The sequence below is a fragment of the Hydrogenophaga sp. 2FB genome (genome assembly GCF_005503365.1).
Lineage (GTDB): Bacteria > Pseudomonadota > Gammaproteobacteria > Burkholderiales > Burkholderiaceae_C > Hydrogenophaga.
Genome location: NZ_SCML01000005.1, coordinates 1 through 55,145 on the forward strand (window position 1 = coordinate 1; position 55,145 = coordinate 55,145).

At 64.3% G+C, this 55,145-nt stretch carries 53 protein-coding genes and 2 riboswitches; of the genes, 19 read left to right on the plus strand and 34 right to left on the minus strand.

Going from position 1 to position 55,145, the window contains the following annotated elements:
* The first annotated feature begins 48 nt into the window (after positions 1–48).
* Complete coding sequence (locus tag FFS09_RS04185) at positions 49–1,329, plus strand: YihY family inner membrane protein (protein ID WP_137917606.1); 1,281 nt, start codon at positions 49–51, stop codon at positions 1,327–1,329.
* Between the two features lie 16 nt (positions 1,330–1,345).
* Here FFS09_RS04185 and FFS09_RS04190 read toward each other — a convergent pair whose 3' ends face one another.
* The 3 genes from FFS09_RS04190 to FFS09_RS04200 are packed head-to-tail and all read right to left on the minus strand — an operon-like array spanning position 1,346 to position 4,768.
* Complete coding sequence (locus FFS09_RS04190) at positions 1,346–2,623, minus strand: cytochrome P450 (RefSeq protein WP_252374228.1); 1,278 nt, start codon at positions 2,621–2,623, stop codon at positions 1,346–1,348.
* A gap of 13 nt (positions 2,624–2,636) precedes the next feature.
* Complete coding sequence (locus FFS09_RS04195; protein WP_137917607.1) at positions 2,637–3,455, minus strand: alpha/beta fold hydrolase; 819 nt, start codon at positions 3,453–3,455, stop codon at positions 2,637–2,639.
* Positions 3,456–3,457: 2 nt separating this feature from the next.
* Positions 3,458–4,768, minus strand: coding sequence for an O-acetylhomoserine aminocarboxypropyltransferase (locus tag FFS09_RS04200; protein WP_137917608.1), 1,311 nt, complete (start codon positions 4,766–4,768; stop codon positions 3,458–3,460).
* A gap of 153 nt (positions 4,769–4,921) precedes the next feature.
* Here FFS09_RS04200 and FFS09_RS04205 point away from each other — a divergent pair, with 153 nt between their 5' ends.
* On the plus strand, positions 4,922–5,389 hold the full coding sequence (locus FFS09_RS04205) for a CBS domain-containing protein (RefSeq protein WP_137917609.1): 468 nt from the start codon (positions 4,922–4,924) through the stop codon (positions 5,387–5,389).
* Between the two features lie 180 nt (positions 5,390–5,569).
* Here FFS09_RS04205 and FFS09_RS04210 read toward each other — a convergent pair whose 3' ends face one another.
* The 8 genes from FFS09_RS04210 to FFS09_RS04245 form a co-directional block, all read right to left on the minus strand.
* Positions 5,570–6,187, minus strand: coding sequence for an alpha/beta fold hydrolase (locus FFS09_RS04210; protein WP_212745049.1), 618 nt, complete (start codon positions 6,185–6,187; stop codon positions 5,570–5,572).
* Between the two features lie 99 nt (positions 6,188–6,286).
* Positions 6,287–7,273 (minus strand): tripartite tricarboxylate transporter substrate binding protein, encoded by a 987-nt coding sequence (locus FFS09_RS04215; protein ID WP_171019866.1) that lies wholly within the window; start codon positions 7,271–7,273, stop codon positions 6,287–6,289.
* 11 nt (positions 7,274–7,284) lie between these two features.
* The gene (locus FFS09_RS04220) at positions 7,285–8,073 is read right to left on the minus strand and encodes an ABC transporter substrate-binding protein (protein ID WP_137917612.1); all 789 of its coding nucleotides are present in this window, start codon (positions 8,071–8,073) and stop codon (positions 7,285–7,287) included.
* 2 nt (positions 8,074–8,075) lie between these two features.
* Positions 8,076–9,587, minus strand: coding sequence for a tripartite tricarboxylate transporter permease (locus tag FFS09_RS04225; RefSeq protein WP_137917613.1), 1,512 nt, complete (start codon positions 9,585–9,587; stop codon positions 8,076–8,078).
* Positions 9,588–9,602: 15 nt separating this feature from the next.
* On the minus strand, positions 9,603–10,112 hold the full coding sequence (locus FFS09_RS04230; protein WP_137917614.1) for a tripartite tricarboxylate transporter TctB family protein: 510 nt from the start codon (positions 10,110–10,112) through the stop codon (positions 9,603–9,605).
* Between the two features lies 1 nt (position 10,113).
* A complete protein-coding gene (locus tag FFS09_RS04235; RefSeq protein ID WP_137917615.1) occupies positions 10,114–11,079 on the minus strand; it encodes a tripartite tricarboxylate transporter substrate-binding protein in 966 nt (321 codons plus the stop codon).
* 118 nt (positions 11,080–11,197) lie between these two features.
* Complete coding sequence (locus tag FFS09_RS04240) at positions 11,198–12,106, minus strand: GntR family transcriptional regulator (RefSeq protein ID WP_137917616.1); 909 nt, start codon at positions 12,104–12,106, stop codon at positions 11,198–11,200.
* A gap of 31 nt (positions 12,107–12,137) precedes the next feature.
* Positions 12,138–13,121 carry a Bug family tripartite tricarboxylate transporter substrate binding protein gene (locus FFS09_RS04245; protein WP_137917617.1) on the minus strand — a complete coding sequence of 328 codons (984 nt, stop codon included), beginning with the start codon at positions 13,119–13,121 and terminating at the stop codon, positions 12,138–12,140.
* A 108-nt stretch (positions 13,122–13,229) separates the two neighbouring features.
* Here FFS09_RS04245 and FFS09_RS04250 point away from each other — a divergent pair, with 108 nt between their 5' ends.
* Genes FFS09_RS04250 through acnA form a run of 3 tightly spaced genes read left to right on the plus strand, consistent with a single transcriptional unit; the run spans position 13,230 to position 18,155 of the window.
* Complete coding sequence (locus tag FFS09_RS04250) at positions 13,230–14,273, plus strand: lactonase family protein (protein ID WP_137917618.1); 1,044 nt, start codon at positions 13,230–13,232, stop codon at positions 14,271–14,273.
* On the plus strand, positions 14,270–15,454 hold the full coding sequence (gene prpF, locus FFS09_RS04255) for a 2-methylaconitate cis-trans isomerase PrpF (RefSeq protein WP_137917619.1): 1,185 nt from the start codon (positions 14,270–14,272) through the stop codon (positions 15,452–15,454). The genes FFS09_RS04250 and prpF overlap by 4 nt, the downstream gene beginning before the upstream one ends.
* Positions 15,455–15,491: 37 nt before the next feature.
* On the plus strand, positions 15,492–18,155 hold the full coding sequence (gene acnA, locus FFS09_RS04260; protein ID WP_137917620.1) for an aconitate hydratase AcnA: 2,664 nt from the start codon (positions 15,492–15,494) through the stop codon (positions 18,153–18,155).
* A gap of 230 nt (positions 18,156–18,385) precedes the next feature.
* Here the strand turns inward: acnA and FFS09_RS04265 are convergent, their stop codons facing one another.
* On the minus strand, positions 18,386–19,597 hold the full coding sequence (locus FFS09_RS04265) for a polyhydroxyalkanoate depolymerase (RefSeq protein WP_137917621.1): 1,212 nt from the start codon (positions 19,595–19,597) through the stop codon (positions 18,386–18,388).
* Positions 19,598–19,738: 141 nt separating this feature from the next.
* Between FFS09_RS04265 and FFS09_RS04270 the strand changes: the two genes are divergently transcribed.
* Positions 19,739–20,401: a glutathione S-transferase gene (locus FFS09_RS04270; protein WP_137917622.1), complete on the plus strand. Its 663-nt coding sequence runs from the start codon at positions 19,739–19,741 to the stop codon at positions 20,399–20,401.
* A 112-nt stretch (positions 20,402–20,513) separates the two neighbouring features.
* On the opposite strand, the gene FFS09_RS04275 is transcribed toward FFS09_RS04270, so the two are convergent.
* Entirely contained in the window at positions 20,514–20,936 is a 423-nt protein-coding gene (locus FFS09_RS04275) for a cupin domain-containing protein (protein ID WP_137917623.1), read from the minus strand.
* A gap of 188 nt (positions 20,937–21,124) precedes the next feature.
* Here FFS09_RS04275 and aroC point away from each other — a divergent pair, with 188 nt between their 5' ends.
* Positions 21,125–22,225, plus strand: coding sequence for a chorismate synthase (gene aroC / locus FFS09_RS04280; protein ID WP_137917624.1), 1,101 nt, complete (start codon positions 21,125–21,127; stop codon positions 22,223–22,225).
* Between the two features lie 6 nt (positions 22,226–22,231).
* On the opposite strand, the gene FFS09_RS04285 is transcribed toward aroC, so the two are convergent.
* From FFS09_RS04285 to FFS09_RS04315, 7 genes are all read right to left on the minus strand, one after another.
* A complete protein-coding gene (locus tag FFS09_RS04285) occupies positions 22,232–23,101 on the minus strand; it encodes a DMT family transporter (protein ID WP_137917625.1) in 870 nt (289 codons plus the stop codon).
* Between the two features lie 7 nt (positions 23,102–23,108).
* Positions 23,109–23,942: a shikimate dehydrogenase family protein gene (locus FFS09_RS04290; protein WP_137917626.1), complete on the minus strand. Its 834-nt coding sequence runs from the start codon at positions 23,940–23,942 to the stop codon at positions 23,109–23,111.
* Between the two features lie 16 nt (positions 23,943–23,958).
* Positions 23,959–24,405 (minus strand): type II 3-dehydroquinate dehydratase, encoded by a 447-nt coding sequence (gene aroQ, locus FFS09_RS04295; RefSeq protein WP_137917627.1) that lies wholly within the window; start codon positions 24,403–24,405, stop codon positions 23,959–23,961.
* A gap of 28 nt (positions 24,406–24,433) precedes the next feature.
* Positions 24,434–25,480, minus strand: coding sequence for a Gfo/Idh/MocA family protein (locus tag FFS09_RS04300; protein ID WP_137917628.1), 1,047 nt, complete (start codon positions 25,478–25,480; stop codon positions 24,434–24,436).
* A 199-nt stretch (positions 25,481–25,679) separates the two neighbouring features.
* The gene (locus FFS09_RS04305) at positions 25,680–26,678 is read right to left on the minus strand and encodes a TRAP transporter substrate-binding protein (protein ID WP_137917629.1); all 999 of its coding nucleotides are present in this window, start codon (positions 26,676–26,678) and stop codon (positions 25,680–25,682) included.
* Between the two features lie 92 nt (positions 26,679–26,770).
* Positions 26,771–28,054 (minus strand): TRAP transporter large permease, encoded by a 1,284-nt coding sequence (locus tag FFS09_RS04310; RefSeq protein WP_137917630.1) that lies wholly within the window; start codon positions 28,052–28,054, stop codon positions 26,771–26,773.
* A gap of 18 nt (positions 28,055–28,072) precedes the next feature.
* Positions 28,073–28,609, minus strand: a complete 537-nt coding sequence (locus FFS09_RS04315; protein ID WP_171019867.1) for a TRAP transporter small permease — start codon at positions 28,607–28,609, stop codon at positions 28,073–28,075.
* 249 nt (positions 28,610–28,858) lie between these two features.
* Between FFS09_RS04315 and FFS09_RS04320 the strand changes: the two genes are divergently transcribed.
* Complete coding sequence (locus tag FFS09_RS04320) at positions 28,859–30,406, plus strand: methyl-accepting chemotaxis protein (RefSeq protein ID WP_137917631.1); 1,548 nt, start codon at positions 28,859–28,861, stop codon at positions 30,404–30,406.
* Positions 30,407–30,433: 27 nt separating this feature from the next.
* Here the strand turns inward: FFS09_RS04320 and FFS09_RS04325 are convergent, their stop codons facing one another.
* Genes FFS09_RS04325 through aroE form a run of 4 tightly spaced genes read right to left on the minus strand, consistent with a single transcriptional unit; the run spans position 30,434 to position 33,377 of the window.
* Positions 30,434–31,114, minus strand: a complete 681-nt coding sequence (locus FFS09_RS04325) for a TetR/AcrR family transcriptional regulator (RefSeq protein WP_137917632.1) — start codon at positions 31,112–31,114, stop codon at positions 30,434–30,436.
* Between the two features lie 26 nt (positions 31,115–31,140).
* On the minus strand, positions 31,141–32,031 hold the full coding sequence (locus FFS09_RS04330) for a DMT family transporter (protein ID WP_137917633.1): 891 nt from the start codon (positions 32,029–32,031) through the stop codon (positions 31,141–31,143).
* 6 nt (positions 32,032–32,037) lie between these two features.
* A complete protein-coding gene (gene aroQ / locus FFS09_RS04335; protein ID WP_137917634.1) occupies positions 32,038–32,508 on the minus strand; it encodes a type II 3-dehydroquinate dehydratase in 471 nt (156 codons plus the stop codon).
* Between the two features lie 44 nt (positions 32,509–32,552).
* Positions 32,553–33,377, minus strand: a complete 825-nt coding sequence (gene aroE / locus FFS09_RS04340) for a shikimate dehydrogenase (protein WP_137917635.1) — start codon at positions 33,375–33,377, stop codon at positions 32,553–32,555.
* 85 nt (positions 33,378–33,462) lie between these two features.
* Between aroE and FFS09_RS04345 the strand changes: the two genes are divergently transcribed.
* From FFS09_RS04345 to FFS09_RS04355, 3 genes are all read left to right on the plus strand, one after another.
* A complete protein-coding gene (locus tag FFS09_RS04345) occupies positions 33,463–34,128 on the plus strand; it encodes a DsbA family oxidoreductase (RefSeq protein WP_137917636.1) in 666 nt (221 codons plus the stop codon).
* Positions 34,129–34,201: 73 nt separating this feature from the next.
* Positions 34,202–34,936 (plus strand): hypothetical protein, encoded by a 735-nt coding sequence (locus tag FFS09_RS04350; protein ID WP_137917637.1) that lies wholly within the window; start codon positions 34,202–34,204, stop codon positions 34,934–34,936.
* Positions 34,937–34,972: 36 nt separating this feature from the next.
* Positions 34,973–35,608 carry a LysE family translocator gene (locus FFS09_RS04355; RefSeq protein WP_137917638.1) on the plus strand — a complete coding sequence of 212 codons (636 nt, stop codon included), beginning with the start codon at positions 34,973–34,975 and terminating at the stop codon, positions 35,606–35,608.
* Positions 35,609–35,637: 29 nt separating this feature from the next.
* On the opposite strand, the gene FFS09_RS04360 is transcribed toward FFS09_RS04355, so the two are convergent.
* Positions 35,638–35,907, minus strand: coding sequence for a hypothetical protein (locus FFS09_RS04360; RefSeq protein ID WP_137917639.1), 270 nt, complete (start codon positions 35,905–35,907; stop codon positions 35,638–35,640).
* Positions 35,908–36,068: 161 nt separating this feature from the next.
* Between FFS09_RS04360 and FFS09_RS04365 the strand changes: the two genes are divergently transcribed.
* The gene (locus FFS09_RS04365) at positions 36,069–37,775 is read left to right on the plus strand and encodes an autotransporter domain-containing protein (protein ID WP_137917640.1); all 1,707 of its coding nucleotides are present in this window, start codon (positions 36,069–36,071) and stop codon (positions 37,773–37,775) included.
* A gap of 24 nt (positions 37,776–37,799) precedes the next feature.
* Here the strand turns inward: FFS09_RS04365 and FFS09_RS04370 are convergent, their stop codons facing one another.
* Complete coding sequence (locus tag FFS09_RS04370) at positions 37,800–38,720, minus strand: LysR substrate-binding domain-containing protein (protein WP_171019868.1); 921 nt, start codon at positions 38,718–38,720, stop codon at positions 37,800–37,802.
* 133 nt (positions 38,721–38,853) lie between these two features.
* On the opposite strand from FFS09_RS04370, the gene FFS09_RS04375 reads away from it, so the two are divergent.
* Complete coding sequence (locus FFS09_RS04375; RefSeq protein WP_137917642.1) at positions 38,854–39,840, plus strand: Bug family tripartite tricarboxylate transporter substrate binding protein; 987 nt, start codon at positions 38,854–38,856, stop codon at positions 39,838–39,840.
* A 16-nt stretch (positions 39,841–39,856) separates the two neighbouring features.
* A complete protein-coding gene (locus tag FFS09_RS04380; protein ID WP_137917643.1) occupies positions 39,857–41,110 on the plus strand; it encodes a CaiB/BaiF CoA transferase family protein in 1,254 nt (417 codons plus the stop codon).
* Between the two features lie 46 nt (positions 41,111–41,156).
* On the opposite strand, the gene FFS09_RS04385 is transcribed toward FFS09_RS04380, so the two are convergent.
* Entirely contained in the window at positions 41,157–41,510 is a 354-nt protein-coding gene (locus tag FFS09_RS04385) for a hypothetical protein (RefSeq protein WP_137917644.1), read from the minus strand.
* Between the two features lie 168 nt (positions 41,511–41,678).
* Between FFS09_RS04385 and FFS09_RS04390 the strand changes: the two genes are divergently transcribed.
* The 3 genes from FFS09_RS04390 to FFS09_RS04400 all read left to right on the plus strand — a co-directional run bounded on the left by FFS09_RS04390 (position 41,679) and on the right by FFS09_RS04400 (position 44,063).
* Positions 41,679–41,861: a helix-turn-helix domain-containing protein gene (locus FFS09_RS04390; RefSeq protein ID WP_354595868.1), complete on the plus strand. Its 183-nt coding sequence runs from the start codon at positions 41,679–41,681 to the stop codon at positions 41,859–41,861.
* A 295-nt stretch (positions 41,862–42,156) separates the two neighbouring features.
* Positions 42,157–43,026, plus strand: a complete 870-nt coding sequence (locus tag FFS09_RS04395) for a DUF2971 domain-containing protein (RefSeq protein WP_137917646.1) — start codon at positions 42,157–42,159, stop codon at positions 43,024–43,026.
* Between the two features lie 77 nt (positions 43,027–43,103).
* A complete protein-coding gene (locus FFS09_RS04400) occupies positions 43,104–44,063 on the plus strand; it encodes a DUF2971 domain-containing protein (RefSeq protein WP_171019869.1) in 960 nt (319 codons plus the stop codon).
* Between the two features lie 108 nt (positions 44,064–44,171).
* Here the strand turns inward: FFS09_RS04400 and FFS09_RS04405 are convergent, their stop codons facing one another.
* Entirely contained in the window at positions 44,172–46,112 is a 1,941-nt protein-coding gene (locus FFS09_RS04405) for a B12-binding domain-containing radical SAM protein (protein ID WP_137917648.1), read from the minus strand.
* 117 nt (positions 46,113–46,229) lie between these two features.
* Here FFS09_RS04405 and FFS09_RS04410 point away from each other — a divergent pair, with 117 nt between their 5' ends.
* Positions 46,230–47,081 carry an Ivy family c-type lysozyme inhibitor gene (locus tag FFS09_RS04410; protein ID WP_171019870.1) on the plus strand — a complete coding sequence of 284 codons (852 nt, stop codon included), beginning with the start codon at positions 46,230–46,232 and terminating at the stop codon, positions 47,079–47,081.
* Positions 47,082–47,091: 10 nt separating this feature from the next.
* On the opposite strand, the gene gcvP is transcribed toward FFS09_RS04410, so the two are convergent.
* Genes gcvP through gcvT form a run of 3 tightly spaced genes read right to left on the minus strand, consistent with a single transcriptional unit; the run spans position 47,092 to position 51,581 of the window.
* Positions 47,092–50,001 carry an aminomethyl-transferring glycine dehydrogenase gene (gene gcvP, locus FFS09_RS04415; RefSeq protein ID WP_137917650.1) on the minus strand — a complete coding sequence of 970 codons (2,910 nt, stop codon included), beginning with the start codon at positions 49,999–50,001 and terminating at the stop codon, positions 47,092–47,094.
* Between the two features lie 30 nt (positions 50,002–50,031).
* Complete coding sequence (gcvH, locus tag FFS09_RS04420; RefSeq protein WP_137917651.1) at positions 50,032–50,403, minus strand: glycine cleavage system protein GcvH; 372 nt, start codon at positions 50,401–50,403, stop codon at positions 50,032–50,034.
* Between the two features lie 53 nt (positions 50,404–50,456).
* Complete coding sequence (gene gcvT, locus FFS09_RS04425; RefSeq protein ID WP_137917652.1) at positions 50,457–51,581, minus strand: glycine cleavage system aminomethyltransferase GcvT; 1,125 nt, start codon at positions 51,579–51,581, stop codon at positions 50,457–50,459.
* Between the two features lie 57 nt (positions 51,582–51,638).
* Positions 51,639–51,743: riboswitch (glycine riboswitch) on the minus strand.
* Between the two features lie 12 nt (positions 51,744–51,755).
* Positions 51,756–51,857, minus strand: a riboswitch (glycine riboswitch).
* A gap of 74 nt (positions 51,858–51,931) precedes the next feature.
* Between gcvT and FFS09_RS04430 the strand changes: the two genes are divergently transcribed.
* The gene (locus FFS09_RS04430) at positions 51,932–52,396 is read left to right on the plus strand and encodes a DUF5990 family protein (protein ID WP_252374230.1); all 465 of its coding nucleotides are present in this window, start codon (positions 51,932–51,934) and stop codon (positions 52,394–52,396) included.
* 34 nt (positions 52,397–52,430) lie between these two features.
* Here the strand turns inward: FFS09_RS04430 and FFS09_RS04435 are convergent, their stop codons facing one another.
* From FFS09_RS04435 to FFS09_RS04445, 3 genes are all read right to left on the minus strand, one after another.
* Entirely contained in the window at positions 52,431–52,688 is a 258-nt protein-coding gene (locus tag FFS09_RS04435) for an SWIB/MDM2 domain-containing protein (RefSeq protein ID WP_137917653.1), read from the minus strand.
* Between the two features lie 97 nt (positions 52,689–52,785).
* Entirely contained in the window at positions 52,786–53,304 is a 519-nt protein-coding gene (locus FFS09_RS04440; RefSeq protein WP_252374231.1) for a hypothetical protein, read from the minus strand.
* A 53-nt stretch (positions 53,305–53,357) separates the two neighbouring features.
* Positions 53,358–55,070 (minus strand): SMP-30/gluconolactonase/LRE family protein, encoded by a 1,713-nt coding sequence (locus FFS09_RS04445; RefSeq protein WP_252374232.1) that lies wholly within the window; start codon positions 55,068–55,070, stop codon positions 53,358–53,360.
* Positions 55,071–55,145: the final 75 nt, after the last annotated feature.

The window sequence follows — 55,145 nt, forward strand, 5'->3', positions numbered from 1 at the left end:
GGAGGTGGGCATGGCAGGGGGTGAAAAGCAGGGTGGCATGATACCGGGATGACCCTGAAAGAGCGCCTTCGGACCCTTGAAACCCTGGCACGCGAATTGTGGCGCGATGCCTTGAAATTTCCGTGGCGCAACACCGCGCTCACGCTGCGCGAGCGTTTCCGCGAAGACCGCCTGGGCATCACCGCCAGCAGCCTGACCTTCACCACCACGATTTCGCTGGTGCCGTTGTTCACGGTGGCGCTGGCGATCTTCAGCGCCTTTCCGATGTTCGACCGTCTGCAGATCACGCTGCAGCGCTGGCTGGTGCAAAGCCTGGTGCCGCCGGACATCGCCAAGCAGGTGTTCAGTTACCTCAACCAGTTCGCCAACAAGGCCGGGCAGATGGGCTGGCTCGGTGCGCTGTTTCTGCTGGTGACGGCGCTGGCGCTGATTCTCACCATTGACCGCAAGCTCAACGACATCTGGCGCGTGCGCCAGGCGCGTCCACTCACCCAGCGCGTGCTGGTGTACTGGGCCGTGCTTACCCTGGGGCCGCTGCTGCTGGCGGGCAGCCTCACCGTCACGTCCTACCTTGTGACGGCGTCGCGCGGGGTCGTGTCCGCCCTGCCGGGCGGCGTGCGCTTCCTGCTGGAAGCGGTGCAGTTCTCGCTGCTCACCGGCGGGATTGCCGCGCTGTACCGCTATGTGCCCAACACGCGGGTGCGCTGGAGCCATGCGCTGATCGGCGCGCTGTTCGTGGGCGCCGGACTGGAGCTGGCGAAGAAGGTGCTGGCCTGGTACCTCGCGCAGGTGCCGACCTACTCGGTGGTCTACGGCACCTTCGCCACCGTGCCCATTCTGCTGGTGTGGTTCTACGTGGCCTGGGTGATCCTGCTGCTGGGCGCGGTGGTGGCGGCCTACCTGCCCAGTTTGATGTCGGGCGTGGCGCGGCGGGGCGACACACCGGGCTGGAGCTTTCAGCTCGCGCTGGAGTTGCTCTACCAGTTGCAGGCCGCGCGCGACAGTGCACCCAAGGGACTGAGCCTGGAAGCGCTGGCCCAGATACTGCGGGTCGATGCGCTGCAACTCGAGGAGCCGGTGGCCGTGATGGTCAAGCTGGATTGGCTGGGGCGGCTGGACGAAGACGGTGAGCGCTACGTGCTGCTGATCGATCTGGAGAAGACGCCGGTGGCGCCGCTGGTCGAGCGCTTGCTGCTCGCGCACCAGCCGCACACCGCGCGCTTCTGGGCCGAGAGCCGCTGGATGGACGTGTCGGTGGCACAGGCCGTGGCGAGCACGCCGGCCGCGCAGCCGACGGGGGCGCAAGACCCCTTGATCGCCGCGGGCTGAACGCCTGCGATGCCGATCACGCCACGCTGAAGGGCGCGCGCAGGAAGCCGCGGAAGCGGGCGCGGCCGCCGCGCATGGGTGCTTCGGTGAGCTGGTAGTTGGGAAAGCGTCTCAGGAAGCGCCCGATGGCGATGCGCCCTTCCAGCCGCGCCAGGCTCAGGCCCGCGCACTGGTGAATGCCGAAGCCGAACGCCAGGTGCTTGTTGCCCTCGCGCGCGAGGTTCAGGTGTTCGGGGTCGGTGAACTGCGCCGGGTCGCGGTTGGCCGCGCCAATGCACAGCGTGACCAGCGTGCCGGCCGGCAGATCGACGCCGCCCACCTGCGTGTCTTGAACGGTGCGCCGGTTGCCCAACTGGTTCGACGACTCGAAGCGCAGGAACTCGTCGACCGCGCGGCTGAGCACCGCTTCTTCTTCCGCGGCATCGGTTGTTTGCAGCGCGCGCAGCAATTGCGCGCGGGCATCGGGAAATTCCTGCAGCAGGATCAGCCCGTTGCCGATCAGGTTGGTGGTGGTTTCGTGGCCGGCATTGAGCAGGAAGATGCAGTTCTGCAGCAGCTCCACTTCGCTCAGTTGTTCGCCATTCGCCTCGCCCTGGATCAGGCGCGTGAGCACGTCGTGCTCGGGGTCGCCGGGGCGCTGCCGGCGCGCGGCCACCAGGGTGCGCAGGTAGGCGGTCATCTCGCTCACGGCCTGGTTGCCGTTGGCCTGCTGCTGTGGCGTGAGCGTGGGTTCCAGCGCGCCCAGGATGGCGAGCGACCAGGCGCGCAGCGGGCCGCGGTCGGCGTGCGGAACGTCAAGCAGGTTGCCGATGATTTCCACCGGAATGGCCGAGGCGAAGTCTTCGATGAGGTCACCGCCGCCGCGCGCGTCCATCTCGTCGAGCAGGCCGTCGACCAGCGCGATGAGGCCCGGCTCCATCCCGGCGATGGCGCGGCGCGTGAGCGCGCCCATGATGAGCCGGCGCACGCGCGTGTGCAGCGGCGGGTCGTTGAACACCAGGCTGGTGGTGTGGTGCTCGAACAGCGCCGAGCCCGCGCCGTACTTGGGCGCGAACTCCACGTGCTTGTCCGAGCTGAAGGCGTGCGCGTCGCGGTACACCGCCACCAGGTCGGCGCAACGCGTGAGAAACACCGAGCCATCGGGCATGCGCCGCACCGGCTGGGCTTCGCGCAGCGCGGCGTACACCGGGTAGGGGTTGGTCAGGAAGTCGGCGGGCAGGGCGCGCAGGTCGAAGTGGTGGGCGATGGCCTGCGCGCGCTCGGCGCTCATGGGTGGGGTGATCGCGTCGCGCATGGTGGCGGGGACCTCAGCCGGCCAGGAAGTCGCGGATCGCGAACAGCGTGGCGTCGGGGGTTTCGGTCATCTGGTGGTGCCCCACCAGCAGCGTGACCGTGCTCACCGCCTTGCCGTTGGCCTGTGCTACCTTGATGAGGGGCTGCGCGGCCTTGGTCTGCGTCATCTGGTCCAGGCCGCCGAGCAGGAACAGCACCGGGCAGGTGATGGCCGCAATCGCCGCTTCACCACCCGCATAGCTGTCGCAAGCCACGAAGCCGCGGTGGAACACGTTGACCTTCGCATTGCTGCGCAACACGCGCCGGCCCAGCGCCAGGCTGCTGCCGAACACCCAGGTGCCCGGCCCGAGCGCCGAGGGTGGCGCGGCCAGCGTGCTGCGCGAGAACACGTTGATCATCTGCAGGCCTTTTTCGGGGTCGTTGAGCGCGGCCTCGATCAGCGCCGGCGAGACTTTCATGGGGTAGGCCGTGCCCACCAGCACCAGGTGGCTCACCCGATCCTTGAGGCGTGCCGCCGCTTCGAGCGCGATCAGCGAACCCCAGCTGTGGCCGACCAGCGCGGCCTTCTGCACGCCCATGGCATCGAGCAGCGCCGCGACGAAATCGGCCGCGGCTTCCACCGAGGCGGGCGCCTCGCCTTCGCTCTTGCAATGGCCGGGCAGGTCGACCGCGAGCACGTTCCAGCCGTGGTGGGCGAGGTAGCGGCTTTGCAGAATCCACACGCTGTGGTCGTGGAGCACGCCGTGGACGAAGACCACGGTGGGCTTGGCGGCGTCGAAGGGTTTGCCGCCGGTGTAGCAGTAGGTGTTGGCGCCGTTGACTTGCAGGTACATGGTCAGGCCCCCGCCTTTTCTGCGGCCTTCAGAGCGCGCTTGAGATCGTCGATCAGGTCGTCCGGGTCTTCCAGCCCGATCGAGAGGCGGATCGTGCCCGGGCCGATGCCGCCGGCGGCCAGCGCCTCGTCGCTCATGCGGAAGTGCGTGGTGCTCGCGGGGTGGATCACCAGCGAGCGGCAGTCGCCCACGTTGGCCAGGTGGCTGAAGATCTTGAGCGCTTCGATGAAGGCCTTGCCCTGCGCGCGGCTGCCCTTGATGTCGAAGCTGAACACCGAGCCCGCGCCCTTGGCGCCAAAGCGCAGCAGCTTCTCGGCCAGGGCGTGGCTGGGGTGCGTGTCCAGCATCGGGTGGCCGACGCGGCCCACGAGCGGGTGGCTGGCCAGGAACTGCACCACCTTCTCGGTGTTGCCCATGTGGCGGTCCATGCGCAGCGACAGCGTTTCGATGCCTTGCAGGATCAGCCAGGCGCTGTGCGGGCTCATGCAGGCGCCGAAGTCGCGCAGGCCTTCGCGGCGCGCGCGCAGCAGGAAGGCGCCCACGGTGCTCTCCTCGCTGAACACCATGTTGTGAAAACCTTCGTAGGCCTCGGTGAGCTCGGGGAATTTGCCGGATTTTTCCCAGTCGAAACTGCCCGCGTCCACCACCACCCCGCCGATCACGGTGCCGTGGCCGCTCAGGAACTTGGTGGCCGAGTGGTAGACGATGTCCGCGCCGAGCTCAAACGGCTTGATGAGGTAGGGCGTGGTCAGCGTGGAGTCGACCAGCAGGGGCGCGCCCGCCTCGTGCGCGATCTGCGAGACGGTGGGGATGTCGAGCACGTCCAGCCCCGGGTTGCCCACGGTCTCGCCGAAGAACAGCTTGGTGTTGGGCCGCACGGCGGCGCGCCAGCCGTCGATGTCGCCCGGCTTCACGAAGGTGGTTTCGATGCCGAAGCGGCGCATCGTGTAGTGCAGCAGGTTCTGGCTGCCGCCGTAGAGCGCGGTGCTGGCGACGATGTGCGAGCCCGCGCCCATGAGCGTGGCCACGGCCAGGTGCAGCGCGGCCTGGCCGCTGGCCGTGGCGATGGCGCCAATGCCGCCTTCGAGCGCGGCCATGCGCTGCTCGAACACCGCGTTGGTCGGGTTGCTGATGCGGCTGTAGACGTGGCCCGCGCGCTCCAGGTTGAACAGCGCCGCTGCGTGGTCGCTGGATTCGAAGACGAACGAGGTGGTCAGGTGGATCGGCACCGCGCGCGCGCCGGTGGTGGGGTCGGGCGCGGCGCCCGCGTGCAGGGCCAGGGTGTCGAAGCCGGGGTCGGAATAGCCGGGCATGGGGGGTGTCTCCAGTCGAATTGGCGCTGCGGGAAGGCAGCCCTCATGGGGATGTGACAAGCTGCCACAGCGCGGGATTTTTCCGTGATTGTGGGCTATATTGCACGAACACCAGCCCACGCTGGAGACACACAGACCCCGAGGAGAACGGCCATGAAAGTCAGCGACATCATGCGTGTGAAGGGCGGCACCCTTTACACCATCCAACCGCAGGAATCCCTGGAGCGCGCGATCGAAACCATGTCGCAGTTCGACATCGGCTCGCTGGCCGTGATGGACCACGGCGAACTGGTCGGCATGCTCACCTTCCGCGAAGTCATCCACACCCTGGCGCAGAACGGCGGCTCGCTCGGCGGCAAAAGCGTGCGCAGCGTGATGGACGACCACCCCATGACCTGCACCCCCGAGACCGAGCTGGAGCAGGTGCGCCCCATGATGCTGGAGCGCCACACGCGCTACATGCCGGTGATGGACAACAAGATGCTCATGGGCGTGATCAGCTTCTACGACGTGGCCAAGGCCGTGGTCGACAGCCAGAACTTCGAGAACAAGATGCTCAAGGCCTACATCCGCGACTGGCCGGAAGAGGAAACCGGCAAGAGCGAGCCGAATTTCCCCTGAGTGCTCAGTCCTCCAAACAAAACGCCCCGCGAACCACTTGTACCCTAAACATACATAGTGTTTGAGTGCGCGGCCGTAGATGGCTGTCGGTATTGAACTTTTCGCGCCGACGCATTGCGATGTGAGTACATCGTAGTGCATCGTAATTTTCAAGCGCCGACGGCAACGTCGGCGCTTTTTTCATGTGAGATTGGGTGCCACGTGTAGCCAACTGCGCAAAGCGCTCGACACGGCCACTGGTTGTTCTACAGGGGAGAGATGGCCGCAGTCTTCGATGATCTGAAGCTGCGCTGCAGGAACAAGTTTGGCCATTTCCTCATGCATCCACACAGGGTTCGCTAAATCCTGGCGGCCACACATAACAAGGGTCGGGCACGAGATGGTCGCAAGCGAAGCACGAGAATCGATGCGTCCTAGCAAGGCTTGGAGCTGTCGGTGACGCCCCTCGAGGCCAGTCTCCATAGCCATGTCGATGACGAGCTGGCGAAGATGCGGAATTGCGGCGTGGGCGGGCAGCATCCAACGGCCCGGCAGCAGGTCAACCAGCGCCGAGAACCCTTCGTTCTTCACCATGACGTCGTCATCGACACGCGTTTTCAACCGCTCCGGTGAGTCCACATCTGCACGGGTGTCAATCAGCGCTAGGCGCTCGACCCGATCGGGCGCTTGACGCATGATCTCCATTGCCACGTGCCCCCCCATAGAAAGCGCCGCCAGCGAAAACCGCTCAGGCGCCCGCCTGAGCACCGACTGCGCCAACTCCGCCATTGAAACCCCGTCGGTCAACGAGAGGGGCATGCAGTCGACGACATCGGTGAGCGCCGCGCACTGCATCGCCCAAAGGGTTGGTGTGCATAGGTGCCCACCAAGCATCACGAGGTAAGGGCGTGGCATTATTTAGTCGACCTTTGCACCAGAGTCGCGGACGACCTTGCCCCACACCGCGGTGTCGCGCTGAAGCAATTCTGTTGACTCCACGGGGGTCCGGAAGACCGCTTCGGCTCCGGCCTCCTCCAATGACTTGCGCATCTCGTCGGAAGTGGCGGCCTTTCGCAGGGCGGTGGAAATCCGGTCTACGACCGGCTTGGGCGTTTTTGCAGGGGCGTACAGGCCCATCCAGTAGACCACCTCGTAGCCCTTTACCGTGGCCCCGATAGGAGGGACGCTTGGCAAAACGGGCACGGGAACTGCGGTTGTTACACCGAGCGCCTTGACTCGGCCGGCCTTAATCATTGGCATCGCCTCCAAGTTCGACGCCCAGAACAAATGGATTCGCCCACCAACAAGGTCCGTGATCGCAGCCTGGCTACCCTTGTATGGCACATGCTGAATATTGGTCCCGGCCATGGATGTAAAAAGAACACCTGCGAGGTGATTCACGGCGCCGTTTCCTGAGGAGCCGAACGACAAGGTATCAGGCTTCGCTTTCGCCAGAGCCACCAGCTGCGCGACATTGTCCGCAGGCAAACTTGGATTGGCGAGCAATGTGTAGCCCGTTGTCGCGAATGCGCCTAGCGGCACAAGGTCGCGCTCCGGGTCATAGGAAAGCTTGGGATAGAGGGTGCGGTTGATGGCCAAACTAGATGTGCCCATGAGCAGGGTGTAGCCATCGGCAGGACTCTGGACTACGGCCTCGGTTCCGATGTTCGTGCCCGCACCAGGCTTGTTTTCCACCACTATGGGCTGCCCCAAGTCGGAAGCCAGCCGCGCTGCTAGACGGCGGGTTACCACATCGGTAAATCCACCCGGTGGAAACGGCGCAATGATTCGGAGGGGCTTTGTGGGCCAAGAAGGTGCCTGCGCGTAGCTAACGCTCGAAACGACTCCGCATACGATGCCAGCCGTCATAACAGCCCATCGACGTGAGTTGCTGATCTTCTGCATGATTGTCTCCTTCATTTTTGGGGGTTGAAATCAGTTCTTTCGAAGCCTCCTGGCTCCGTCGCAGGTGCGACGGACGCGCCTTCGATACCGTGGCGCGTGAGAGCTTCAGCCACGAAGCCAGAGGCTTTCATCTCTTCCACAAAGACCGCGAGATACGTCGCCGCATCGGTGCTGCGGCCCTTGGGACAGCCCATGGCCTGCTGGATCAGCATGAAGCGGCCAGGCAGGATCCGGTGGCCTGGGAAACGGTTCAGGTCCGCTTCCAGTTGCTGTTTCACGCCTGCCGCCACATCGGCCTGCGTTTCCACGAACACATCCACTACTTGGGGCGAGGTTCGTGCACGCTCGATGGTGGCGGCCTTGAGTTCGCGCGTGAGGTACAGGTCGTAGGCGCTGCCTTTACCAACCACCACGCGGGTGCCCGCGCGGTCCACGCCCTCCTTCTCCAGCAGCGGCGAATCGTTGCGCACCAAGTAGCTGCCTTCGATCAGCACATAAGGTGCGGTGAATGCGATGCCTTTGCCGCGCACCGGGTCCACCGCGAAGAAACCGAAGTCAGCCTGCTCGGCCGTCACCACATCGACCGAATCGCCAGCCGTGTCAAACACCACCAAGTCCAGCGGCATGCCCAAGCGCTGCGCCAGTGCGCGCGCCAGATCCACCGAGACGCCGCCCACTTCGCCGGTGGCCGCGTTGCGGTTCGCGAGGATGGGATTGCCCAGGTTGATGGAGGCGCGCATGCGCCCCTGCGGTGCAAGCTCGGCACCGATCGAGGAAGGGGTTTGGATGTAAGACCCCATCTTCAATCGTCCTCCGAGAGTCGCACACCCCGACGGTGGAGCAGGTGCGGGATCATCAATACCAGCGCGGTAACCGCCAGGATGACCGCACAGATGGGCTGCTGGAAGAAAACCAACCAGTTGCCCTCACTGATCGAGAGCGCGTTGCGCAACTGTCTCTCGGCCATGGGGCCGAGCAGCATACCGATGATGACGGGAGCAATCGGGAAATCGAGTCGCCGCATCGCCACACCGCCCCACCCGATGCCCAGCATCAACACCAAGTCGAAGGCAGATTGACGCATGCCGTACACCCCGATCGTGGCGAAGACAAGAATGCCTGCGCTCAAGTACGGCTTCGGGATGGACAATAGCTTCACCCAGACGCCCACCAGCGGCAGGTTCAACACCAGCAGGATCACGTTACCCAGGTAAAGGGAGGCCACCAAAGCCCACACCAGATCGCCTGATGTCTGGAACAGCAGAGGACCGGGCTGCAGGTTGTAGTTCTGGAACGCAGCAAGCAGGACAGCGGCCGTGGCCGAGGTCGGTATGCCCAGCGTGAGCAGCGGCACCAACGAGCCGGTCGCACTAGCGTTGTTGGCAGCCTCAGGGCCGGCCACGCCCTCAATGGCGCCACGTCCCTTGTTTGCCGCGAACTCCTGCGGGAACTTCGTCAATCGTTTCTCGGTTGAGTAGGATAGAAACGTGGGGATCTCAGCACCACCAGCTGGAATCGAACCGAATGGAAAACCGATCGCCGTTCCACGAAGCCACGCAGGCACTGATCGCTTCCAATCCGAGCGGGTCATCCATAACGAAGTGAGGCGATGGCGCTCGCCGTCTTCCGCTTGCGGATAGAGAACACTGTAGAGAGCTTCACTGACGGCAAACAGTGCCACTGCGACCAGGACCACCTCGATGCCATCGAGCAATTCGGGAACTTCGCCGGTGAAGCGCGCCACACCGGAGATTGAGTCAAGTCCAATGAGTCCAATTCCCAAGCCCAAGCCCAGGGAGGTCAGACCTCGCACCATAGACGCCCCAAGGACAGCCGAGACTGTCGTGAATGCGAACACCATGATGGTGAAGTACTCAGCTGGACCGAACTTCAGAGCGAGATTGGCAATGATGGGGGCAAAGAAAGTCAGCAGCACCGTGGCGATCGTCCCCGCCACGAAGGAGCCGACTGCCGCCGTGGACAGAGCGGCTCCCGCCCGACCATTGCGAGCCATCAGATTGCCTTCCAGAGCAGTGACCATGGAAGACGATTCGCCCGGCGTATTGAGCAGGATCGAGGTCGTGGAGCCACCGAACTGAGCGCCGTAGTAAATACCGGCAAACATGATCAACGCGCCTGTGGGCTCTACCTTGGCCGTGATGGGTAGCAACACCGCCACAGTCAAGGCAGGACCGATCCCCGGCAACACGCCAATCGCCGTGCCCAGCAGGCAGCCAACGAAACCCCACATCAAGTTGGTAGGGACGAGGGCTGTACCAAAACCAGCCATTAGGCTGGAAAATATTTCAGACATGACGGCGCTCCGCGTTCAGATCCATGCGTTGACAAGAGACGGTAGGGTCACGCCCAGACCGGAGGTGAACACCCAGTACACAGGCAGTGCGAGTGCCGCACCGATACCGAGATCGCGCACAGGATGTCGACTGCCGAAGCCGCGTGCCGCCATCCCGAACAGCAGCGCGGCGGACAAGACGAAGCCCACAAATGTGATGAGTACGGACATGGCCATCAGTCCCGCCGAAACCCATGCCGCGCCCATCCGTCCTGAATGAGTTGTCGGATTCCCCGCTGCAAGACGGTGAAATCCCCCGGTCATGGCCTGGTAGCCGAGTACCGCGCCAACCAGGATCAGGAACACCGCTACGGCATAGGGAATCACTTGGGGACCCAAGATCGAATAGCCCCTCTCGACAGGAAAACGCGAGGCACCCCAAGCCAGGACACAACCAATCGCGATAACAAAGACCGCGGTGGCAATGTGGGACGGTCTCAGCCGACGAGCCGCCCCTTGTGAAGAGGGACTGGTAGTGGCGTTCATATCAGAGCAAACCGACTTTGACCAACATCGCACGCAAGCGGGCGTGCTCGTCGTCTACGAATTTGGTGAACTCGTCACCCACCATGAGGCTGGGGGTCCAGGCGTTTGCCTTCATCTGCTCTTGCCAGTACGGCGTTTTGGTGGCGGCCGCGACTGCATCCGTCAACTCCTTGCGCTGCTGCGGCGTGATGCTGGCAGCGCCATATACACCGCGCCAGTTGCCAATCAACATGTCCAGGCCCTGTTCCTTCAGTGTTGGCGCGTTCATGCCTGTCAGGCGTGTGGGCGAACCGACAGCGAGCACGCGAAATTGACCAGCCTCGATGTACTTGGACAACTCTGCATAGCCGCCTGTAGTCGCCGTGATGTGGCCTCCCAGGGTCGCGGCGACCACCTCGCCTCCACCACCGAAAGCGATGTAGTTCACCTTGTCAACGGGCACACCGACCTTGCTGGCAATCTCGGCGATGCCGATGTGATCCACCGAACCTTTGGAGCCACCACCCCACTTCACTGAGGACGGGTTGGCCTTGAAGTCGTTGATCAGCTCCTGCAAGTTCTTGTGCGGTGAATCCTTGCGCACCGCGATCACGTTGTACTCAGTGAACAGGCGAGCAATCGGGGTGACATTGGCCAAGGTGATCTGGGGCTTGTTCTGCACCACGCCACCGACCATGACGGCGCCCATGACCATCAGCGCGTTGACCTCACCTTTGCTTGCGTTGGCAAACTGCGCAAGGCCCAGTGTGCCGCCTGCGCCGTTCTTGTTCTCATAACTTGCACCACTGGCGAGCTTGCCCTCGATGAGCGCTTTGCCCAGGGTTCGAGCGGTCTGGTCATAGCCGCCGCCCGTTGATCCAGGCACCATGAACTTGACGTTGTCGAGTGCAAAGGCAGGTGCGGCGAAGGCGGTGATCGCCAGCACGAGAGCTGCGCGTCGAGTGGTCTTGCTGATAAATGAAAGCATGAGATGTCTCCGTGGTGCGTGAGGGTGTGCGAAACGGTGAAATGATTTATGTGATCACAAAAGTCAATAGTGGTCGCGGCAAAAGCAGAGCGGACGTCGGCCGATCAATTACATGGGGTTAGAGAACGCCTTTGCCATGAACCTTGGCGCGACGGGCGCCGTCCAGATGGCTGCGCAACAGGTAGGCGGCTTGTGCGTGGTCCAGCTTGGCGATGGCGTTGAGGATTTCCAGGTGCTCCTGAGCCTGGGTCTGACGGGGCGCTCGCTTGGACGCTTGCTGGTATTCGATCAGGCGCCGCAATTGGTTGACACGCTTCACGGACTGCACGATGAATCGGTTGCCAGACCAGCCGGCCAGGGTTTCATGAAAGCGGCTGTTGGCCTCAAACAGTTCGATAGGGGTCATGGACCGAAACCCCCCCTCCACAATGTGCTGCTGCTCGCGCTGCAACTGTTCGAGTTCGGAGCGAATCACATTGAATGAGGGGCTGAGAATCCCGCTCGGCTCGAGCGCCTGACGGAAAAAGTAGCTTTCCTCGTAGGCCTCGGGAGACTCCATCATGTTCTGGAATGCCCAGCCATGTCCCACACATTGCTCTATCCAGCCTTCTTCGCTGATGCGGGAGAGCACCTTGCGCAGGGTGCTGCGCGCGACATTGAAGCGGCGCATCAACTCGGCCTCGCTGACTTCGTCGGGAAGACGGCCAGCTTGACGTTCCTCTGCAATAGCCAGATACAACGGATCGTCGGGCTGCGAGGAGAAGTTTGCGGCGACGGGCGCCCAGTCTTTCGCGTCCTTCACGATGAAGAATCCGCGGTTCACATCCTGTTGCACAAGACCTAACCGGGACAGATGGCGCAAGGCCGCCTGAACGGGTGAGCGGGAGGTACCGATCTGGTCCGCCAGCTGAACTTCTGGCAGATGCTCACCGGCTCGTCGGCCCTCACGGCGGACCAGAGCGACGATCTCGCGCGCCACGCGGCTCTGCAGGGAGGTGAGTTCGGAAGCCGAAGAAGCGATTGACATCAGCATAGTGTAGGGACCGAGCTTGGTGGCCTCAATCTGCCTTGATGTTGAATTGCTTGATCAATTTTTCCCAGCGCGCGTTTTCCTGGCTCATCAACTGCGAGAAGGCTTGAGGCGTAGAGCCGATGGGCTGCGTCATTCCACCCAGCAGGCGCTCTGACACTTGAGGCGTTTTCAGCGCGGCCAGCGCGGCTGAGTTGATGCGATTGACGATGTCGGCTGAAGTGCCCTTGGGAACGACGAAGCCGAACCAGGAAGAGAACTCGTAGCCGGGAACGCCACTTTCAGCAACCGTCGGCACGTCTGGGAGAGCCATTGCGCGCCTGGCACCAGTGACCGCCAACGCGCGCAGCTTGCCGGACTGGATCAGAGGCATTGCAGCCAATGGGAAGGCCACCACAGACTGGATGTCTCCTGCCATTGCGCCCACGAGGGCAGGACCCCCTCCCCGGTAGGGGATATGAGCAATATCGATTTTCGCCATCGCGGCCAGCAGTTCACCAGCGAGGTGATTGGCGCTGCCATTGCCGGCGGTTCCGTAGTTGAACTTGCCGGGATTCTTGCGTGCCAGCTCCAAGAACTCTTTGAGGTTCTTGGCAGGCACGCTCGGGTTGCAGCAGATCACCAGGTCGATGGAGGCCAGATGTGACACGGGCTCGAACTGCTCAAGCGAATAGCCCGTGGACGGATACAGGTGCGGATTGAAGGCCATGGTGCCCTGGTTGACAAAGGTCACGGTATAGCCGTCCGACGCTGCCTTAGCTCCGATGGCTGTACCGATATTGCCCGCTGCTCCGCTGCGGTTGTCGATCACCAGTGGCTGACCCAAGACTTCCTGCATCTTGGGCTGCAGGGTGCGGCAAAAGGCATCGGCATCGCCACCGGCTGGCTGCGGAACGATCAGGGTGATCGGGCGACTGGGGTATTTGTCCTGCGAGAAGGCCAGGCCCGGCAGAAAGGTCGTGGTGGCCAGGCCAATGGCCTGGAGAGCAGAGCGACGAGAGAAGTCGGACATGGTTTGAGCGTCGGCTGGATGTTGACGAATTGTCTAACGTGATCATAAAATACATTCCAGTTCATCGACAAGTCCGTTTATCCATCTGATTTCTAGGTAGTTACCCGAATGCTTGCAACCCCATCCTGGCTGGCTTACGTCGGCTGCAGAACCACCCGAGAGCGCCATGCGCAGGGACGCGGACTGGGTGTCTATCGGGTAGACAGCACTGGGACCTGGAGATTGATTCAACAGGTAGAAGACTTGCGAAACCCATCCTTCCTGTGTCTGCATCCCCACCAGCCAAGGCTGTACGCGATTCATGGCGATTTCAGCGAGGTCAGCTCTTTCGCCATTGCTGCGAATGGCCACCTGGAGATGCTCGGCGAGCAGACCACCCACGGGTCCAACCCGACTCATCTGGCATTGACCGCTTCAGCGCGGTGGCTGTTGATCGCCAACTACGCTTCGGGCAATGTCGCTTCAATCGCCGTCTCAGCCCTCGGTGATCTCGGTGCCGGCGCCCATGTGCTGGCGCTACCCGGTTCAAGCGGGCCCCATGCGCAGCAGGACGGATCGCACCCGCATCAGATCTGCTTTACCCCGGACGGTCGGTATGCGATGGTCCCTGACAAGGGACTGGACAAAGTCTTCGCACTGGCCTCGGACGACGTAGGTGGCCGCCTGGACATCGCGAATTCACTAACGATGACGCCTGGCAGCGGACCACGCCACATGGTGTTTCATCCAACACTTTCCCTCGCGTACATCGTTGGTGAACTTGACCGCACCGTGACCACGGTCCAGTACGACAAAACCAACGGTCATCTGCACACAACTGCAGTGCGATCAACGGTGCCAACGGGCCATGCGCATGGCTCAGCCGCTGGCATCGTGCTTTCACCTGATGGCCATCGTCTATTCGTCTCCAACCGAGGCCACGACAGCGTTGCGATGTTTGACGTCGGAACCGACGGTGTCTTGGGTAGCACTGTGTGGCTACCTGCGGGGAAGACACCCCGTTTCATCACTGTGACCCCCCAAGACGGCCACTTGCTGGTCGCGCGGGAGGATGGTCACTCCATCGCGGCGCACCAAAGCGCCGACACCTTCAATGAACTCGTTCAAACCGGCAGCCCAGTCTGCATCGTCTTCCAGAAAGAGAAACCATGATCCAGAAACAAATCAGCATCCGAGCCACCCATATGCGTGGGGGCACCAGTAAAGGCGTCTTCCTCGAACCGAACGACTTGCCCGCTGAAGCCCGCGAGAACCCAACGCTGCGCGATGCCGTTCTGCTGCGCGTGGTGGGTAGCCCGGACCCCTATGGCAAGCACATCGACGGCATGGGCGGCGCCACCTCCAGCACCAGCAAGGTGGTCCTGATCAGCCGCAGCACCCGAAAGGATTGCGACGTGGACTACCTGTTTGGCGCTGTGGCGATAGAAAGCCCGGTGGTTGACTGGAGTGGCAACTGCGGCAACCTCACTTCGGCCGTGGGGCCCTTTGCCATCCAGCGCGGCCTTGTCCAAGCTCCCCGCGACGGCGTCGCAACCGTCCGCATCTGGCAAGCAAACATTGGCAAAAAGATCGTTGCTCACGTTCCCATGATTGACGGGGAGGTGCAGGAGTGTGGTGACTTCGAACTCGATGGCGTGACGTTCCCGTCCGCAGAGATCAAGCTGGAGTTCATGGATCCCGGCGCCGACGAGGACAGCGAGGGCGGCGCCATGTTCCCCACCGGCCGAATGATCGACACACTGGACATTCCCGGCATCGGAAAGGTCGAAGCAACCCTGATCAACGCAGGCAATCCCACCGTCTTCGTGGATGCTGCGACCTTGGGATTCAATGGTGCCGAACTGCAACCCGAGATCAATGGAGATCTCGCGGCGTTGGCCCGCTGCGAGACGATTCGAGCCCATGCCACCGTCGCGATGGGCCTGGCCGCTACTCCGCAGGAGGCCACTGAAAAGCGCCCTCACACGCCAAAGTTGGCGTTCGTCTCCTCGCCAGCCGATTACATCTCGTCCAGTGGAAAGGCCGTAGCAGCGGCGGATATCGACCTGAACGCCCGCATCTTCTCGATGGGAATGCTGCACCACGCCATGACGGGCACCGGCGCCGTGGCAATTGCTGTGGCCGCCGCCATACGAGGAACAGTGGTGTCGCGTGTGTTGGCCGAAGGTAGCTTGGAAGAAGTTCGCTTCGGGCACCCCTCGGGCAAGCTCACCGTGGGCGCAGCCGCATCCGAAAACCAAGGTGTATGGACTGTTGGAAAAGCCACCATGAGCCGAAGCGCTCGCCGCCTGATGGATGGCCAAGTGTTTGTTCCTGCCGACTACGCCCGCTGATTGCAAACCTTTCGTCAAACATCATCCGAGACGCTCCATGAAATACGTTCCTCAGATCGCACAACTGGCTTTGCCAAATCGAACAGTGCACTACGTCTCGATCGCCAACGTGCCCGGTGTCGAGCAATTGCCGTTTTCGCTTCGAATCATGCTGGAGAACCTGCTGCGCCAGGCCAGTCGAGGGTCCGACACCACTCCCGAAATCGACGTGCTCATGGAGCGCCAGATTGGTCGCGGCCTGAGCTTTTATCCGGTGCGGGTGTATGGCCAGGACATTCTCGCGCAGGTGATGCTGGTCGATATGGCCAGCATCCGTGACGCCGTGGCCGACGCGGGTGGCGACCCCTCCAAGGTTAGTCCGAAAGTGCCGGTGGATGTCATCATTGATCACTCGCTACAAGTGGATCGGTGGGCCAGCCCGGATGCAAGCCGTGTGAACCTGGAACGCGAATATCAACGCAACGGCGAGCGATTTTCTTTCCTGCGCTGGTGCAGCAGCAGTTTCGACGGTGTGCGCGTCGTGCCACCAGGCAAAGGCATCATGCACCAGATCCACTTGGAGTACATCGGCAAGGTGGTATGGACCGAGGAACGCAATGGTGTTGAGTTCGCCATCCCCGACACCTGTGTAGGAACCGACAGCCACACCCCCATGATCAACGGTCTGGGTGTGCTGGGTTGGGGTGTGGGCGGTATCGAAGCAGAGGCGGTGATGGTGGGCAAGCCGGTGGCAATGGCCCTGCCGGAAGTGGTTGGGTTTGAGGTCAAGGGTCGGTTGCGTGAGGGCGTTCTGCCCACCGATCTGGTTCTGGCCATTACCGCTCAGATGCGCAAGCTGGGCGTGGTCGGCAAGTTCATCGAATTCTTTGGCCCGGGCCTGGAGGCGCTATCACTGGGCGACCGCGGCATGATCGCCAACATGGCGCCCGAATACGGCGCTACGGCGGTGTATTTCCCAATCGACCAGACCACGATCGAATACCTGAAGCTGACCGGACGAGAAGACGAGCAGGTGCAACTGGTTGAAGCCTACGCGCGCGCCCAGAAACTCTGGCGCGATGCATCCACCTCGGCGCCCCAGTTTGACGCTGTGGTGACTTTAGACTTGGACACCATTCGCCCTTGCTTGGCCGGCCCACGCAATCCCGAAGACCACCTGGACCTTGAGACCGTAGCTACGGCCTTTCTGCAGCACCACCAGGACATCGCCGGGCGTCCCGTAGACCCTCAGCGTCGCGTACCGGTCAAAGGAGAAGCGTTCACGTTGCACGACGGTGCAGTCACCATTGCCGCCATCACCAGTTGCACGAATACCGCCAACCCCGTGAACATGATGGCTGCGGGCCTGGTCGCCAAGAAGGCTGTGGCGTTGGGCCTGAAGACCCAGCCATGGGTGAAAACTTCGTTGGTACCGGGCAGCCACGTGACCGCCGCTGCGCTGGAACAGGCAGGTCTGCAGGCTGCACTGGACGCTCTGGGTTTCCATATCGCTGGCTTCGGCTGCTCCACCTGCAATGGCGGCTCGGGCCCACTGCCAGAGAACATCGTCGACGCCATCGAGAGCGAGAAGCTCGTGGTCACCGCAGTGCTGTCGGGCAACCGCAACTTCGAAGGTCGCATCCACCCGAACGTTCGCGCGGCTTACCTGGGTTCGCCAGCGCTGGTTGTGGCCTATGCACTGGCAGGATCACTAACCATCGACGTGACCCGCGAACCTCTCGGCACCGGCAGCAACGGCCAGCCTGTTTACCTGCGCGATGTCTGGCCAACCTCACATGAGGTCGCCGCCGCCGTCTCGGGGGCCTATGAGCCGGAAATCTTCCGAGCCAAATACGCCGATCTTTTCGATGGCGGCAAACCATGGGACGACCTGGCCGGCGAGAGCAGCCAGCGCTTCCAGTGGCAATCGTCAAGCACCTACATTCGCCGCCCTCCGTATTTCGAGGGCTTGTCGCTCACGCCTCCCCCAATACAAGACATCCAGGGTATGCGCCCCCTGGTGATCCTGGGTGACTCGGTTACCACCGACCACATCTCGCCGTCGGGTGCGATCAGCCTAGGCACACCCGCAGCGGATTTCCTGTTGTCCAAGGGCGTACAAAAGCCCGACTTCAACAACTACACGACTCGCCGCGGCAACCATGATGTAGCGATCCGTGCCACGTTCGCCAACATACGCTTGCGCAATCGCATGACCCCTGGCGTTGAGGGTGGCGTAACCAAACTCTTGCCCGAAGGCACGCAAATGCGCGTGTTCGAGGCGGCGGAAGAATACCTGCGCCGCGGCGTTCCATTGGCGGTGATCGCCGGCAGCAACTATGGCAGTGGCTCCTCGCGCGATTGGGCCGCCAAGGGTGTAGCGCTGTTGGGTGTAAAGGTGGTGATCGCCGAGAGTTTTGAGCGCATCCACCGTACCAATCTGGTGGGGATGGGCGTGCTGCCACTGCAGTTCCTGCCGGGACAGAATGCAAAGACCCTGCGTCTGGATGGCACGGAAGTCATCGACATTCACGCGCTGGAGCAGAGCGTTGGCGTGGGCTCACAGGTTTATGCGCAGATCCGTCGCGAACAGGGTGAGATCCTGACGGTACCTTTGACTGTGCGCCTGGATACTCAAGAGGATGTCGAGTACTGGCGTCACGGTGGCATCATGCCCCGCGTTTGGCGCGACTACGTAAAGGGTGAGGCCCTCATTGCCTGAACACCGAACCTGGCTGGTGCAGTAGTGGGCACTGTTTGAGTAGAAAAGCAATTTCCTGCTGCTTGATGCTTTTAAGGCTTTGAGGTCTAAAGCCCGAGATCGGCTGAAGAACATGGCGCGGCCTCGCTCGACGCTAGAGGCTCTCTCTGCACCGATCAATCGCATGGACTCTGCGCACCCCTTTTCACCAATCCTCTTGCTTCGTCGGGGGCGTTTTTCATGGGATAGGGTCAGCCTTCGCTGGCGTGGATCATGTCGCGCACGCGCGGGTAGATCTGCTGGTTCCAGCGTCGACCGCTGAACACGCCGTAGTGGCCCACGCCGGTCTGCACGTGGTGCGTCTTCATGTACGGGCGCACGCTGGCGCACAGGTCCTGCGCGGCGACGGTCTGGCCGACGGAGCAGATGTCGTCGCGCTCGCCTTCCACCGTCATGAGCGCGGTGCGGCGGATCGCGGCGGGGTTCACGGTGCGGCCGTTCCAGGTGAGCACGCCGCGTGGCAGGTCGTAGGTCTGGAACACCTTTTCCACGGTCTCCAGGTAAAACTCGGCGGGCAGGTCGTTGACCGCGAGGTACTCCTCGTAAAACGCCTGGATCACGCCGGCCTCTTCGGTGCGGCCGGCCTCGAGGTGGTCGTAGATGTTGCGGAACGATTGCTTGTGGCGGTCCGGGTTCATGCTCATGAAGGCGGTGAGCTGCACGAAGCCGGGATAGACGCGGCGCATCATGCCCGCGTGTGGAAACGGCACGTGGCTGATCAGGTTCTTCTCGAACCACTCGATCGGTTGGCTGGTGGCGAGCTTGTTGACTTCGGTGGGGTTGACGCGGCAGTCGACCGGGCCCGCCATCAGCGTGAGGCTGCGCGGCTGGGCGGGGTGGTCGTCCTCGGCCATGAGGGCCGTGGCGGCCAGCGCGGCCACGCAGGGCTGGCACACCGCGATCATGTGCACACCGGGGCCGATCGTCTCGGTGAAGCGGATCATGTAGCGGATGTAGTCGTCAAGCGAAAAACCGCCGTGGCGCAGCGACACGTCGCGCGCGTTGTGCCAGTCGGTGATGTAGACGTCGTGGTCCTGCAGCAGGGTGCGCGCGGTTTCGCGCAGCAGCGTGGCGAAGTGGCCCGAGAGCGGCGCCACCAGCAGCACCTTGGGCTGCGGCTCCGCGCCTTCCTTGCGGAAATGCAGCAGGGTGCCGAAGGGCAGGGTGAGGGTGGCTTCTTCGACCACCGGATACTCCCGCTCGCCCACCGTGACCGCGTGGATCTGGTAGGGCGGGCGCGAGTGGGTGAGGCGCAAGCGCGCGACCACGTCGCAAGCCGCGGCCAGCTTGCGCATCAGGCTGCCTTCGGTGTCGCGCAGCCACAGGGACGCGCTCAGGTGCTGGGCCGCGAGGCGCAGCGGCGAGATCAGGTCGGACTGGAGTTGGTAGGCCTGATACAGCATGGTTTTTCTTCCTGAGACAACGTGTCGCACTGCAGGCAAGTTGTGGGCCAGCGGCGAATTGCACCGGGCCGGTGCGGGCAGCATGCACAGCGATGGCACAGCCCTTGCTCTGAACGTGTGCCCACAAGGAGCACGTTCACCATGGCCAAAGCCCAAGCGGTACTCACGATCAGCAGCAAGAACTACGGCGCCTGGGCCTTGCGCGGGTGGTTGATGGCGCGCCTGGCGAAGCTGGACTTCACCGAGCATGTGATCTCGCCCGACGATCCAGCGATGAAGGCCGAGATGCTGCTGCTCTCGGCTTCCATGCGCGTGCCGGCGCTGGAGCACGACGGCATTCATGTGTGGGACACGCTGGCGATTGGCGAGTACCTTCACGAGATCCAGCCCAAGGCCGGTCTGTTGCCGGCCGACCGCGCGGCGCGCGCGCACTGCCGCGCGATCTGCGGGGAGATGCATTCGGGGTTTTCGGCGCTGCGCTCGTCGCTGCCGATGAACATCAAGGCCTCGTTTCCGAACTTCAAGCTCTGGTCGCGCGCGCAGACGGACATCGACCGGATCGAGGCGATCTGGAACGAGTGTCTGGAGACCTATGGTGGGCCTTATCTTTTTGGTGTGAAGCCTTGCATGGCGGACGCGATGTTCGCGCCGGTGGTCACGCGGTTCATCACGTACGAGGTGTTGATTGGCGAGGCTTGTGTGGCGTATTGCGACACGATCATGGCCTTGCCGGCGATGAAGGAATGGGTGGCGGCTGCGGAGGCGGAGCCGGATGACATCGATGAGCTGGATGCGGAGTTTTAGGCTCTCGTCGCTTTTATCGCTTGCACCGCGCGGGGGTGGGACACCCGGGCGCTCTGCTCCGCGGGTGTCCCCCGACGCCGAGGCTCCGCAAACCCACAGGCCGGAAAAAAACTCAAACCCAAGGAGTAGGCTTGGGAATCTCACAAACCGGTTCCACATCGATCGACTTGAAGTCCGCCGGCGACACGATCTCCAGGTACTCCATGTCCGGCGAGTAGTCGAACAGAAAATGCGAAATTCCCGGGCGCTGGTGCACGCAGTCGCCGGCTTCCACCAGCGTCTCCTGGTCCTCGTACATGAACCGGGCCCAGCCCTTGAGCATGATCACGATCTGGAAATCGGCCTCGTGCCGGTGCCAGCCCGTGCCTTCCTCTGGCGGCATGTTCGCCTTCACCAGGTGCGCGATCACCTTGCCGTGCGTGGCCGCGGCAATGCCCAGATCGCGGTAAAGGAAAAAATCGCGCAGGCCACCGCTCACGTAGTCGCCTTGATCGCCTTTGACGTGCGAGAACAGGGTGGAGGTTCTCTCAAGCATGGGTCGCTCCTTTCTGGGGCTTCGCAGCAAACCATCTGCTGCGCCGCATGACCAAGCACAAAATGTTCCTGTACCCCGACGTGCCCGATGGGATGCGTTCGTGCACCAGCCTGGCCCACCCATGCACCGCAAGGGATGCTCTGCGGGGTGACGGGGGGCTCCCAGGGCCTCAGGGATAATCGGTCCCCATGAGCGGAAACACCTTCGGAACCCTGTTTTGCGTCACCAACTTTGGTGAATCCCACGGCCCGGCCATTGGCTGCGTGATCGACGGCTGTCCCCCGGGCATGGAACTGAGCGAGGCCGACATCCAGACGGACCTGGACCGCCGCCGCCCCGGCACCAGCAAATTCGTCACCCAGCGCAACGAGCCCGACACGGTGGAAATCCTGAGTGGCGTGTACGAAGGCAAGACCACCGGCACCCCCATCGCCCTGCTGATCCGAAACACCAACCAGCGCAGCAAGGACTACGGCGACATCCTGCAGACCTTCCGCCCCGGCCACGCCGACTACACCTACTGGCAGAAATTCGGCATCCGCGACCCGCGCGGCGGCGGGCGCAGCTCGGCCCGCCTGACCGCCCCCACCGTGGCCGCTGGCGCGGTGGCCAGGAAATGGCTCAAGGAACGTTATGGCGTCACTTTCCGTGGCCACATGACGCAGGTGGGCGAACTCGCCATTCCCTTCGAGAGCTGGGAACACGTGCCCAACAACCCGTTCTTCGCGCCCGTGGCCGACGTGTCCGCCATCGAGGCCTACATGAACGAGCTGCGCAAGAGCGGCGACTCGTGCGGCGCGCGCCTTCGCGTCACCGCCCAGGGCATGCCCGTGGGCCTGGGCCAACCGCTGTACGACCGGCTCGACGCCGACATCGCCTACGCCATGATGGGCCTCAACGCGGTCAAGGGCGTGGAGATCGGCGCGGGCTTCGCCAGCGTGGCGCACAAAGGCAGCACGCACGGCGACAGCCTTTCGCCCGAAGGCTTCAAGGGCAACAACGCCGGCGGCGTGCTCGGCGGCATCAGCACCGGGCAAGACCTGGAAGTGCAGATCGCCATCAAGCCCACGAGCTCGATCCTGATCCCGCGCGAAACCATCGACAAGGCGGGTCAGTCCACCGAAATCATCACCAAGGGTCGCCACGACCCCTGCGTGGGCATCCGCGCCACGCCGATCGCCGAGGCGCTGTTGGCCCTGGTGGTGATGGACCACGCGCTGCTGCAGCGCGCGCAGTGCGGCGACGTGCAGTTGCCCACGCCGGACATCGCCGCGAAGTCCCGGGCCTGAGTCCGCTCAAGCGCTGCGCAGGCGCACACCCAGCCAGCCACACAGCGCAATGAGGGCGATGCCGGCGACGGTCCAGGCATCGGGCGCGTAGCCGAACACCGCCCAGCCGGCCAGCGTGGCAAAGGCGATCTGCGCGTACAGGTAGGGCGTGAGCCGCGAGGCCGGCGCATGGTGGTAGGCCTGGATCAGCAGGTAGTGCCCGACCGAGCCGAACACCCCCAGCAGGCCTGCCAGCGCCCACAACGTCCCGTCGGCCATGGGCGCCCAGCCCCAGGGCAGCAGCAGCGAGCAGCACAACAGCCCGAGCAGTCCGCTGTAGAAGTGGATGGTGCCCGGGTCTTCCGTGCGCACCATGCGGCTGGTGAGGATCTGGTACATGGCGTTGACCACCACGAGCAACAGCGGCAGCAGCATGGCGCCATGGAAATCGCTGCCCTTGGGGCGGATCACGATCAGCGCGCCCGCCAGTCCGCCGACCACCAGCACCCAGGTGAGGGCGGACACGCGCTCGCGCAACATCAGCGCGGCCAGCAGGGTGACCGCCAGCGGCACCAGCATCATGATGGCGGTGAACTCGCCCACCGGCACGTGGCGCAGGGCGATGTAGGCGACCACACTGGAGCCCAGCATCAACACCCCGCGCGCCAGATGCCAGCCCGGCGCGCGCGTGCGCAGCAGCGCGCGCCCGCGTTGGGGCCACAGCAGCGCCGTGGTCATGAGGGTCTGGGTGAGGTAACGCAGCCAGACCGCCATCAACACCGGCACGGCAGGGCCCACGTACTGCGAGGTGGTGTCGAGCAGGGCGAAGCACAGCGTCGCGCACACCAGCAGCGCGATCCCCAGCGCGGTGTGTCGGGCGGAAGCGGGGGGCGCCACGCGGGGCTCAGTAGCGCAACCGGGCCACGGAGCGCAACACCTCGGCGGTGGTGGTCGGAAAACCGAAGAACTCCAGGTAGGCGGGTATCTGTTCGAAGAGCATGTCCGAGCCTACCTGAACGCGGCAGCCCCGTGCTTGCGCGGCCAGCAGGAAGGCGGTCATCTCGGTCCGCATCACCACCTCGCCCACGAAGGTGTTCGGGTCCAGGCGGGAGACGTCCATCGGCAACGCATCGCCTTCGTTCATGCCCATGGGCGTGGCGTTGACCACCAGGTCGAAGCCGGCCGGGTCGTTGCTGCCGGTGCTCACCGCGATCTCGGGGTAGCTGGTCTGGATGCGCTGGCCCAGGGCCTCGGCCGAGGCGGTGTTCACGTCGTACAGCCCGATCGCGCCAATGTCCGCGCCCGCGAGCGACGCGGCAATGGCGCTGCCCACACCACCGCTGCCCACCACCAGCACGCGCGCGCCTTGCAGGTTCAGGCCCTTGCGCTGCACGCCGCGCACGAAGCCCGCGCCGTCGAACATGTCGCCCACCAGGCGGCCTTCGGCCGTGCGCTTGACGGCGTTGCAGGCGCCGGCCACGCGCACCGTGGGGGTCACTTCGTCGAGCAGGCCCACGGTGACGACCTTGTGCGGCATCGTGATGAGCGCGCCGCGGATGTTGGTGAGCCTGAAGACCGACTTGAGGAAGTTCGGGTAGTCCGACGGCTGGCAGCCCATGGGCACCACCACCGCGTTCACACCCACGTGCTCGAAGTACGGGTTGTAGATCATCGGCGACTTGAAGGTGTGTGTCGGGTAGCCGATGTGGGCAATGAGTTCGGTGGTGCCGTTGATCATGGTGTGTGGGCCAGGGTCAGGTTTTTCGGGCGCGCGCGTGGTTCACCGCGGTGCGCAGGGCCAGCAGGTAGCTGTCGACGCCGAAGCCCGCGACCTGGCCCTGCACGATCTCGGCGAACACCGAGACGTGGCGAAACGCCTCGCGCGCATGGATGTTGGACATGTGCAGCTCAACGATCGGGCAGGTCAGGATGGCCAGCGCATCGCGGATGCCGTAGCTGTAGTGCGTCCACGCGCCGGCGTTGATCAATACCGCGTCCACGTTGTCGACGTAGGCCTGGTGGATGCGCTCGCACATGGCGCCTTCGAAGTTGGTCTGGAAGTTCTGCACTTCCACGCCCAGCTCTTTGCCCAGCGTGCTCAACTGCTCGTTGATCTGGTCGAGCGTGATGGTGCCGTACTGCTTCGGGTCGCGCTTGCCGAACATGTTGTGGTTGATGCCATGCAGCATGAGAACTTTCATCGGGGCTCCTGTGGAAATGAAAAGGGGTTCAGGCCAGTTCGACCAGGCGGCCGGTCCTGGCGGCCTCGGCAATGCCTTCGGTGACCCGCAGGTTCTGCAGGCCGTCGCGGGCGGTCACCAGCGGCGCTGCTTCGCCGCGCACGACGGCGCCAAAGTGTTCGATCTGGTGTTTCAGCGGGTCGTCGCGCACCATGCCCACGGTGCTCACTTCAAACGGCTTCCACCACGAGCGGTCTTCGGGGCGCGGGTAGGTTTTGAGGCGCATGGTCGGCACCGAAAGGCTGCCGTTGGTGCCGGCGAGGACGTAGCAGTCTTCGTCGTCGTAACTCGGGTAGGCCTTGTTTTCCTGCGAGGTCTGTTCCCAGCTGCGCGGGCTGGCCGCGGTGTCGCTGAGCATGAAGCTGCCGAGCGCGCCACTGGCAAAGCGCAGGTTGATGGCCACGGTGTCTTCCACCGGGAACCCGCGCGTGGCGCTCGATGCGATGGCCTGCACGGTCACGATCTCGCCGCACAACATGCGCAGGTTGTGCACCTCGTGGATCATGTTCAGCAGGATGGGGCCGCCACCGATCTCGCGGCGCCATGGGCCGTCGTCGAAGTAGTGGTCGGGTTTGAAGAAGGTCGCGCTGCCCATCACGCTGACCAGCCGGCCCAACTGGCCGGACTCGACCACCTGCCGTGCCTTGGCCATGATGGGGCTGTGCGCGCGGTGGTGGCCGATGAGGACGCTTGCGCCATCGCGCTCGGCCGCCTGCACCAGCGCCTGGCCTTCGGCCACGGTGGTGGCGATCGGCTTTTCCACCAGCACCGGCAGACCCGCCGCGATGCACTGCAGCGCTTGCGGCACGTGCAAGGGATTGGGCGTGGCCAGCAAGACGCCATCGGGTCGGTCTTTGGCCAGCAGCTTGTCGATGCTGGTGTACACCGGCACCCCCGCCTGCGCGGCCACCGTCGCGGCGGCGGGCGAAGGGTCCACGACGGCGGACAGGGCGCACGTGGGACTGGCGAGCAGCACACGGATGTGGGCCTGACCGATCAGGCCGGCGCCGGCAACAGCAATGCGGGTCTTGGACATGGCGAGGCGAAATGCAACGGGTGAATGAGAGCCTTGCGAGAGAGAGCGTCCGCACAAGTGCGCGGCCCTGCGAACGCGTGCCAAATCTCCGGCGCGACGTGTCGGCTCCAGGGCACCTGAGGATCCGGCTCGGCCGGTCCCAGGGTGCGCCCCCTTGAGGGGGTGACGGCCCGAGCATCGGGCCGGCGCAGGGGTGGGTTTACTTCCTTACTTTGGCCAGTTCGGCCTGCAGGCTCTGCACCGTGTCCTGCCCCACCGCCACGGCGTACTTGGCGATCACCGGGCGCAGCTTGTCGCGCAGTTTGTCGGTCTCGGCGGCCGAGAGTTCGGTCACCTGCATGCCGCCCTTCTTCATGTTGTCCAGCGCCGAGGCGACCTGACCACGCGCCTGTTCGCGCTGGTACTTGGCCGATTCCTGCGCCGCACCGGCAATGATCTTTTTCTGCGCCGCGTCCAGCGTGTCCCAGAACTTCTTGCTGATGATCACCGACTGCGGGTTGTACTGGTGGTTGCTCAGCACCACGTGCTTCTGCACCTCATAGAACTTGTTGGCGTTGATCACGGTGACCGGGTTTTCCTGGCCGTCGATCGCCTTCTGCTCCAGTGCGGCGTACACCTCGGGGAAGGGCAGGGGCGTGGGGTTGGCGCCCAGGGCCTTGACCCAGTCCACGTTGATCGGGTTGGGGATCACGCGCAGCTTCAGGCCATCGAGGTCCTCCGCCTTGTTGATGGGGCGCTTGCTGTTGGTGATGGTGCGAAAGCCCAGCTCGTAGTAGGCCAGGCCGATCAGGCCTTTCTCTTGCAGCTTGTCGTGCAGCTTCTTGCCGAAGGGTCCATCGACAACCGCGTCGGCTTCCTTCGAGTTCGCGAACATGAAGGGGAAGTCGTAGATCGCGAATTCCTTGACCTGGCTGGCGAAGATGCCCGAGTTCATCGACGCCATCTCCAGCGTGCCACCCTGGATGGCCGACACGTTGGCCTGGTCGCTGCCCAGCGTGCCGCCGGGGAACAGGTTGACCTTGATCTTGCCGCCGGACTTGGCCGCGACGATCTCGGCGAATTTCTCCATGCCCATCACGATCGGGTGGCCCTTGGGGTTCTGGGTCGCGAACTTGATGGTCTTGTCCTGCGCGTGGACGGCGCCAAAGGCGGTCACCGCGATGGCGGCAACGAGGGTTTTGAGCATCAGACGTTTCATGGTGTCTCCAAAGAAGTGATAGGCAGTGCGCTGGAATCTGAGAACCTCGGCCCGCGGCGCACCACGCACAGGCCGGGTATGGAAAAAGGAACTCAGTTGCCGATCAGCCAGCGCGCCGGCACCATGACCAGCGAGGGGAACAGCACCAGCAGGAACATCACCGCCATCTGCACCAGCATGAAGGGCAGCACGCCGCGCGTGACGTCGTCCATGCGCATGCGGCCCACGCCGGCCACGGTGTTGAGCACGGTGCCCACGGGCGGCGTCACCAGGCCGATCGAGTTGTTGATGATGAACAGCACGCCGAAGTACACCGGGTCGATGCCGGCGGCTTTCACCAGCGGCATCAGCACGGGGGTGAGGATCAGGATGGTGGGCGTCATGTCCATCGCCGTGCCCACCGCGATCACCAGCAGCATGATGGCCATCATCAGCAGCGTCGGGTTGTCCAGCAGCGGCTGCAGCAGGGCGACGATCTGGTCGGGCAACTGCGCCACCGTGATCAGCCAGGCCGAGACCATCGCCGCGGCCACCAGGAACATGATCACCGCGGTGGTCTTGGCCGCGTTCAGGAACACCTCGTAGAGCTGCTTCACCGTCAGCTCTCGGTAGATCACGCCGGCCACGAACAGCGCGTAGACGGCGGCCACCACGGCCGCTTCGGTCGGCGTGAACACGCCCATGCGCAGGCCCACCAGGATGATCAGCGGCAGCATCAGCGCCCAGCCCGCGCTGCGCATGGCGGCCATCACCTCGCCCGCCGACTTGCGCGGCGGCGGCTCCAGGGCCTCGCGCCGCGTGGTCCACCACCAGGTGGCCCACAGGCCCGCCGCCAGCAGGATGCCGGGGAAGATGCCCGCGAGGAACAGCTTGGAAATCGACACGTTGCCCGCGACACCGAAGATCACGAAGCCGATCGAGGGCGGGATGATCGGGCCGATCACGCCGCACGCCGCGATCAGGCCGCCGCTGCGCGCCTTGTCGTGGCCGGCCTTCACCATCATCGGCAGCAGCAAGGCGGTGAGCGCGGCCGCGTCGGCCACGGCCGAGCCCGAGAGCGCCGACAGCAGACAGGCCGCGACGATGGTCACGTAGCCCAGGCCGCCGCGCACATGGCCCACCAGCGCCATCGCGAAGTTCACGATGCGGCGCGACAGGCCGCCGGTGTTCATGATTTCGCCGGCCAGCATGAAGAAGGGCACGGCCAGCAGTGGGAAACTGTTGGAGCCTTCAATGAGGTTCTGCGCGAGGATCTGCGCATCGAACATGCCCATGTGCAGCATCAGGGCCACACCGCTGAGCAGCAACGCGAAGGAAATGGGCACGCCGATGGCCATGGCGGCCAGCAAAGCACCGAGGAAGATAGCGATCGTCATGTCAGTCTTCCTGTGCGTTCAGGCTTGGGGCTTGCCGGGAGGCGGCACGTCTTCGGATTCGCGGATGCCGATGAGCTCGTCCTCGCTCATCTGGCCCGCGAGCAGGCGCCACAGGGTGAGCAGCAGCACGGGCGCGGCCAGCAGCGCGAACAGCATGCCGCTGGCGTAGAAATAGGCCATCGAGGTCTCCATCACCGCGCTGGTGGATTCCCAGTTGATCTTCACCTGCTCCCATGCGCCCTGGTAGATCAGCCAGCACACGTACAGCATCAGCCCCAGGCTCGCGGCCAGGCACAGCTTGCGGCCGAGCACCGGCAGGCGCGAGATCAGCGAATCGGTGCCGAGGTGGGCGCGTTCGTTGAGCGCCACCACGGCGCCCAGAAAGGTCATCCACACGAACAGCCAGCGCGACAACTCTTCGGAGAGGGTGATGCCCGAGTTGAAGCCGTAGCGCATCACCACGTTGCCAAACACCATCACCACCATGCAGGCGAGAAACAGCACCATCAGCCAGGCGAGCAGCCGGCAGTAGGCGTTGATGAGTTTCTGGATCACGCGTGTCTCCTGGGTTGTTTCGTTCGGTTTTGTTAATGTACGAACTGGTTAGTTTTACGCGAATTGGTAATTACCCTAGGTGAAAACGCCGGCCATCGGATCGCTCCGTGTGTATGCCCCGCACTCAAGATCGGCGCGAATCAACCGATGTCCACACCAAGCCTGTGCAGGCCGCCCGTCCCGTGACGCGCCCGATGTCCTGTGCCCGCCCCTTTGTGCCCATCCCATTCCAGAAAGCTTGTTCCCCGCATGAAACTCAATGACATCAAGGTCGGCAGCCGCCTGGCCGTCGCCTTCGGACTGGTGTTGCTCATCACCGCGCTGATGGCCGGCATCGGCGTCTGGCGGCTGCAGGAGCTGGTCGACACCACGCGCAAACTGGCCACGACCGAGAACGAAAAACTCCAGCTGGCCGCGCGCTGGCGCCAGACCATCGACATCAACTGGGTGCGCACCCGCGCGGCCATCCTCGATTCCGACACCAGCCGCATTCCAACCTGGCAGGCCGCCATGGACGAGACCTCCAAGATCTCGCAGGCGTCGCGCGATCGCATGCTGGAGCTGGTGCATTCGGACACCGGCAAGAAGATGCTGGCCGACATCGACGCCGCGCGCGAGGCCTACCGCACACCCCGCGGCGCCGTGATGAAGGCGCGCATCGCCGGCGAGGACGTGAGCGTGGCGCTCGACCGCGACCTCAAGCCCTTGGCCGAGGCCTACATCAACACCATTCTCAAACTGGAGGAGCGGCAGCAGGGCCTGTACGACGCCACGCTGAAAGAGGCGGAAGAGAACGCGGTCCAGGGCCGTACCATCCTGGTCGCGGGCGGTGTGCTCGCCCTCCTGCTCGGCGCCGCTGCCGCCTTCGTGCTCAGCCGCTCGATCACCGTGCCCTTGCGCAAGGCCGCTCAGAACGCGCGCCTGATCGCCGACGGCGACCTCACCCAACCGATCGACACCGATGGCCGCGATGAAGCCGCCCAGCTGTTGCAGGCCCTCAGCGGCATGCGCGACAGCCTCGTGCGTGTGGTGGCCAACGTGCGCGGCAACGCCGAGAGCGTGGCCACGGCCAGCGCCGAAATCTCCCAGGGCAACAACGACCTGTCGGCACGCACCGAGCAACAGGCCAGCGCGCTGGAAGAAACCGCCGCGTCCATGGAACAGCTGAGCTCCACCGTGCGCCAGAACGCCGACAACGCGCAGCAGGCCAACCAGCTGGCCAAGAGCGCGTCCACCGTGGCCACGCAGGGCGGCGACGTCGTCGCGCAGGTGGTGGACACCATGAAGGGCATCAACGACAGCTCGAAGAAGATCGCCGACATCATCAGCGTGATCGACGGCATCGCCTTCCAGACCAACATCCTCGCGCTCAACGCGGCGGTGGAAGCCGCGCGCGCCGGCGAGCAAGGCCGTGGCTTCGCGGTAGTGGCGGGCGAGGTGCGCAACCTGGCCCAGCGCAGCGCGCAAGCCGCCAAGGAGATCAAGGAACTGATCACCGCCAGCGTGGACCGCGTGGCGCAAGGCACCGCGCTGGTCGACCAGGCCGGCGTGACCATGGCCGAGGTGGTGGGCTCGATCCAGCGCGTGACCGACATCATGGGCGAGATCAGCGCGGCCAGCATCGAACAGAGTTCGGGCGTGGCCCAGGTGGGCGAAGCGGTGACGCAGATGGACCAGGCCACGCAGCAGAACGCCGCGCTGGTGGAGGAGAGCGCCGCGGCGGCCTCCAGCCTGAAGACGCAGGCGGCTCAGATGGTGGATGCGGTGGCGGTGTTCAAACTCGCCCACCACGCCTGAGTTGGCGCGGCTTGGGGGTGACGGCCCTCAGGCGCGCACGTAGCGCACCACCATCTCGGTGATGGCGGCGCGGCGCGCGGCCATCGCCTTCGCATCGGCCATGTCGAGCTTGAAGATCAGGCCGAAGGTGTGGCGGTTGGACACGTTGAAGAACGTCAATGCCGAGATGGACGCATGGATGTCGATGGCGTTGAGCCCCGGGCGGAACACGCCGGACGCCACGCCACGCTCGTACAGCTTGCGGATCGACGAAATCGCCGGCACGTTGAGCTGCTGGATGCTCTGGCTCTGCGCCAGGTACTGGCCCCGGTTCATGTTTTCCGACATCACCACCCGGATGTAGTTCTCGTGGGTGGCGTGGTGGTCGAAGGTGAACTCGACCAGCTTGCGCAGCGCCGCCTCGGGTTCGAGGTCTTCCAGGTGCTGCTGGCTCTCGATCTCCCGCATCTGCCGGTACGACTCTTCGAGCACCGCGAGGTACAAGCCCTCCTTGCTGCCGAAGTAGTAATAGATCATGCGCTTGCTGGTCTGCGTGGCGGCCGCGATCTCGTCGATGCGCGCGCCCGCCAGACCCTTCTCCGCGAACTCGGTCATGGCCACTTCCATGATGTTGGCCATGGTCCGCTCCGGGTCGTTGGTGCGGGTGGTTTCCTTCGCGGGCGCGGCGCTTCTGGCGCTCCGTCGTCTGGAATGTACCGTTTCGTTCATTTCCGCAGTATAGGCCGGGAAACCCCTCAAGGTGTTGGTGTGGCGGGCCACCAGCGCCGCAGTGGGTTGAACCCCGTCACCAGGGCAGAGGCCACCAGCACCAGCGCGCCGCCCACGAAGATGCCGGGCGACAGCGCTTCGCCCAGGAAGAGGTGGCCCCAGGTCACGCCGAACACCGGAATCAGGAAGATCGGGCTCAGCGCCGCGACCGGCGTGACGTGGCGCACGATGCGAAGGTGCAACCAGTACGCGATGCCCGACGTGACCACGCCCATGACCAGCACCGAGCCCAGCGCCGCCGGCGTGAACCGGGCTTCGGGCAGGCCCCAGAGGGTGCTCGGCAAGAGCAACACCATGGCCACCAGGTGGATGCCCGCCGCAATCGCCAGCGGCTGCATGCGCGTGGTGGCGCGCTTCATGAGCGGCGTGGCGAAGCCAAAGCTGGCTGCGCCCAGCACGCAGGCCAGCGCCGCGGCCAGCGTGGTGGCATCGGGCTGCACCGGCCCCAGCCGCACGATCAGGCCCACGCCCACGAGCCCCAGCACGCAGCCCAACAGCTTGCGCCGGGTGAGCGTGTCTTCCTTCATCCACGCCGACGAGAGCGTGCCGAACAGCACCGCCGTGGTGTTGAGCAGCGCGCTGTAGCCCGAAGGCAAGTACAGCCCGGCCCAGGCGAACACCATGAACGGCACGGCCACCGACAACGCGCCGAGCACCAACAGTTCGCGCCAGTGTTGCCACGGCCAGCGTTCGCGCAGGGCTCGCATGATCAGCACCAGCGTGATGCTGGCCAGCGCCGCGCGGCAGCCCGCGAGCACCCACGGCCCCATCGCCGGACTGGCGATGCGAATGAACAGAAACGATGCCCCCCACAGGGCCGAAAGGCCCACGATCTGTGCGAACTGGCGGGCCTGCACCGGGCGTCAGCCCGCTGCTGCTGCTGCTGCGACCTTGCGCACCAGGCCTTCGATGGCCAGCGTGTAGCCATCGGTGCCGAACCCGACCACGATGCCCGCCGCCGCTGGCGACACATAGGAGTGGTGGCGGAAGGCCTCGCGCGCGTGCACGTTGGAGATGTGGATCTCGATCACCGGCAAGGGCTTCACGCCGCTGATCGCGTCAAAGATTGCCACCGAGGTGTGCGTGAACGCGCCGGGGTTGAACACCACACCCGCCACCTCGCCCGTCTTGAAGCGCTTGCCCGCATCGTGGATCTTGTCGATCAGCGCGCCTTCGTGGTTGCTCTGAAACGCCTCCAGCTCGTACCCCAGGCGCTGCGCGGTCGCGCGGCATTGCGCTTCCACATCGGCCAGTGTGGTCGCGCCGTACACGCCGGGTTCGCGTGTGCCCAGCAGGTTGAGGTTGGGGCCGTTGAGCAGCAAGAGGGTCGCCATGGGTGTCTCGTGTGTTTCGTGTGTAGGGGTGTTTGGAATGCAGCTTAAACCAGCGGCACGGTGAGCTGTGCCAGCACGGCGGCGGTGTCGGGCCGCACGCCGCGCCACCACAGAAACGCCTCGGCGGCTTGCTCCACCAGCATGCCCACGCCGTCGGCCACGCGCGCCACGCCAGCGGCCTGCGCCTGCTTCAGGAAAGGCGTGAGGCCTTTGCCATAGACCATCTCGTAAGCCAGTGCGCCGGGCGCGAACAGGCCATCGGGCAAGGGCAGCGCGTCTTGCGACAGGCCGGTGGACGTGGCGTTGATGACCACGTCGAACGACTGGCCCAGCAGCGTGTCGTAACCACCGGTTTGCAATGGCACGTGCGCCGCGAAGTCGTGCCGCAACTGGTGCGCCTTGTCGGGCGTGCGGTTGGCCACGGAGAGCAGGGCGGGACGCTCTGCCGCGATCGGCAGCAGCGCGCCGCGCGTGGCGCCACCTGCGCCCAGCAGCAGCACACGCTTGCCGGCCAGGGGAAAGCCCAGGTTGCGCTGGATGTCGTTGACCAGGCCCACGCCGTCGAAGTTGTCGGCCAGGATGCGGTCGCCGTCGACGAACTTCAGGCAGTTGGCCGCGCCGGCCAGGCGCGCGCGCTCGGTGGGCTCGGTGGCGATCTCGAAAGCCTGCAGCTTGAACGGCAGGCTCACGTTCACGCCGCGCCCGCCGCTGGCTCGAAAGGCCAGCACGGTGTCGGCAAAACCATCGAGCGGTGCTTCGATGGCGGTGTAGTGAATGTCTTGCCCCGTGGCCTGGGCAAACTGGGTGTGGATCAGCGGCGATTTGCTGTGGCCAATGGGGTGGCCAAGAACGGCGTAGCGGTCGGTCATGGGATGGGCTGCGTTGGGAAGCTGCCATTGTGGCGCAAGCCCCTGGAGGGCCTGCGGACATGAGGCCCGGCCTACCATCGACGCCATGAACACCACCAACACCCCTCTCAAGATCGATTTCGTGTCCGACGTCTCCTGCCCCTGGTGTGCCGTGGGCCTGGGCGCGCTGGAAGAAGCGCTGCAGAAACTGCAAGGCGAGAACGTGCAGGCCGAACTGCACTTCCAGCCCTTTGAACTCAACCCCAAGATGGGCGCGCAAGGCCAGGACATCGGCGAGCACCTGGCCGAGAAATACGGCTCCACGCCCGAGCAGCAGGCGCAGATCCGCAACACCATCCGCGCGCGCGGCGCCGAAGTCGGCTTTGCCTTCAACCCCGAAGGGCGCGGCCGCATCTGGAACACCTTTGATGCGCACCGGCTGCTGCACTGGGCGGGCGAGGAGGGCGCACCCGGTCAACAGCACGCGCTGAAGAAAGCGCTCATGGCCGCCTGCCACACCCGCAGTGAGGCCATGGGCCACCACGACGTGCTGCTGGGCTGCGTGCGCGAGGTCGGGCTGGACGAAGCGCGGGCCAAAGCCATTCTGGCCAGCGACGAGTTCGCGCAGGACGTGCGCGAGCGCGAAGCCTTCTACCAGAGCCACGGCATCCACTCGGTGCCAGCGGTGATCATCAACGACCAGCATTTGATTTCGGGTGGGCAGCCGGCAGCGGTGTTCGAACAGGCGCTGCGGCAGATTGCGGGGGCGTGAGCCCCGACGTGGTCAGGCTCCCGTACATTAGCCAACGGTGGCAATGTCGCCACCGACTTTGGCCGATGTCCAGATGACTTCATCACTTGCAAAACTCGGTGGCCTGCTGTTGACTTCCCTGGTGCTCCTGCTGGGTTGCGCCAACCGTCCCGCTCAGCCCGTCGAAGCGGAGGTGATTCGGCCCGTGCCGCAAAAGCTTGCGCTGGTCGCCGTGATGGAGCCGCCGCGATTGACCATTGAAAACCGGGGCAGCGCTTGGGGCGTCCTCGCAGTGCCCGGGTTCCTGATCCAGCGCAGTATCGAAAGCGGTCGCGCCGACAGCCTCACCCAGGCGATGCGCGCTCAAGGCTTGCACCTGGGGGAAGAAATGACCGCCGCGCTCGGTGAAGAGCTCATGCGTCTGGGCTACACGGTGGAGGTGATCCGGAACGTGAAGCGACCCAAAGACGATCCGGAAAGCGTGGTTCTCGAGAGTATCGAAACGGATGCGGACGCCATCGTCACCGCACGGTACTTTGGCGCCGGGCTCTATGCCGGCCAGTTTTCGACCAACTACCTGCCCAGGCTGAACGTCGACATCGACGTGGTCAGCAAAGCCGATCAGTCTGAACTGCACTCGCATTCCATCTACTACGGTGCCGACGCGCGCGAGCGCACAGACGATCAGATTCCGGCCGCTCCCCAATATGCCTATGCCTCTTACGACCAGGTGTGGGACAAACAGCGCGAAGTCTCCGAAGGCTTCCGGCTTGGTGTGCGGCAGATTGCCGCGCAGGCTGCCAGGCAACTGCAGAAAGTCGGACGCTGACCTTTCCTTCCGTATGCACAGCCGGATCACCAAGCCATGATCGAAACCCTCATCCTCTTCGCCGCCGTCTCCTTCGTCGCCATCGCCACGCCGGGGCCGACGATGCTGCTGGCCTTGTCCAACGGCTCGCGCATGGGCGTGAAGGCCGCCTTGCCCGGCATGCTCGGTGCGGTGCTGTCGGACTTCCTGCTCATCGCCGCCGTGGCCCTCGGACTGGGCGCGTTGCTGGCGGCGTCGGAGTTCTGGTTCTCGGTCGTGAAGTGGGTAGGCGTGGCGTATCTGGCGTACCTCGGCGTGCGCATGCTGCGCTCCACCGGCACGCTGGCGCTGCCGGCCGAGGGCGAGGCCGCCATGGTTACTGGCGAACCCACACGCCGGGCGATCTTCCTGCGCAGTTTCCTGGTGGCGGTGACCAACCCCAAGGGCTACCTGTTCGTCTCGGCCTTCCTGCCGCAGTTCATCAACCCGGCCGAGCCGCAGTGGCCGCAGTACGTGGCACTGGCCATCACCTTCGCCGCGATCGATTTCGCGATGATGCTCAGCTACGCCGCGGCCGGTGCTCAGGCCATCCGCCGCCTGCGCGCCAACGGTGTGCTGTGGCTGGACCGGGTGTGCGGCGGGGCGTTGCTGGCGCTGGCGGGGTCGCTGGCGTTTTATCGGCGGAGTGCTTGACGGGTGTCGTCAGGCGCCGGCGCGCTGCGTCAGCCTTTGTATTCCTCGCTCGTTCGCTTCACTGTCGAGAGCTGATCGTCCAGCGACTGGCGGTACCTCACACAGCCCCGCATGAACTGAGGCCACGCCGGCACTTCGAGCGCGGGCGACACCTTCTCGGGCAGCAGTGACCAGAGACCGGGGTGGTGCCAGCACAGCGCGTGCCCCGTGGCGTCTCTGTGCGTGCGGATGGCGTTGCGCAGTTTTGTGATCTCGGTGACCAGCTGCTCGCGCGACAGCGTTTCCAGGTCTTCGTCCATACGGCCTCCAGAAGATTGGGCAGCGGCTCTCATCGTATGAACATGGAACAAGGCGGTCAACCGAGGCCATTTCCGGGCAATGCCGCAGCGGCGTTGGCGTATCGTTTCCGAGGTGGCGCAGTGCGCGCCGACCCGATTCGAACTTCATCGACCGACCCCTCATGAAATACACCTTTGGACGCGCCACTGCCCGCCTGGCCAGCCGTCGCCCTGTGTCCGTGTGTGCCTTATCCACGCTGACGGCCTGCCTCCTGATCGCTCGAGCCGAGGCCGCACCCCTCACCTGCACGCCCGATGCCGACGTGACGGTCAACTGCTCGGCACTGGTCATCAACAACCCGAACCAGACCATCACGGTTGGCGCGGGGGTGACGCTGGACACCTGGAACTCGATGAGTGTCTGGTTCAAGCCATCGGCCACGGGCATCACCTTCATCAACAACGGCACGATCTCGTCCAGCGACGAAACGCTCTTCAACCAGGGCAGCATCACCGAGTTCGTCAACAACGGCACCATCGGACCGGGTTTCCACTTCTACAACGTGGGAACCATCGGCACGCTGACCAACATGGGCACGATCACGGGCCAGTTCAGGTCGATCTACAACACAGGACCGATCCACACGCTGAACAACCGCCAGGGCGGCAACGCGCCGCTGGCCATGAACCAGAGCGTGCTGCCGACGAACTACAACATCGTCATCCTCAGCCCCAGCGACTACGGCAAGTTGTCCGCCGTGTCGAGCGGCGGCAGCATGAACGTCGGCATCTACACCGGCTCGGTGGTCGCCCCGGGCACGTATGAAGACGTGTTCACTGGCCTGGACGCCACCCAGTTGAACAACACCTCGGGCACCTACGGCGGCTACGCGTGGACGTTGAACTTCGATGGTGTCAACTACGACCTGGTGTTTGCCTCGGCCCTGCCGCCCGGCCCGACAGCGGTCGACACGCAAAGCGCCATGCGCGTGAACGCGTCCGGTTTGCGCAGCGCGTTCGCCGTGCAGACGGCCTACCTGAACCCCGGCATGAGCTACGACTGCGCACTCTTCGACAGCAAAGGCGTGTGCGTGGCCGCCAGCGGCAGAAGCACGTCGGTGCAAGGACCGGCCGACACGGCGCTGTCGGGCATCGTCACGCTGTCCTACCGCGTGCGGCCCACGCTGCGGCTGGGTGGTTATGTGGAGCAGACCCTGAATGCCACGGGCGACGCGAACGTGCGCATCCGCCGTGGCAACCCCGATGTGGGCCTGTTCGCCGTCTGGAACGCGCAGGCCGATGGGGATGGGGCGCAGGTCAGGCTGGCCCACCGACAAGGCCAGAAGAAGGTCGACATCACGCGCCCGGTGGTGGCGAGTTCGGAGCCGGGCAGTGGCACCGCCGATCTCAGCTCACGCGGTACGCAACTCACCTTCAGCCACGGTGTCCGTGTGAACGACACCTGGCGCATCAGCCCGTACGTGGGTGTGCGGGCCATCCAGATCGAACGGAGCGCGTACGCCGAGGCCGCGTCGGCCAGCGTCACGGCGCCGCTGTCGTATGGTGAACTGAAGGAGCGTTCGGTGTCCGTGTTGCTGGGTTCCCATTTCGCGGGACGCATGGCGCCGCGGCTCACGCTCACGGGTTTCCTGGGTGTCGAACACGACCAGTCGCGCAAGTCCAGCGACTACGGTGCCCTCGGTGTCACCGCTCTGCAGTCGTTCGATTTCAACGACAAGGTGCGCAAGACCCGCCCGGTCGCGTCGCTGGGGTTCCTGGTCGACTTTGACAAGACTCACCAGCTCAGCGCGCAGTGGGTCTATCGCAAGGAGGCCTTTACGTCGACGGCCACGAACACGGCGCTGGTGACGTACGCAGTGGGTTTCTGAGGGTTTGCTCGTCTCAGGGGTTGTCTAACGAACGGCCCGCACCAGGCGTTGTTCCAGCTGCTCGACAAAGGGCAGCATGGGCACGTCGCGCAAGGTGATCAGGTTGATCCACGACGCAGGGAAGACGCAGTCCACGCGCACCGGGCGCACGCGGTCCGCCGCCTGCCGGTAGGCGCTTTCGGGCACCGCCGCCACCATCTGGCTCGCGCCCACCACCGCGATGCAAATGTGCGGCGAATCGGTTTCCACCTGAGGCTCGGGGGGCATCAGCCCGGCCTGGAGGAATTTCCGCTCCAGCGCCTGGCGGTTGGCGCTTTGCCCGGCCATAAGAAGCCAGGGGTGTTGCAGCAGATCCTTCAAGCTCACCTTGCGCCGGCGGGTCAGCGGGTTGTCCTTGGCCGCCACGATCAAGACGGGCTCTTCCCACAGATTGCGCACGTGCAGGCGTTCGCCGTCCGGCACCGCGGCGCGGCTGGTGTCCAGGCTGCAGATCACGCAGTCCACCTCACCCGCCTGCAGCATCGCCAACAACTCGCCAACGGTCCCCACCCTCAGCACCAGCCTGGGCATGGTGTCGTCGGCTTCCAGATCGGCCACGAGGCGGCACAGCCGGTCGGTGCCCACCAGCGGCAACACGCCCAGGCGAACCACGGGCTTGGGCTCGCGGTATTGCAGGGCAACGGAGACACCGTCCAGGGCACCCAGCGCGATGCGCAGACGCTCCAGCGCGATGGACCCGGCCGCGTTCAGCCGTGTTCCGCGCGATGACCGTTCGAGCAACGCACAGCCCAAGGCGTCTTCCATCTCGCGCAGCATGTTGGTCGCGCGCGGCTGGCTCACGCCGATGGCCGCCGCTGCCGCACTCAAGGAACCCAGCTTCTCGATGCGGTCCAGCAATTGCAGATGGCGTATCTGCAGGCGGTTGATGCGCGCGGAGCTTGTCATATCGGTTCCGAATGGCCGGTTTCGTATTGGATATTTCCAGATTATGGGCGCCGTGCCTACCATCTCCTCACAACCACAAGGAGACAAGATGACAACGATGTTCACGTCACCGGCCCCATCGGCAGGGCCCAGCATGAAACGGCGCCAACTGTGCCTGGGCGCCTTGGGCACCCTGGGCGCGGGCCTCATGGCCAGCAGCGCGGCGCATGCCGCCGACAACTACCCCTCGCGCCCGGTGCGCATCATCGTGCCCTATGCCGCTGGCGGAGGCCCGGACGTACAGATGCGTCAGCTGGCGCCCAGCCTGGGCGAAGCGCTGGGCCAGCCCATCGTGGTCGAGAACAAGGTCGGTGCGGGTGGCGTGCTCGCCGCGCAGTACGTGGCCCAGGCGCCCGCCGACGGCTATACCGCGCTCATGGGTTCGAACTCGCACCTGATCCAGAAGGCGCTCCAGCCCAGCCTCAAGTTCGACCCGGTCAACGATTTCACGCCCGTCACGGTCGTCGGCACCTCGCCCAGTGTGCTCGTCGTGGCGGCCGATTCACCCTACCGCACCGTGCAGGACCTCATCGCCGCGCTGCTGGCCCAGCCCGGCAAGATGAACTACAGCTCGGGCGGCATCGGTTCAGCGGCCCACCTGGGCGGCGCCACCCTGGTTTCGCTGCTGCGCGCAAGCGCGGTGCACCTGCCCCTGAAAGGATCGGTCGAAATACCGCTCTCGCTGCTGCGAGGCGACAGCGCCTTCGCCTTCACCATCGCCGGCACGGCGATCCCGCAGGTCAAGGGTGGAAAACTGCGCGCACTGGCCGTGACCAGCGCGGCACCCATGGCACAGCTGCCGCAGGTGCCCACCTTGCAGTCGGTGCTGCGCAGCGACCTGGCCGTGCAGGAGTTCTGGTTTGGCCTGTGGCTGCCGGTCAAGTCGCCGGCCGAAGCGGTCAACAAGCTCTACGCCGCTGCCACGCAGACGCTCAAGTCACCGGCGATCGCGGCCCAGTTCGAAGCGTCCGGCAACAGCGTGACCCAGAGCGCGAGCCCGCAGGCCGACGCGGCCTTCGTCCGCGGCGAATTCCGCAAGTGGGCCGACATCATCAAACTGACCGGCATCACCGCTGGTTGAACGAAAGACAGGCACCATGTCCAAACCACTTGAAGGCATCCGTGTTCTCGATCTCTCGCACGTGATCGCGGGGCCCCTCACGTCGTTCTACCTCGCGCAGCTCGGCGCCGAAGTGATCAAGGTGGAGCCGCCCATTGCCGGTGAAGTCATGCGCTCCATGAAGGGCGGCGAAGACACCGACACGCCCACGGGGTTTTCCGTGATCAACGCCGGCAAACAATCCCTTGCGCTGGACATCCGCACGGCGGCTGGTGCCGAGTTGATCCGTTCGCTGGCGGCGTCCACGGATGTGTTCATCGAGAACTTCCGCCCTGGCGTGGTGGCGCGCTACGGCCTGGACTACGCGTCCATCAAGGCCGTGAAGGAAGACATCGTCTACTGCTCGATCTCGGGGTTCGGCCAGCAAGGCAGCTGGGCACAGCGCGGCGCCTACGACCACGTGGTGCAGGCGCTGACCGGGATGATGATGATGTCCGGCGAGGGCGAGGATGCACCGCCCCTCAAGGTCGGTTTTCCGGTGATCGACGTGGCGGTCGGCATGCTGGGCGCGCTGTCCATCGTGGCCGCGCTGCACCGCAAGGCCCGGGAAGGCAGCGGACAGTACATCGACGCCTCGATGGTCCAGGCCTCGCTGATGCTCATGTACCCCAATACCTGCGCCTATCTCACCGATGGCACCGCGACGCGGCGCGTGGGCAACCGTGGTTACACCGGCAGCCCCGCGGCAGACACCTACCAGTGCGCGGACGGCTGGATCGCCGTGGCGGCGAACACGCCTGCCCAGTTCCGCAGGCTGGCAGCCGTACTCGGCGTCGAAGCCCTGTGCGAAGACGCGCGCGCGCTGGACCTGAAGGCGTTCAACGCGCCCAATGGCTTCGTGGTGCCCAACGACCGCGACTATGTCGCCGCTCAACTGCAAGCCGCCTTTGCGCTGCGCAGCGCGGCGCCACTGGAAGACGCCCTGGCCAGCGCCGGCGTGCCCGCTGGCCGCGTGCGCAAGCTTGAAGAATTTTTGCAGGAAGTGGACGACACCGGTTGCGTGAACCTGCCCGATTACCGCTTTCGGCAGGACGGGCGCGAAGTGCGCACGCGGGGCATCGGCTTTGCGGCGGAGCAGGATGGTGGCGCGAGCGAAGCGGGCGCACCGGCGCTGGGGGAGGGCAGCCATGCGGTGCTGTCCAGGGCTGGATTGAGCGACGAGGAGATTGCCGAGCTTGAGCGGGCGGGGATCATCAAGACCGCGCCGCTCAAATCCGCGGCTCTGGCTTAAGCCGTGTGTCCCCAAAAGCCCTGACATCGAAGCTCACGGCGCATCTTCAGGGGACTCGCTCATCCGCTAGCGAGAGGGAGCCCACCACACCGGCGCAGGCGCACAGTGCATCGGTGGTGTGCGCCAAGGCTTTCACCTGCCGCTGCATGTCGGCGTTGAGGGCGTGTTTCAAGACGAGCAATTGCGGCAGCGGCGCGAAGAGCGCCGCCTTGTCTTCTTCGTTCTCGGGTTCGAGCATGCTGTCGAGAAAGGCTTGGGTGTCCAGCGTGGTGGACAGGTGGGACACCTGCTTGGCGGCTTGATGGGCCAGCGTGAAGAGGTGAGGGGCGAGTGGTGCGGTTTCGGCGCGCGTGCATACGTTGCTTGGCGCGGTAGTGGTTGCATCGTTGGGCGATCTCATGGTCCTCCTGGGTTGCGTGACACGAAGTCAAAAATCCCTCACATATGAGTAGCAAACTCCGTAGATGCAAATATATCAGTTTGCAATCCTCGCAAGGTGTCTGCAAAACCAACACCTCCCAAGAAGAAGCCCGCAAAAAGTGATCTGAGAGGAACACTTGCGTGGCATGTGCGCACGCTGAGGGTTGAGAGGGGATGGTCGCAGGAAGCACTGGCTCATGCTTGTGAGCTGGACAGGACGTATGTGTCGGCTATCGAGCGCAGCGTCTGGAATGTGTCGCTGGGCAATATCGAGCGTTTGGCGGATGCGCTTGGGGTGGAGGCTTGGGAGCTACTGAGGCCCACCAGCTAAATCCCATCTTGAAGCCTACCGTTAGCTGAAAGCGCTTTCGGACCCTGCGTGGCAGTGCTGGCACCTGCCCCTGTGGCACTTCTCGAGCCGACATCCGTCTGAAAGACGTCCAGCGTTTACAGGCATACAGGCGTCGTCAAGCGATGTACAAGCTTGCTCTGCAATCAATTGGGTATCGCAGAATCACTTGAAACAATAGCGTAGAACGAAGGGTACTCGGTCCGTGATATTGCATGCTCGAACTACCGATACGCGCGAGCCGCACAGCCCATCACATACTTAAGGAACACAACGGATGCGAATTCGCCAGCAAGCTGACGCACTTTATGCCATTCCCGCGCCACAGCGTCTTTATCACTACACGTCCTTGGACAGCGTATTGTCAATTCTCACCAAAGGACAATTGTGGGCATCTGAGATCAGGTTTATGTCAGACGCACAGGAGTTAAAAAATGCCTGTGACCTGTTGGTACAAGCATGTGATATTCAATCGAAGCATGAGAGTGCTGGTGAAGCGGTTTTTTATCAAATGATTGATTGGATTCGTTGGCGCTTGCTTGAAGGTTCCTCACAGTATGTCGTCTGCTTCAGTGAGCGAGGAAACCAGCTTAGCCAATGGAGGGGTTATTGTCCAGATGGTAAAGGTGTCAGTCTCGGTTTTAATACTGAGCATCTAAAGAATCTTGATCAAACCTTCCAGCTTGGAAAATGCATCTATGAGCGAACCGCGCAAAAGGCTATTGCTGGCCGTGTCGTTCGGGCAATCGCTGACCATGCTCTTGAGTTTGGAAGGACGGTTAGTTGTCCTCATGGGCAAGACTACTATCCAGCTTTTGACCTCACAGAAAGAGATCTCTTCAGAATTGCGGCGCTGTTAAAGAATGCTGCCTTTCACGAGGAATGTGAATGGCGCTTGGTTTCCTCGCTTCAACCCGGCCCCGTGCGAGCAGGTACAGGGTATCGCATGGGCGCCTCCATGTTAGTGCCGTATATGGCACTGGATTTGCCTCATGATGCGGGTGGGAAATTCTGCATTGATGAAGCATATTTGGGACCAACGGTTCACACTAACCTTTCGATGCGATCATTCCAAGAGTTTTTTTCTCCCAAAGTTTCTGGAATGAATACTGTGCAAAATTCTTCAATTCCCTATCGGCCATGGTGATGGATTAGGTGGCGTGCGTAACTATTGCGTCTCGATAGATGCGATCGACAGAAGAAATAAACCTGGGAAAAAATCGAATGATTGTGAATGTCGACCGAATGAATGCTATTTTTTATCCCTATGCTTGGGAGAAGTTCAGCAACATCCGTAGTCATGGCGCGCGCTTTGTTCACTATACAAGTGCCGAAGTGGCCATGTCTATACTTCGCAAGGGGGAGGTATGGATGCGCAGCACCACACTCATGAACGATTTTCGAGAGGTTGAGCATGGATTGGACTGTCTGACTAATACCTACAAATATACCGATGTTGGCAAAAGGTTCCAATCCTGTTTGAATTTGATTTCCCCCAAATTACGAGCTGCGGTAGAAGAATCTTTTGATGCATGGAGACCCCACTTTCAAACCCAAACATACCTCACGTGCTTTTCTGAGCATAGAAGCAGTGAAGATGAGCTTGGGCGGCTTTCAATGTGGCGTGCTTATGGAGGTAAAACAGGCGTTGCTATTGTCGTTAATGGTGGTGTTTTGGCTAGGGAGTCCGATGCTCTGCAGATTTATTCGAATCCTGTCCTCTACGCAGATCGTGAAAATTTTACGAAGCATTTTGCATCGATTGTCGACAATGTGAATAATGAACTTGAATATCTGCGCGAGGTGGGTAGCAGTGCTCTTCAGGGCTGGATATTTCAAATGTTTCGAACGGCCGTGCTTTGTACTAAGCATCCAGGCTTTGAAGAGGAGATGGAATGGCGCGTCGTCCATTCCCCTGTGCTCGAAAAATCAGATAGGCTTGCCTGTTCGGTTGAACTAGTCGGCGGTACTCCTCAAGTTATTTATAAGATTCCCTTAAAGGATTTTCCAGAGGAAGGATTGTTCGGTTTGGAAATACCAAAATTTCTTGATCGCATCATCATTGGACCGACCAATCATCCGCGAGAAATGGCAAAAGCATTTTATAAACTTCTCGAAGAGGCTGGAGTTCCTGAGCCTAGAGATAAGGTCGTGATGTCTCGCATACCCCTTCGGCACAACTAGTAAAGAATTTCGCGGTGAGTTGTATAACCACCAATCTAAGCAAATTCTGATCAAATCTTCCGAAAGCTGAACTTTCACCATGGAAATTGGAGGTTGCCATGCAAGGTGTCAACCTCTCTCTTGCAACTCCAACGCCCTCTCCACAAACCGCTTCTTCACCCGCGTGCGCGGCACCGGCTCATGCAAGTGACTGAACCACCCCCGCACATCCTCATCCAGCCCGATCCCGTGCATGTAGTTGTAGATCGCCTTGCGAAGCCCGACGCCCAGCGCATCGTGGTCCACGCCGGTGGGGTCGATGAAGCCGATGTCGTTCTTGGCAAACGTCACCTCGGGCAGCGGTATCAACTCGATGCCGTACGCGGCCGGATCCAGGCCCACGGGTGAGTGCACGGTGCAGGAGAAGCGGTGGAAGAAGCCGCTCTGGATGCAGCCGTTTTCGAACAGCTGGCGCACGTATTCGAGCGAGTCCACCGTGTCCTGCACGGTCTGGGTGGGGAAGCCGTACATGAGGTAGGCGTGCACCAGAATTCCCGCGTCGGAAAACCCCTTGGTGACGCGCGCCACCTGTTCGATGGACACGCCTTTCTTCATCAGCGTGAGCAGCCGGTCGCTCGCCACTTCGAGGCCGCCGCTCATCGCGATGCAGCCGCTGTCGGCGAGCACCTGGCACAGCTCGGGCGTGAAGGTTTTTTCAAAGCGGATGTTGCCCCACCAGGACACCGGCAACTGCCGGCGCAGCAGCTCGTCGGCCAGGGCCTTGAGCGCCTTGGGGGGCGCGGCTTCGTCCACGAAATGGAAGCCGGTCTGGCCGGTTTCATTGACGATGGCTTCCATGCGGTCGGCCAGCGTGGACGCGGACGCGGTTTCGTAGCGGCTGATGTAATCCAGGCTCACGTCGCAGAAGCTGCACTTCTTCCAGTAGCAGCCGTGCGCCACGGTGAGTTTGTTCCAGCGCCCGTCGCTCCAGAGGCGGTGCATGGGGTTGAGCATGTCGAGCAGGCTCAGGTATTTGTCCAGCGGCAGACCGTCCCAGGTGGGCGTGCCGATGTCTTCGAAGGACACGTCGGGCTCGACGAAGTTGATGTAGCGCACGGCACCGGTGTCTTCTTCGCGCACGAAGGTGCGCACCAGCCTCTGCTTCGACCGTTTGCCCTGCAGATGCTCCAGCAGCGCCAGCAACGGCCGCTCGCCCGCATCCAGCGTCACGTAGTCCACAAAGTGAAACACGCGCGGCTCGGCGAGTTCGCGCAGTTCGGTGTTGACGAAGCCACCGCCGAGCGCAATGGTGATCTGTGGGTTGTGCGCCTTGATGGTCTGCGCGATGCGCAGCGCTGCGTACAACGCACCCGGGAAAGGCACGGAGAGCAGCACCACGTCGGGCTTGTGTTCGGCCAGCGTGGCGAGCGTGAGCGTGTGCAGCACCTCGTCCACCAGCGTGAAGGGCGCGGCAAGGGCATCGGCCATGGGGTCGAAGCTGGGCTGGCTGCTGGCGAGCGATTCGGCGTAGCGCACGAAGGCGAAGCGCTCGTCCACCGCGTCGCGCAGCACGTCGGCCAGGTCGTTGAGGTACAGGGTGGCGAGGTGGCGCGCCTTGTCCTGCACGCCGAGGGCGCCGAAGGCCCAGGCGAGTGGATCGCCGCCTTCTTCGCCAAGTTCGGCGTCCACGTACACCTCCAGCGCGTTGAAGCGCGGACCTTCGGGCAGCAGTTCGCGCGCGGCGATGCGGTGGGCCAGGGTGGAGTCGCCGCCTTGCAGGAAGCGGATGACGGGGGCGATGGTGCTGCGGTAGCGCGCGAACTGGTCCAGGAAGGCGTGCACGCTGCCGCTGCGATCGGCTTCGGGTTGGGCCAGGGCGCGCTCGCGGATGGCGTCGAGGCCTTTGGCGGTGAAGAGCTGGAGCACCAGCGCCAGCGCCAGGTCGGCCTGCACGGCGTCAACCCCGCGCGTGCGCAGGAAGCCGGTGATGTAGGCGGTGGAGGGGTAGGGCGTGTTGAGCTGCGTCATCGGCGGGATGAGGCTCAGCACGCGGGGGGAGGAAGTGTTCATGGGGAGCGTTGATCTTACGGCGTGGGGCTTGTCCGGGGGCGCTGTGTGGAGTGGACGCCGCCACGGCCGAGGTCTAGCATGCGCGGATCAGGGTCGGACGTTCACGAGGAGAACGACATGGCTGGCTGCAACAGGTGGTGGAGCGTGGGGTGGTTGGGCGTGCTCGGGCTGATGGCGGCGTCGACGGCGAGCGCGCAAGGCTTGCGGCCCGACGTGATGACCAGCTTTGGCGGGCGTTACGCGGTGGACTGCGCGCGACCCGATTCGCCGCGGGTGCTGGTGCAGGAGCGGCAGATGCTGATCGAGCAGGGCAACCAGCGCATGACGGTGGCCAACCTGGACTCGGCGTTCAGCTATTTCGGCAACAACCCGCCGCCGGAGTTCCGCGTGGCGCTGCTGGGGCAGGTGCAAGGCAAGTTCGATGTGATCGCCTCGGTCAATGCCGACGCCAGGGGCCAGTTCATCCAGCTCGATGGCGACCCGGCGGTCATGAAGAATCTCGGAGCGCTGGGCAAGGCGAAGTTCCGCCACTGCAACGCTGCCGCCAACCAGCAGGCGGTGGCGCAGCAGCAAGAGGCGAAGCAGGCCGCGGCAGCGGCCCGGGCACCCATCGCGTCCGGCACGGCCAGGCACCCGTCGGAGCTGATCCGCGATCCGGCGTTCAAGCCGTCCTACATGAGGGCCCTGGGGCCGCTGGCGCGCACGCCCTGGCTGGCCGAGATGAACGGCCCCGCACCGGACCTCACGCGCCAGCGCATCGGCGGGGTGGACTACACCGTGGCCGCGTTCTGCATGCCGCACGACTGCGGCGACAACAACGCGGTGCTGCTATACGACGCGGCGCAGGGCCGCGTGTATGGGTTGGTGCACCAGAACAACCGGGAGCAGAGTTTTGGCCAGCCGCCCGGGCCGATGCTGATCGACCTGAACGCCATCTGGCGCCGCCAGTGGCGCGCGGGCGGCAAGTGAACCGCCGGGCTCAGTCGCCCGCGTAGTCGCTCAGCGGCACGCAACTGCAGAACAGGTTGCGGTCGCCGTACACGTTGTCGACACGGCCCACGGGCGGCCAGTACTTGGCTTGCGCCCGGGTGGATGCGCTGGCCGCGCCGACGTCGCGCCCGTAGGGGTGTGGCCAGTCGGCCTTCATCAGGCTGGTGGCGGTGTGCGGCGCGTTCTTCAGCGGGTTGTCGTCCTGCGGCCAGTGGCCTTGTTCGACCTGGCGGATCTCTTCGCGGATGGCGATCATCGCGTCGATGAAGCGGTCGATCTCGTCCAGCGTTTCGCTTTCGGTGGGTTCCACCATCAGCGTGTTGGCCACCGGGAACGACAGCGTGGGCGCGTGGAAACCGTAGTCCATCAGGCGCTTGGCCACGTCTTCGGCCATCACGCCGCTGGTGTCCTTGAGCGGGCGCAGGTCCAGGATGCACTCGTGCGCCACGTGGCCGTTGGCGCTGGCGTACAGCGTGGGGTAGTGCGGCGCCAGGCGCTTGCTGATGTAGTTGGCCGCGAGGATGGCGGCTTCGGTGGCGTGCTTCAAACCATCGGCACCCATCATGCGGATGTACATCCAGCTGATCGGCAAAACGGCCGCGTTGCCCAGCGGTGCGGCGCTGATCGCGCCCACCCCGTTCACCGCCAGGCCGCCCGCCGCGTGGCCGGGCAGGAAGGGCACGAGGTCGTCGACCACGCACACCGGGCCCACGCCCGGGCCGCCGCCGCCGTGCGGGATGCAGAAGGTCTTGTGCAGGTTCAAGTGGCTCACGTCACCACCGAATTCGCCCGGTGCGGCCACGCCCACCAGGGCGTTCATGTTCGCGCCGTCCACGTACACGCGGCCGCCATGCTGGTGCACCAGTGCGCAGAGTTCCTTGACGGTCGTTTCGAACACGCCGTGCGTGCTGGGGTAGGTGATCATCACCGCCGCGAGCTTGTCGCTGTACTGCTCGCACCTGGCCTGGAGGTCGGCCATGTCGACGTTGCCGTTGTCGTCGCACTTGGTGACGACCACCTGCATGCCGACCATCTGCGCGCTGGCGGGGTTGGTGCCGTGCGCGCTGCTCGGGATGAGGCAGATGTTGCGGTGGCTCTCGCCGCGCGAGGCGTGGTACGCCTGAATGACCAGCAGGCCGGCGTACTCGCCTTGTGAGCCCGCGTTGGGCTGCAGGCTGATGCCGGCGTAGCCCGTGGCCTGGCAGAGCCAGGCGCGCAGCTGTTCGTCGAGCAACTGGTAGCCCTGCAACTGGTCGGCCGGGGCGAACGGGTGCACGTTCGCAAACTCGGGCCAGGTGATGGGGATCATCTCGCTCGTGGCGTTGAGCTTCATGGTGCACGAGCCCAGCGGGATCATGCTGCGGTCGAGCGCGAGGTCTTTGTCGGACAGCGCGCGGATGTAGCGCAGCATGCCGGTTTCGCTGTGGTGCGAGTTGAACACCGGGTGCGTGAGGAAGTCGCTGGTGCGGCGCAGGTCGGTGGGGATGAGCGGCTCCACACCTTTTTCGAACGCATCGAACGTGGGCAGCGCCTGGCCATACGGTGCGAAGATCGTCCACAACTGCTGGATGTCGTCGCGCGTGGTGGTTTCGTCCAGCGAGATGATGATGTATTCGTCCCAGGCCTTGCGCAGGTTCACGCCTTCGGCCACAGCGCGCGCCATGAGGGCGTCGGTGTGTTCCTTGGTGTGCAGGCTGATCGTGTCGAACACGCCTTTTTCATTGTGGTGCGTGTCGGTGTAGCCGAGTTGCGCCAGGCCTTTGGACAGGATGGCGGTGTAGGCCGCCACGCGTTGCGCGATGCGCTTGAGGCCTTGCGGGCCGTGGTACACGGCGTACATGCTGGCCACCACGGCTGGCAGCACCTGCGCGGTGCAGATGTTGCTGGTGGCCTTCTCGCGGCGAATGTGTTGCTCGCGGGTTTGCAATGCGAGCCGGTAAGCGGGCTTGCCGTGCACGTCCACGCTCACGCCCACCAGGCGGCCGGGCAGCGAGCGCTTGAACTCGTCGCGGCAGGCCATGTAGCCGGCGTGCGGGCCGCCCGCGCCCATGGGCATGCCGAAGCGCTGCGTGGTGCCGACCACGATGTCGGCGCCCATCTCACCCGGGGACTTGAGCAGCGTGAGCGCCAGCAGATCGGCGGCCACGATGAAGGCGGCGTTCTTGCCGTGCGCAATAGCGGCGTCTTGCGTCCAGTCCTGCAGCCAGCCGCTGGAGGCGGGGTATTGCGTGAAAGCGGCGAAGTAGTCGTCGCCCGCGAGCAGGTTGTCCCACTCTTCGCCGGACATGGCGATCTTCACCGTGAGGCCCAGCGGTTTCGCGCGGGTCTGCACCACTTCAATGATCTGCGGGTGGATGTCGCCCGACACCACCAGCGTGTTGCCCTTGGCCTTCACCGAGCGCTTGGCCAGCGTCATGGCTTCGGCGGCGGCGGTGGCTTCGTCGAGCATGGACGCGTTGGCGATGGCCATGCCGGTGAGGTCGGTCACCATGGTCTGGAAGTTGACCAGCGCTTCCATGCGGCCTTGCGAGATTTCGGCCTGGTAGGGCGTGTACGCGGTGTACCAGGCGGGGTTCTCGAGCACGTTGCGCAGGATCACGCCGGGTGTGTGCGTGCCGTGGTAGCCCTGGCCGATGAAGCTCTTGAGCACGCGGTTCTTCTGCGCCAATGCCTTCAGTTCGGCCAGCGCGGCGGCTTCGGTGACGGCCGGTGGCAGCTGCATGCCCTGGCTGCGCGCGATGCTGCGCGGCACGATGCCTTCGATCAGCGCGCGGCGCGAAGCCTCGCCGATGACCGAGAGCATGAGCGCTTCATCGGCTTGCCCGATGCCGATGTGGCGTGCCACGAATTCGGACGGGTTCTCGAGTTCACCGAGGGGTTTGACAGAGGGCATCAGCATGAAAGGCTCCGGCGGCTGGGGTGGTTTCTCTTACTGCCCTGCGGCAAACGTGTTGTAGGCGGTCTCGTCGAGCAGTGCGTCGACTTGCGCGGGGTCGGACAGCTTGACCTTGAAAAACCAGCCGGCCTTGAGCGGGTCGCTGTTGGCCAGCGACGGGTCGGCGCGCAGGGCTTCGTTGACTTCGGTGATTTCGCCGCTGATGGGCATGTAGACGTCGGCCGCGGCCTTCACGGACTCGACCACGCCGGCCACGTCTTTCTGCGCGAAGGTCTTGCCGACTTCGGGCAGGTCGACGAACACCACGTCGCCCAGCGCGTCCTGCGCGTGCACGGTGATGCCGACGGTGGCGATGCCGCCGTCAACGCTGATCCATTCGTGGTCTTCGGTGTACTTGATCGTCATGAGGAGGCTCCTTGAAATAAGAGGAAGAAAAACGGAAAGACGGAAAGGAATTCTCAGCCGCGGTAATAGCGGGTGGGCACGAACGGCATGGCGCTCACTTCCATGGGCACGGCCTTGCCGCGCACGATGGCCTGCACGCGCGTGCCGATGGCCGCGTGCGCCGGACTCACATAGCCGATGGCCACGGGCTTGTCGGCGCTGGGGCCGAGCAGGCCGCTGGTGACTTCGCCAATGGTCTCGCCGTCCATGCTTTGCAGTTCGGTGTGTTCGCGCACCGGCACGCGTTCGAGCGCAACCAGGCCCACGCGCTTGCGCGGCAGGGCTTCGGTGCCGTCGAGCTGCGCCAGCACGCGCGCCGCGCCTGGGAAGCCGCCCGCCCGCGCGCCACCGGTGCGGCGCACTTTCTGCATGGCCCAGTTGAGCGCGGCTTCCACCGGGGTGGTGGTGGTGTCGATGTCGTTGCCATAGAGGCACAGGCCGGCTTCGAGGCGCAGCGAGTTGCGCGCGCCCAGGCCGATGGGCATGACCTCGGACTGGCCGAGCAGGGCGCGGGCGAAGGCGTCGGCGCGGTCTCCAGGCACGGAGATCTCGAAGCCGTCTTCGCCGGTGTAGCCGCTGCGGGTGATGAACAGGTCGGCGCCTTGCCAGGTGAAGGCACCACCGGTCATGAACACCAGTTTGTCGACGCCGGGCACGAGGCGTTGCAGCGCGTCCACCGCCAGCGGGCCTTGCAGCGCGAGCAGGCCGCGGTCGGGCAGAGGGATGACCTGGCAGCGCGAGCCGATGCGGGCCTGCATGTGCGCGATGTCGCCGACCTTGCACGCACCGTTGACGATGACAAACAGATGATCGCCGCGGTTGACGAACATCAGGTCGTCGATGATGCCGCCCTCGTCGTTGAGCAGCAGGCCGTAGCGCTGCTTGTTCACGCCGAGATCGATCACATCGACCGGCATGAGCGATTCGAAGGCCGCCGCGGCGTCGGGGCCGACGAGCTTGAGCTGGCCCATGTGCGAGACGTCGAACAGGCCGGCGGCCTTGCGGGTGTGGAGGTGTTCGGCCATCAGGCCCGTGGGGTATTGCACCGGCATCGAATAGCCGGCGAAAGGCACCATGCGGGCGCCGAGTTCGAGGTGGAGGGCGTGCAGCGGGGTCTGGAGGAGTTCGGCGTCGGACACGGAAAGCTCTCGGGCAAAGGGGCAGGCCCCGGTGGGGCGAAACACGGTTCATCCGTGCGCTGCCCCACTGTCCGCTTTACCTGAGAGATTCACGCGGGCGATGCCGCGTTTGCTCCTTCGGTGGGCCGCTTCGAGGAGCGGCCTCTCTCCAGGGGGGTACACGGGCTTCGCAGCCCATGTTTGCCAGTCCTTTTGCCTGAGCGTTCAGGGCTGCGTGAGCAACCTCCTGCGCCTTCGGCGGCCTCCGCAAGGGAAGCGCTCTCCTGACCGATGGGATTCTAGTTCACGGGAACGGGCGTGGGTGGCCGCTCGACTACGATGTCTCCTCCTGAGCTTGTCACCCGGAAGCCATGCAGAGCGGAACAACAGCCGAACTTCAAATCATCCTGGTGCTCACGGCGGTCCCATCCGGGGTCCTGTTTGCCGTGCAGCACGGCCGCGATGGCCTGCTGCCGCCGTACACGTCGACGGCGGAGTCCCTATCGTTCGCCATCACCATGCCTCTCGGGCCCGCGCTGGCGGACGGATCGTTCAACTTCCGCGGCCCGTTTGCGCAAGGCATACCCGCCGACCGCTTCATCTATGTGAATTCCGGGACCTATGCGGGCCAACCGGATACGCATTGGGCTCGAAGAGCGAAGATCAAGCTGGCCGGCATCCCGCGGGGCTTGGTGGAGACCGCGGCGGGCGACTCAAACTGCGCCATCGAAGGCCGCATCCATGGCACGGCACGGGATGGCGGGCCATTGTGCGCGACCATTGATTCCCTTTCGATCAGTTGGTCCCTGGCCCGGCGCTCCTTGCGGATAGAGTGATGATCACTCCCACCGGGCCGATCGCCGCCTTGGGTCAGCTCAGGTGCTTGCCCACCAGCCCGGTCATCTCGAACATGGTGACTTCATCTTTTCCGAAGACGGCCTTGAGCTTGGCGTCCGCCAGGATGTTGCGCTTGTTCGCCGGGTTCTGCAGGTTGTTGGCCTTGATGTATTCCCACATGAGCTTCACAACTTCGGTGCGGGGTTGAGGCGTCGAACCGATCACGGCGGCCAGCGCGGGGCTGGGCGTGAGGGCACGGTTGAAGGCGGTTTGTTTCTTGGCAGTGGTCATCGGTGTCTCGTCAGTTGAAACCCGGATTCTAGGGCGTGCTTCCGATCCCTCTGTAACCACTTGCCACCGAGCAAGGCGGGTTCCCCTCACCCGCCGTTCAGGACGTCTCCAACGCCGACTCGGGCAGCAGCCGCGCGAGCCGCTCGCGGATGCCCTCGGCGCGTTCGCTGCCGGCCATGCGTTCCACGTCGGCCGTCATCTCGCGGCTGACCGCGAGCATGGCGTGCAGGTCGCGCGCTTCGCGCAGGGCATCGCGGTAGCGCTGAGCCATGGCCTTGTCGCGCGGGGCGAACATGCGCTCGCTCAGGTCGAACAGGAACATGCGCGCGCTGGCCATCGAGCGTGGGCCGGAGAAGGCATCGGCCGACACGGCGGGCCGCTGCGGGGCAGGGGCGGGCGTGGGTGTTTCCTCGACGAGGTAGCCGCGCGCCAGCAAACCCGCGACCAGCGCGGGGCCGTGCTCGTCGAACAGGGCGAAGAGGTCGGCATCGGGTTTGCGGCCATCGGCCATGAGCAGCACCGCGCGCTCGCGTTGTGTGAGGCTGCGTTGCCCGGGCTGCAACTCGGCACGGCCTTTCTCGGTCTTGTTGAGCATCTCGTCCACGGCATCGTTCACGAAGCCCGCACTGTGGCCGGCTTGTGTGACGCTGCCGTGAACGGGCCCGGTGTTCAGCCCGCGAAGGTGGTTTCGGGCAGGCCGCGCACGCCCGGCACTTCCAGCGCGAACAGCGCGCCCGACAGCGGCGCGCTCGCCAGCGCCTGCGTGCCCAGCCGCACCGAGGCGCTGGTGACGTAGAGCGTGCCGAGATCGGCGCCGCCGAAGCAGCAACTGGTGGGGCGTGGCACCGGCAGGCGCACGCGCATCAGCTCGCGGCCATCGGGCGCGAAGCGGGCGAGTTCCCAGCCGTCCCACACCGCGACCCAGAGGCAGCCTTCGGCATCCACCGTGAGGCCGTCGGGCTTGCCGTCGGCCGCGCCGAACACCACGAGCGGGCGGCGGTTTGCGATGGTGCCGGCCGCGAGGTCGAAGTCGTATTCGTAGATGGTCTTGCGGAAGGTGTCGGTGAAATACATCCGCGTGTTGTCCGGGCTGAAGCCCAGGCCGTTGGGCACCGTGAAGCCGCTGTCGACCTTCTCCCAACCGCCGTCCGGATCGACGCGGAACAGGTTGCCCCGGTTGGCCATGGCGCCCATGTCCATCGAGCTGATCCACAAGCGGCCGCGCCGGTCGCACTTGCCGTCGTTGTAGCGGTTGCCCGGGCGGGTGGATTCGGGGTGGGCGAACAGCGTCATGCGGCCGGAGTCGGGCGCCATCGCCATCAGGCCCGCGGGTGTGGCGAGCAGCAGACCGCCCGAGGCCATGGGCACGACCATGCTCACCATCGACCCCAACCGGGTCTCGCGCAGCGCGCCGCTGGCGGCGTCGAGCTGGTGGATGGCGGGTGCGAGGATGTCCACCCAGTACAGCGCGTTGTCGCGCGGAGACCAGACCGGGCCTTCGCCCAGCAGCGCGTGCGCTTCGCCAATCGCGCGCACTTCGGGCGTGGGTGCGTTCGGCGGTTCGGGGTGCTCCAGCAGCGACATCGGCTGGCCGCCCGCGCTGTGCGTGATGGCGCGGGCCGCGCCAATGAGTTCGGCCGAGAGGCCGTGCGCGCGCCGCGCGTCGAGTTGCGCGGCGTTGGCCGTCACGGCCACCGCGCCAATGGGCCGGCCTTCGTAATCGAACACCGGCGCGGCCACGCTCACGCGCCCGGCGTCGTATTCGCCGACTTCCAGCGCGTAGCCACGCGCGCGGGTGAGGTCGAGTTCGGCGCGCAGCGCCTGCTCGTCGACGATGCTGTGTTCGGTGAAGCGCTCCCGTGGCGAGGCCGCGAGCAACTGAGCCTGCTGCGCGGGCGCCAGGTGGGCGGCGATGGCCTTGCCCGCGGCGCTGGCGTGCATGGGCAGGCGCAGCCCCACTTTGGAAGCGGCCTGCGGTTCGCGGCTGGCGTCTTCGCCGGCCACCACCACCATCTGCTGGCCGCTCAGCACCACGAGTTGCACGCTCTCGTCGAACGCGTTGCGCAGGCGCACCAGCTCGTCTTGCGCGGCCACGCGAAGGTCGAAGTCGCTCCAGACCTCGTGCGCGAGTTCCAGCAAACGGAACCCGAGCTGGAAGGTCTTGTTGTAGCTGTCGTGGCGCAGCAGGCCTTCGTTCACCAGCGTGCCGAGCATGCGGTGCAGCGTGGCCTTGGGCAGGGCCGAGGCGCGCTGCAGTTGCGTGAAGGTCATGGGCGCACGCGCCGCCGACACGAGGTTCAGCACGGCCATGGCCTTTTCCAGCACCCCGAGGCCCGGGGTGTTGGTGGCGGAAATGGAGGCGGTGGGTGCGGCGTCTGACATGGTGGGATGCCGGAATTCTAGGGGAGGTCGACTCAGGGTAAGTACCGATGAATGGAACTTGCGCGCCGAATTTTG

Excerpts from the sequence above, each read along its gene's own strand:
- FFS09_RS04445 (WP_252374232.1), bottom strand. The coding sequence starts at position 55,070 with ATGTCAGACGCCGCACCCACCGCCTCCATTTCCGCCACCAACACCCCG.
- FFS09_RS04345 (WP_137917636.1), top strand. The coding sequence starts at position 33,463 with ATGAACACCACCAACACCCCTCTCAAGATCGATTTCGTGTCCGACGTC.
- FFS09_RS04380 (WP_137917643.1), top strand. The coding sequence starts at position 39,857 with ATGTCCAAACCACTTGAAGGCATCCGTGTTCTCGATCTCTCGCACGTG.
- FFS09_RS04365 (WP_137917640.1), top strand. The coding sequence starts at position 36,069 with ATGAAATACACCTTTGGACGCGCCACTGCCCGCCTGGCCAGCCGTCGC.
- FFS09_RS04320 (WP_137917631.1), top strand. The coding sequence starts at position 28,859 with ATGAAACTCAATGACATCAAGGTCGGCAGCCGCCTGGCCGTCGCCTTC.
- FFS09_RS04405 (WP_137917648.1), bottom strand. The coding sequence starts at position 46,112 with ATGAACACTTCCTCCCCCCGCGTGCTGAGCCTCATCCCGCCGATGACG.
- FFS09_RS04250 (WP_137917618.1), top strand. The coding sequence starts at position 13,230 with ATGCTTGCAACCCCATCCTGGCTGGCTTACGTCGGCTGCAGAACCACC.
- FFS09_RS04370 (WP_171019868.1), bottom strand. The coding sequence starts at position 38,720 with ATGACAAGCTCCGCGCGCATCAACCGCCTGCAGATACGCCATCTGCAA.
- FFS09_RS04195 (WP_137917607.1), bottom strand. The coding sequence starts at position 3,455 with ATGTACCTGCAAGTCAACGGCGCCAACACCTACTGCTACACCGGCGGC.
- FFS09_RS04435 (WP_137917653.1), bottom strand. The coding sequence starts at position 52,688 with ATGACCACTGCCAAGAAACAAACCGCCTTCAACCGTGCCCTCACGCCC.
- FFS09_RS04325 (WP_137917632.1), bottom strand. The coding sequence starts at position 31,114 with ATGAACGAAACGGTACATTCCAGACGACGGAGCGCCAGAAGCGCCGCG.
- FFS09_RS04245 (WP_137917617.1), bottom strand. The coding sequence starts at position 13,121 with ATGTCCGACTTCTCTCGTCGCTCTGCTCTCCAGGCCATTGGCCTGGCC.
- FFS09_RS04215 (WP_171019866.1), bottom strand. The coding sequence starts at position 7,273 with ATGCAGAAGATCAGCAACTCACGTCGATGGGCTGTTATGACGGCTGGC.
- FFS09_RS04210 (WP_212745049.1), bottom strand. The coding sequence starts at position 6,187 with ATGCCCCTCTCGTTGACCGACGGGGTTTCAATGGCGGAGTTGGCGCAG.
- FFS09_RS04375 (WP_137917642.1), top strand. The coding sequence starts at position 38,854 with ATGAAACGGCGCCAACTGTGCCTGGGCGCCTTGGGCACCCTGGGCGCG.
- FFS09_RS04305 (WP_137917629.1), bottom strand. The coding sequence starts at position 26,678 with ATGAAACGTCTGATGCTCAAAACCCTCGTTGCCGCCATCGCGGTGACC.
- FFS09_RS04185 (WP_137917606.1), top strand. The coding sequence starts at position 49 with ATGACCCTGAAAGAGCGCCTTCGGACCCTTGAAACCCTGGCACGCGAA.
- gcvP (WP_137917650.1), bottom strand. The coding sequence starts at position 50,001 with ATGCTGATGCCCTCTGTCAAACCCCTCGGTGAACTCGAGAACCCGTCC.
- FFS09_RS04220 (WP_137917612.1), bottom strand. The coding sequence starts at position 8,073 with ATGGGGTCTTACATCCAAACCCCTTCCTCGATCGGTGCCGAGCTTGCA.
- FFS09_RS04200 (WP_137917608.1), bottom strand. The coding sequence starts at position 4,768 with ATGCCCGGCTATTCCGACCCCGGCTTCGACACCCTGGCCCTGCACGCG.
- aroQ (WP_137917627.1), bottom strand. The coding sequence starts at position 24,405 with ATGAAAGTTCTCATGCTGCATGGCATCAACCACAACATGTTCGGCAAG.
- FFS09_RS04230 (WP_137917614.1), bottom strand. The coding sequence starts at position 10,112 with ATGAACGCCACTACCAGTCCCTCTTCACAAGGGGCGGCTCGTCGGCTG.
- FFS09_RS04350 (WP_137917637.1), top strand. The coding sequence starts at position 34,202 with ATGACTTCATCACTTGCAAAACTCGGTGGCCTGCTGTTGACTTCCCTG.
- FFS09_RS04205 (WP_137917609.1), top strand. The coding sequence starts at position 4,922 with ATGAAAGTCAGCGACATCATGCGTGTGAAGGGCGGCACCCTTTACACC.
- prpF (WP_137917619.1), top strand. The coding sequence starts at position 14,270 with ATGATCCAGAAACAAATCAGCATCCGAGCCACCCATATGCGTGGGGGC.
- FFS09_RS04360 (WP_137917639.1), bottom strand. The coding sequence starts at position 35,907 with ATGGACGAAGACCTGGAAACGCTGTCGCGCGAGCAGCTGGTCACCGAG.
- FFS09_RS04395 (WP_137917646.1), top strand. The coding sequence starts at position 42,157 with ATGCGAATTCGCCAGCAAGCTGACGCACTTTATGCCATTCCCGCGCCA.
- aroC (WP_137917624.1), top strand. The coding sequence starts at position 21,125 with ATGAGCGGAAACACCTTCGGAACCCTGTTTTGCGTCACCAACTTTGGT.
- FFS09_RS04225 (WP_137917613.1), bottom strand. The coding sequence starts at position 9,587 with ATGTCTGAAATATTTTCCAGCCTAATGGCTGGTTTTGGTACAGCCCTC.
- FFS09_RS04265 (WP_137917621.1), bottom strand. The coding sequence starts at position 19,597 with ATGCTGTATCAGGCCTACCAACTCCAGTCCGACCTGATCTCGCCGCTG.
- FFS09_RS04355 (WP_137917638.1), top strand. The coding sequence starts at position 34,973 with ATGATCGAAACCCTCATCCTCTTCGCCGCCGTCTCCTTCGTCGCCATC.
- FFS09_RS04270 (WP_137917622.1), top strand. The coding sequence starts at position 19,739 with ATGGCCAAAGCCCAAGCGGTACTCACGATCAGCAGCAAGAACTACGGC.
- FFS09_RS04235 (WP_137917615.1), bottom strand. The coding sequence starts at position 11,079 with ATGCTTTCATTTATCAGCAAGACCACTCGACGCGCAGCTCTCGTGCTG.
- FFS09_RS04290 (WP_137917626.1), bottom strand. The coding sequence starts at position 23,942 with ATGATCAACGGCACCACCGAACTCATTGCCCACATCGGCTACCCGACA.
- gcvH (WP_137917651.1), bottom strand. The coding sequence starts at position 50,403 with ATGACGATCAAGTACACCGAAGACCACGAATGGATCAGCGTTGACGGC.
- FFS09_RS04400 (WP_171019869.1), top strand. The coding sequence starts at position 43,104 with ATGATTGTGAATGTCGACCGAATGAATGCTATTTTTTATCCCTATGCT.
- aroQ (WP_137917634.1), bottom strand. The coding sequence starts at position 32,508 with ATGGCGACCCTCTTGCTGCTCAACGGCCCCAACCTCAACCTGCTGGGC.
- FFS09_RS04240 (WP_137917616.1), bottom strand. The coding sequence starts at position 12,106 with ATGTCAATCGCTTCTTCGGCTTCCGAACTCACCTCCCTGCAGAGCCGC.
- FFS09_RS04385 (WP_137917644.1), bottom strand. The coding sequence starts at position 41,510 with ATGAGATCGCCCAACGATGCAACCACTACCGCGCCAAGCAACGTATGC.
- FFS09_RS04190 (WP_252374228.1), bottom strand. The coding sequence starts at position 2,623 with ATGCGCGACGCGATCACCCCACCCATGAGCGCCGAGCGCGCGCAGGCC.
- FFS09_RS04275 (WP_137917623.1), bottom strand. The coding sequence starts at position 20,936 with ATGCTTGAGAGAACCTCCACCCTGTTCTCGCACGTCAAAGGCGATCAA.
- aroE (WP_137917635.1), bottom strand. The coding sequence starts at position 33,377 with ATGACCGACCGCTACGCCGTTCTTGGCCACCCCATTGGCCACAGCAAA.
- FFS09_RS04310 (WP_137917630.1), bottom strand. The coding sequence starts at position 28,054 with ATGACGATCGCTATCTTCCTCGGTGCTTTGCTGGCCGCCATGGCCATC.
- FFS09_RS04300 (WP_137917628.1), bottom strand. The coding sequence starts at position 25,480 with ATGTCCAAGACCCGCATTGCTGTTGCCGGCGCCGGCCTGATCGGTCAG.
- FFS09_RS04430 (WP_252374230.1), top strand. The coding sequence starts at position 51,932 with ATGCAGAGCGGAACAACAGCCGAACTTCAAATCATCCTGGTGCTCACG.
- acnA (WP_137917620.1), top strand. The coding sequence starts at position 15,492 with ATGAAATACGTTCCTCAGATCGCACAACTGGCTTTGCCAAATCGAACA.
- FFS09_RS04410 (WP_171019870.1), top strand. The coding sequence starts at position 46,230 with ATGGCTGGCTGCAACAGGTGGTGGAGCGTGGGGTGGTTGGGCGTGCTC.